Here is a 57,671-nt window from a genome sequence, read left to right on the forward strand (position 1 = left end):
AAACGATCTACCTTACCAAACGAAGTAATACGGAGTATATTCCGCAGGGTTAATAGAGATTAATGTATTGATAGATTCCAAAAAGTATACCGTTTATTCATGAGAGAAGTGCCTAAAGGTTTGAAAAATGAGTGAAATAGAACAATTCCTAAAGGAAAAAAAGGTGCGTCCCACGGCAATGCGTCAGCTTATTTATAAGTATATGACGCAAAAACAAGTAGCGGTCGCGCTGACCGATATAGAAAATGCATTTGCTACAGCAGATCGTACAACCTTGTATCGCACTGTAAAAACCTTTGAGGATAAGGGCATTGTACACCAGATAGAAGATGGCACCGGAATTTCAAAATATGCGCTTTGCGATGCGGGTTGTACCCTTGAAGACCACCATGACCTGCACTTGCATTTTCATTGCAGTACCTGTGATGAGACCACCTGCCTCACCGAATATAAAATTCCGCAGATCAGCCTTCCCCCGGGATATAGCGCCCATGACATGAATCTCGTCGTTCAGGGCATTTGTGACAAATGCAGTTGATCAACTTTCTTCTCAGACCATGCCCATTTCCTTTTGCACTTCCATTGCGCTTAATTAAAAACTACTTTGCGTTTAAATATTGAGAAAATGGCAGATTGTTGCGCACATGTACATAAAGAAAAAGAACACGTAGGATTTTTAGGGCCAAATACGGAACTGTATTTTGCCATTCTAAGTGGAATTTTTGTCACCACCGGTTTTTTACTGGATACGTTTACTGAAATAGGGGCGAACATTCCATGGTATTTATACCTCGCAGCCTATTTTTTTGGCGGATTTTACACCGTTAAAGAAGCGGTAGAAAAAATTTCACAGGGAGAATTTGAGATTGACTTTCTAATGATCGTCGCTGCCATAGGTGCCGCATTTCTTGATAAATGGGCAGAAGGGGCACTTTTGCTTTTTCTTTTTAGTCTGGGACATGCCCTTGAGCATTTTGCGATGGGCAAAGCGCGTAAATCTATAGCCTCCCTGACAGATCTGGCCCCTAAAACAGCACTTCTTAAAAAAGATGGCGCTACGAGTGAAGTAGGAATAGAGAAATTGAATCTAGGCGATATTATCGTGGTACGGCCCAATAGTAAAATTGCGGCAGATGGGATTATCGTAAAAGGTGCGAGCAGTATCAACCAGGCGCCCATAACGGGAGAGAGCGTTCCGGTAGATAAAAAAGCAATTGCAGATTCGCGGCAGCAATTTAAGGATAACAACAAAATACCGGAAGAAAGTCATGTTTTTGCAGGTACTATTAACGGTAATTCAACCCTTGAGATCCGCGTAATTAAAGAGGCCAGTGATTCTACCTTAAATCGGCTGGTCAAAATGGTGTAGGATGCACAGGAAAAAAAATCGCCCACGCAGCGCCTTACCGATAAATTTGAAAGATATTATGTTCCTTCCGTTATAGCCCTGGTGATTTTACTGAATTTTGCTTTTTTACTTATCGATGAATCCTGGAGTGCCAGTTTTTACCGTTCCATGGCAGTTCTTGTGGCCGCAAGTCCCTGTGCGCTTGCAATTTCCACGCCGTCTGCGGTCTTGAGTGGCGTAGCGCGTGCCGCCCGTGGCGGAGTTCTGGTCAAAGGGGGAAAACCACTTGAAGATCTTGGTGTTCTTTCTGCTATCGCTTTTGATAAAACAGGCACGCTTACCGAAGGAAAACCAAAACTGACCGATATTCTTCCGCTTAACGGAACTGACGAACAAACGTTATTGGAGATCGTTGTCTCCGTCGAAGCGTTGAGCGATCACCCTTTGGCCAAAGCGGTAGTGCGTGACGGTACGGCAAAATTAACTTCCGCGGAAGCAATTCAGGAAGCAGAAAATCTGGATGCGGTACAGGGAAAAGGGATACGGGCGCAATATGAGGGAAGCGCTATCGAGATCGGTAATATGGATTTATATACCGAAATTGATCAAAAAGAAGCAAAAAACGTACTTGAGCAGGTAAAAACCCTGGAAGCTGAAGGGAAAACCACTATGCTCGTCAAAAGGGACAATACGTTTATAGGTATTCTCGGACTGATGGATACGCCCAGGGGCGAGGCTAAAAAGACACTCGGCGAACTCAAGAAGCTGGGCATAAAAAAGATGATTATGCTTACCGGCGATAACCAACAAGTGGCCAATGCTGTCGCAAAAGAAATAGGCCTTACCGAAGCCTGTGGCAGCTTATTGCCAGAAGAAAAAGTTGCCGCGATCAAAGAGCTGAAAGAAAAGGAAAACAAGCTCGCCATGGTGGGTGACGGGGTAAATGATGCACCTGCAATGGCAAATAGTACCGTGGGCATTGCGATGGGCGCAGCTGGTAGCGATGTCGCCTTAGAAACTGCGGATATCGCGCTAATGGCAGATAAACTGAGCACCCTCCCCTTTGCCATTGGCCTAAGCCGAAAAGCAAAAAATATTATCAGGCAGAATCTCTGGTTGAGCCTGGGAGTGGTGGCGCTTTTAGTGCCTGCAACCATTATGAACTGGGCTAACATAGGGGTCGCGGTTGCCATTCATGAAGGTTCGACCTTGCTTGTTGTTTTCAACGCCCTGCGATTATTGGCCTATAAACGCTAAAAACCGATCAAAAAGACCGGTTTTTAGCGTATTTACAGTGATTTTTACATTAAATCCCAGTATAATTTTGGGGCGTAATTGCTTGTAATTCCCGTTTTACTTCATCACTTATTTCTAAGGTTTCAACAAAAGATGCGATAGATTCTTTTGATATCACGGCATTTGTTCGCGTAAGTCCTTTTAGGGCTTCATAAGGATTTGTATACCCTTCGCGTCGTAAAATTGTTTGAATGGCTTCGGAAACCACTGCCCAGTTATTTTCCAGATCAGCGTCAAATTTTGAGGCATTCAGCACCAGTTTATGAAGTCCCTTGAGCGTACTTTGTAAACCGATAAGCGTATGGCCCAATGGCACCCCAATGTTACGCAAAACCGTACTGTCTGTCAGGTCACGCTGCATACGCGAGATAGGCAACTTCGCCGAAAGATGTTCAAAAATAGCATTGGCCATACCAAGATTTCCCTCGCTATTTTCAAAATCGATGGGATTTACTTTATGCGGCATCGCCGAAGAACCTACTTCCCCTTCTTTGATTTTTTGCTTGAAATAATCCATGGAAATATACGTCCAGAAATCACGATCAAGGTCTATAAGTATGGTATTAATACGCTTTAGATTGTCAAAAAGCGCTGCCATATGGTCGTAATGTTCTATCTGAGTAGTGGGAAAAGAATGGTGTAATTTCAATTTCCCATGTACAAATTCGTTACCAAATTTTTTCCAGTCAATGGCGGGGTAGGCCACTTGATGCGCATTGTAATTGCCCGTCGCTCCACCAAATTTTGCCGCACTGGGGATATCATTCAATAAGCGTAACTGCTCTTTAAGACGAACGCTGAAAACTTCAATTTCTTTACCCAGCCGGGTGGGAGATGCCGGTTGGCCATGTGTTCTTGCGAGCATTGGCACGGTGTCCCATTCTTCGGCAAGATTCGCCAAAACCACCTGTACTTCTTCTAACTGGGGAAGATAAATTTCATTTATGGCATCTTTTAAACTTAACGGAATCGCGGTGTTATTGATGTCCTGTGAGGTAAGGCCAAAATGTATAAACTCTTTATATTCGGCGAGATCCAGCGCGTCAAATTGCTGTTTTATAAAGTATTCAATGGCTTTTACATCATGATTGGTAACTTTTTCAATATCTTTTACGGTCTGCGCATCTTCGGTCGTGAAATCCAGATACAAATTCCGTAGGGTATCAAAATGTTTGGGATCAACATTTTTTAGCTGTGGGAGTGGTAGTTCGCAAAGAGCAATAAAATATTCCACTTCTACCTTAATCCTGTATTTTATAAGGGCTTTTTCCGAAAAAAAAGCGGTCAGTGAGGCAGTTTTTCTGTGATATCTGCCGTCTATGGGCGATACGGCTTCAAGGGCGTTGAGCATAGTTTTTATGTTGAGGAGCAAATATACATTGTGCATCTGGGTTCTCAAACCACAATACCGTATTATCGATATCTTAGAAAGCTGTAAACCGAAATCGACAGACCGGTCAGGGAAAAACCTATAAATTTGATTTTATGTATTTTTAATGAGTTCATTGACGAGTGTGGGGACTCCGGTAGAGGCATTTTCTGCAATTACCTTTAAGTTGTGGGCAGACTGTATGTTGGGCTGTGGGTCAATGAAATAAAGCTCAGCATTTGCCGGGGCGTAGTCAATGAGTCCGGCCGCAGGATAGACCTGCATGGATGTGCCCACAATAAGTACTATATCTGCTTGCATTACCGCTCGTGCCGCATCATCGAGTAGCGGTACGGCTTCCCCAAACCAAACCACATGAGGCCGCATCTGACTTTTTTTAGCGCACAAATCGCCCATTTTTATATCTTTTTGCCAGGAAACGATATCATGCTCATCGGCACTGCTGCGCGCTTTTAATAGTTCGCCATGCAAGTGAATAACTTTTTTACTGCCTGCGCGCTCATGGAGATCATCCACATTCTGGGTTATGATAGTTACATCAAAGTGCTCTTCCAGTTCAACGAGTGCTTTGTGCGCGGCATTGGGTTGTACACTTAGTAATTGTTTCCGGCGTTGATTGTAGAAATCGAGCACCAACTCCTGATTTGCTTTCCAGCCTTCTGGTGTCGCAACATCCATGATATCGTGACCTTCCCATAGCCCGTCAGCATCCCTAAATGTCTTGAGTCCGCTCTCTGCGCTAATGCCAGCTCCGGTAAGTATAAATATTTTTTTTAACATAATATTAAATATTTAAAAGGTTGAAAATTATGTTTTTATCGTTAATATGCGCATTCTATGGTATTTTAATGCTGAACTAATTCGGTATATTAAACATTTAATAGTTAAAACAAAAAATTATGAAAAAAATTTATTTCTTATTTGTGATCCTGGTTGCTGGGTTAACATCCTGTCAGGACGATGACTCAGATGTAATTTCAGATGGGACAGGCAACCGTGGTTCTTATGACCTTAAAGCTACATCTAGTGATGGAGTTAATGCTCAAGTTGGATTTGTTGAAAAAAATGATGGTTCCACAGATATTACAGTTGTTTTATTAAAGGTTATGGAAGGAACATACCCCGTAAATATTCTATCAAACAGTGTGGTTGAAGGTGGGGAAGTTGAAATTTCTTTAAATCCAATTGATGGATCCAGTCGCACAAGTGTTACAAATATTACCTCTTTAAGTTTTGAAGAGTTGATTAATTACGATGGTCATATCAATATACAAAGTTCCAGTGATGCTCAAAACATCGTATCTCAGGGCGATATAGGTGACAATAAGCTTACAGGTGAGAGCATTGAATATATTTTAGCAAGCCAGGCGATTGATGATATAAGTGGTACCGCCACGTTAGAACAACGCCGAAGTGGCGCGACACTTCTTACAATCGCTTTAGATGGTACCCCCGATGGAGCCTCGCACCCAGCACACATTCATACGAACAGTGCAGCTGAAACTGGTGGGATAGTTATTGATCTTAAAGCTGTCAATGGCACCTCTGGTATGAGCATGACTCATATTGAATCCTTTAACGATGGTACTGCTGTAGATTATTCAGATTTATTAAATTATGATGGTTATATCAACGTGCATTTGAGTGCAGACAATCTTGCGACTCTAGTAGCGCAAAGCGATATAGGAGCTAACGAACTGACCGGGGAAACTAAAGAGTATGTTTTGGGTTCCGTTTCAGATCCAGATATTATGGGTAGTGCTACTTTTTCTCAACGTAAGGATGGTTCTGCTCTTGTAGAATTAAATTTAGAAGGAACGACTGATGGCAATTCACACCCTGCTCATATTCATATGAACAGTGCGGCAGAGACAGGAGCTATAGCAATAGATCTTAAAGAGGTTGATGGAGCTACAGGTAGGAGTGCTACGCAAGTAGAAGCTTTTAATGACGGTACTTCAATAGGCTATGAAGGTCTTCTGGAATATGATGGGTATATTAACGTACACGCGAGTTTAGCTGATATTACCACATTGCTTGCTCAAGGAGATATAGGTGTAAATGAATTGACTGGGAATACTAAAGAGTATGCTTTAGGTTCAGTATCTAATCCAGATATTAGCGGTACGGCAACCTTCTCTGAGCGTATGGATGGTACCACGTTAGTAGAATTGAATTTAGAAGGAACGTCTGATGGCAATGCACATCCCGCGCATATTCACATGAATACCGCTGCAGAGACTGGTGATATTGTAATTGATCTAAAGGATGTAGATGGGGCAACCGGTATGAGTGCTACTCAAGTGGAAGCTTTTAATGACGATACAGCTGTGGAATATGCTGCTCTCTTAGAATATGATGGTTATATCAATGTACATGAAAGTTCGCTCAATATCACGACACTTCTTGCACAGGGAGATATAGGTCAAAATGAACTGACTGGTTCAAAGCAGTCGTATATTCTCAATGATGTTAGTAATCCTGCAATCAGCGGCGTGGCGTCTTTCGCAGAGCGCGTTAATGGAGAAACTTTAGTGACATTATCACTTAACGGAACATCATCAGGCAGTCTTTTTCCTGCACATATACATGCAGGATCTGTTGCTGAAGCTCCAGGCGATATTGTTATAACACTTTCAAGTGTCGTGGGTGCTACCGGTCTAAGTAAGACCAATGTTGCAGCCTACAATGATGATACACCGATCACCTATACTGAAATGTTAGCCATTGACGGTTATATCAATGCACATTTAAGTGCAGATGATTTAGGAGTCCTTGTTGCCCAGGGGAACGTAGGGGTAAATGATAATTAGTATTGAAAAATTGAAATACATAAGATTTCGAATAAAAATCCGGTCGTACGACCGGATTTTTTTATTTTCGGGCTATGGAAGAAAAGGACTTATTGGCGTATCTTGAAAGTTTCGTAACGCCGAGACGAAAAGAGCTTTTTGAAACGGTTGCGGCAACACGCACCTATCACCTCACCGTGGCTGTGGAGGACGTGGGCCATTTGCACAACACTAGCGCGGTAATGCGTAGTTGTGAAGCTTTTGGTGTTCAGGACATGCATGTTATAGAAGATCGCTTTGGTAGGCGTATTGATCGTGAGATTGCAATGGGAGCTCAAAAATGGACGACCGTTCACAGGCATTCCTCTTCTATGGAAGCCTTGGGAATGCTGCGTGAAAAAGGATATAGGATAGTGGCCACCTCCCCTCATAAAAAGGAACAGACTCTGGCCAATTTCAAGTGGAACAAGCCTACGGCCTTGTTTTTTGGCAGTGAAGCAAAAGGATTGAGCGCTGAGGTTATGGAAGCGGCAGATGACTTTATCTACATACCTACTTATGGCTTTACGGAAAGTCTCAATATTTCGGTTTCTGCGGCGATAATCATTCAGGATTTGATGTCGCGCTTACGTAATGGCAAGTTGAACTGGGAACTAAATGAAAAGGAACGTTTACAGTTGAAATTGCAATGGTTAAAAAAGCATGTAAAAAATAGCGACGAACTCCTAGCAGCGTTCAAAAAGCGTTCAGACTATGTATAGTGAACATAAAAAACCGCTGACTTTAAAATTCTAGATTTTAAGGTCAGCGGTTTTTTTAAAGGTATTTCTTTAATTCCAGGTTCCCGGTTTAGTACAACGTAATTTTTTCTGGAACGGAAACTTATTTTTGCCGATTGAGGACTTTATATTCCTCATAACAGCTGCTTATGGCATCAAGGATTTGCAAATCGTTTGCAGTTTTTACAAAACTTTCAGAGTAATCACAACGGCGAAGAATCTCGTCAATATCAACTTTGGTCACCTGTAAAAGTGCGGCCAGGGTCTCCCGGTCAAATTTGGTTAATAACAAGGCCCTGATCTTATCATCTTCCTTCATTTCCCGCATTTTTTTCATCTGTTTGGGCCGTTTTCCAAAGGCTTTGTAGAGAAAATCTGCCGGGTTAAAAACTGCGTTGAGCACCTGATTGATAGCGCCTGGCTGACTGTTTCCTGCTTCATATCCAGAATCTAATCCGCTAATGCTATACCGTACGTTCTTGAATACGGGAACATTTTTAGCATCTATTTCCAGATAACCGGTAAGCTCTACATCTTTGACCACAACTTCTTCGAGGGCGATACCCACTTCGGTCATTTTTACCTTTACATCACCAAACTTCTGCCAGTCATTGGTAACACGAACCTGTAAGGTCTTAAAGCCCAAAAAAGAAAAATAAAGGGTGTCATTAACCTTTGCCTGTATTTCAAAAATACCTTCGGCATCGGTAATGGCACCCTTAACATTATTGAGGTTGATGATATTTACCCCCTCCAGGATTTCATCAGTAGATGCGTTTAGCACACTACCCGTTATGATTTCGGTATTGTTGTTTTCTTGTGAAAAACAGATACCTGCACATAAAAGCAAGAGGGTAAGAAAAATCTTTTTCATAATAGGGGGTCAATTTAGAAAAAGAGATGGAATAATCATACCAAAATTATTAGTTTCGACTTACATAATCGCATTAATCTCTGTCCCTACGTCTTCTCTTTCCAGAAAATGGGGCTTTACCACCGCTGGTATTAGATCCTCGGCGTTCACTTCTATTTCTGCCTTCTCCTTTTTTTGAAGAAGATCTCTTATCGCTGTTTCCGCCAAAACCGCCACTCTTTCTACCGCCACCTTTGCGCTTTTTGCCGCCGCCACCGCCGCCGCTTCCGCGTGTATCTTTAGTGACTTCTACGTGAATGTCACGACCCTGAAGTTTAAAGTCTTCAAAGAGGGCGATAACGGTATCTTTATGTTCGGTATCTGTATTAAAGAAGCTAAAGCTGTCTTTACAATCTACCCTATAAATACCATCACCCAGACCGGTAAGGTCTTTCAGAAAGTCTTTAAGGGTCATCCAGTCAAAGTTATCTTTTGCGCCCACATTGATAAAGTAACGTGTGGAATCACCAGATTCTTCTTTGATCTGTGCGTTTACTTCTGTATTGAGATCTTTGGTTTTCTTATAGTAATTGAAGAACCTTGTAAATTCAACAGAAAAGACTTTTTTGACAATTTCTTCCCTGCTCAATCCTTCCAATACTTCATTGATACTGAAAAGGTAAGGATCAATCTCATGATTGATTTTTGTGTTCTTTATATCATTGGCCAGGTGCATCAACTGTACTTCACAGATTTCCATTCCGGTAGGGATTTCTTTCTGGATGAATTTCTTATTGATGATTTTTTCGACCTGTCTGATCTTGCGTGCTTCGCTTTTAGAAACGATTACAATAGAAATACCCGTTTTTCCTGCACGACCGGTACGACCGCTACGGTGGGTGTAAGTCTCGATCTCATCAGGAAGTTGATAGTTGATAACGTGCGTGATGTCATCTACATCAATACCACGGGCTGCAACATCTGTGGCAACCAGCATTTGTATCTGTCTGTTACGGAAACTTTTCATCACAAGATCACGCTGATTCTGACTTAGGTCACCGTGAATTGCGGCGGCGTTATAACCATCTTCGATCAATTGTTCTGCAACTTTCTGGGTATCGCGTTTTGTACGGCAAAAAACAACTGAAAAGATTTCAGGGTTGGCATCTGCAAGACGTTTAAGCGCTTGATAGCGATCCCGTGCATTGACCATATAAAATTCATGCGAAACATTTTCTGCTCCGGTGTTTTTTGTCCCAACTGTGATTTCCACGGGGGATTTCATGAATTTTTTGGCAATACGGGCAACTTCTTTCGGCATGGTAGCCGAAAATAACCAGGTATTTTTAGTTTCTGGGGTATCGGCAAGAATGGTCGTGATATCCTCGTAAAAGCCCATATTGAGCATTTCATCGGCCTCATCGAGTATGCAATAGCTGATTTCGGTAATATCCACCATTTTTCTGCGCATCATATCCATCATACGACCCGGTGTGGCAACAATTATCTGTGCACCACGCTTAATCTGTCTGGCCTGCTCGCTAATGTTTGCACCACCATAAACGGCAACTGCATTGATCCCCCTTACATGCTTGGAGTACGCTTGAATTTCTTTAGTGATCTGCAAACAAAGTTCTCTTGTGGGAGAAAGTATGAGCCCCTGGGTAGTTTTACTGTTTGCGTCTATTTTTTGAATAAGCGGAAAACCAAATGCTGCCGTTTTTCCCGTCCCGGTCTGGGCGAGTGCGACGATATCAGTATCGTCTTTAAGTAGGACGGGAATGGCTTGCTCCTGTACATCTGAGGGTTCTGTGAACCCCATGTCGGCTACTGCCTGCAGGATAGCATCATTTAGTCCTAACGCTTGAAATTTATTCATTATGTGATATTTATAATAACCTGTAGTGGTTAAGAAGGCGCAAAGATAGTGTTAAAAAATTTAAAATTGATAAATTAAAGTGTATTGTCAAGCAACTGATTATAAGTTGATTAATGGCTTTTTCAACTTGTTTTTTGAGCAATAGTTTTAATTTTTATCCTCTAAAATGCATTTTTATAATTTTTCTTTGAGAAAATCAACTAACTTTTGAACCGCTTTTCCGCGGTGGCCTATACTGTTTTTGAGCGCTAAGGGCATTTCTGCAAAGGTCTCCCAGTAGGTTTCTGGTCTAAAAATGGGATCATAGCCAAAACCGGAATCCCCCATTTTTTCTTCGGTAATCGCACCGTTGCAAATACCTTCAAAGGTATATTCCTTGTTGTTTAAACTTAAGGCGATCACGGTCTTAAAGCGGGCCTTTCGGTTCCGCGTGTCTTGCAGTGCTTTTAATAATTTTTTCATATTGTCATCCGCATTTTTCTGTTCACCGGCATAGCGCGCACTATAAACACCTGGTTCGCCATTAAGTGCTGCGACTTCCAGGCCGGTATCGTCAGCAAAACAGTCCAGATTATATTTTTGTTTTATAAAACGCGCTTTGAGAAGGGCATTGCCCTCAATAGTGGGGGCATCCTCAATGATTTCTTCTGTACAGCCTATGTCAGTAAGGCTTTTTAACTGAATAAAATCGGGTACCAGCGCTTGTAATTCTTTTAGTTTATTTGGATTGTGGGTGGCAAAAACGAGTGTCATTTGGCAATTTGTGGTTAAAATAACGGATTTTAGTCCGGAAGGTTGAAAGTTGAATGTTGCAGGTTGAAAATTCTGAATTTAGATTTCAAAATTTAAGATATTCTATTTTTACTGATGGTGATAAGGTTCATTCCGTAGAATGGTAAAGGCTCTATAAACTTGCTCTACCATAAATAAACGGATCATCTGATGTGAAAAAGTCATTTTTGAAAGACCAATTTTTCCCTGTGCCTTGGCGTAGACTTCTGCAGAAAAACCATAAGGACCACCTATAACAAAAACCAGTGTTTTAATACCGCTGTTCATCTTTTTTTGAAGGTATTGAGAAAAACCCACGCTGGTAAATTCCTTTCCTTTTTCATCCAACAGGATCAATTGGTCCTGCGGACTTATTCGATCAAGAATTAATTGTCCTTCTTTTTCTTTTTGTTGTTCTTCGGTTAGGTTTTTGGTTTTTTTGAGATCTGGAATGAGATCCATTTCAAAATTCACGTAAAAACCCAGTCGCTTGCTGTAAACGGTTATGAGTTCGTCAAGGTTGCGATCATCCGTTTTGCCTATGCAGATCAATTTTATGTTCATGTTGCAAAAATAGGATTTTGTATTTTTGAGAAGGAATTAGGCCGCTAAATTTGCCAATAGATTTCGGTTTACGGCAATTCTTTTCGGTTTTAAGCCGAAAAAGCGGAATTTTAGTCTAAAACAGGTGATTTTTAGCCTAATAATCTGCATTTTAAGGCAACTTAGCAGTTAGAAAAACGTTGTCAACCACTACTAAAGAACTACTTATATATGATATCAGAATCACAAATGGCCGGGGAAGTTGCCTTGATCATAGCAAATGCCATACGGGAAGATGTAGGGGATGGTGACCATAGTTCGCTGGCGTGCATACCCGCAGAAGCACCCGGTAAAGCAAAATTACTGGTCAAAGAAAAAGGGACTATCGCGGGCATTGCCTTTGCTCAGGAAGTTTTCAAATATGTTGATCCTCAACTGGAGGTAGAAATCCTGATGAATGAAGGAGATGAAGTCAACGTGGGGGATATCGCATTCTATGTACAGGGAAAAGCACAGGCCATTCTAAAAGCTGAGCGCCTGGTGCTTAACGGGATGCAGCGTATGAGCGCCATTGCTACAAAAACAAAAGCTTTTGCCGAATTGTTACAGGGCACAAAGACAAAAATCCTGGATACCCGCAAAACCACCCCTGGATTGCGCGCGCTGGAAAAAATTGCCGTGAAGATAGGGGGAGGGGAGAACCATCGTTTTGCCCTTTATGATATGATCATGCTCAAGGATAACCATATCGATTTTGCCGGGGGAATCGCTCAGGCTATTGAGCAAACCAAAGAATATCTGAAACGGGAAAAGCGCGATCTCAAGATAATCGTGGAAGCGCGTGACCTTCAGGAGGTAGATGAGATTTTAAGTGCAGGTGGCGTACACCGTATACTTTTGGATAACTTTAATTATGAGGATACGAAGAAAGCGGTACAAAGAATAGGTGACGCCTGTCAAACAGAATCCTCTGGTGGGATTACACTTGAAACAGCCCGAAAATATGCGGATTGTGGGGTAGATTATATATCAAGTGGAGCGTTGACGCATTCGGTTTATAATATGGACCTAAGCCTGAAAGCTATCTAATGGATAAACAGATTGAAAAAAAATTACGGGCTATACCCGTCGTAAGCGACATTGTGCTTTACATGAAAGGTATCAAGTTGCCTGGATTGCAAGGCTTGTCGCTTTACGATTTCTGGGAACTGTATTCTGTGGGCATTGTAAAGGGTACTTTTTCTACCCGCGCAAGTGCGATCGCCTTCAGTTTTTTTATGGCCTTGTTTCCTTTTTTTCTATTCATCCTGAATCTTATCCCATACGTGCCCATTGCAGATTTTCAGGAGAAATTTCTCAATTTTGTTTACGGGGTGCTTCCACCACAAACAGCGGATTTCTTTGAACCCATTTTACTGGATATTGCGGCAAACCCGCGTGGGGGTCTACTTTCCTTCACCCTTATTTTTGCGATATTTCTGATGGCAAATGGGGTCAATGCTATTTTTACCGGTTTTGAATATAGTTACCATACCTCTGCAAACCGTACCATAGTACGCCAATATCTGGTTGCGCTTGGTGTCTCAATAATCCTTGCACTCATGTTGCTGCTCAGCGTGGTTGTGATCGTCTTTTATCAATATAAAATTGGTCAGATCAATCGGCATTTTATTTTTACTGATGATAATTCGTGGGTATCTTCCCTGGGCAGTTATGTGTTTATTATAGTTATGATCTACTGTGTAGTAGGGACTTTATTTTATTTTGGCACAAAAGAGGGCAGGCATTACCGGTTTTTTTCCGTAGGCGCATTGCTTACAACCGTGCTTTTTTTACTTACTACTTACTTTTTTGGAATTTATATTACTAATTTTTCAACATATAACCAGTTGTACGGTTCTATAGGTGCATTATTGATCATGATGGTTTATATTTGGTTAAACTCAAATCTTTTGCTGCTTGGTTTTGAGCTAAACGCAGCACTTTATAAACTAAAATGTAATTTCTAATTTATCTTTTATGAAAAAAAATATCCTACTGCTTTCAGTGCTATTATTTTCCATGGTAAACCTCATGGCTCAAGATGTGACCGGTAAATGGAAAACCATTGATGATCAGACGGGCGATGCCAAATCTATTGTTGAAATCTACAAACAGGATGGCAAAGTCTATGGTAAGATTGTTGAACTTATCAACCCCAAAAAAAAGAACGCAAAATGTACCGAATGCCCCGGCGATGATAAAGGCAAACCTTTAACAGGTTTGATGATCATACGTGGACTCGAAAAAGATGGTGATGAATATAGTGACGGCAAAATTTTAGACCCCATTTCTGGAAAATTATATAAATGCTATATAGCGCTAGAGAATCCAGACCGCCTCAAGGTAAGGGGTTACGTTGGGTTTTCCCTTTTGGGCCGTACGCAGTATTGGTCCCGTTTAGATTGAACCGAACATTACTAGGTATCTTTTAGGTTTAAAAAACTTCATTTCAATGGCTGTCCTTATCTTTGGGCGGCCATTTTTTATATATTCAGCGCATGTATTTTGTAGATGTTATTTTGCCCATTCCCGTAGAAAACACTTTTACGTATAGTATTACTGACGCAGAATATTCTTTTATAAAGCCAGGTATGCGGCTGGCGGTCCCCTTTGGGAAATCAAAAATATATACCGCGCTTGCCATCGGCGTTCATACTACGCAACCCAGAATATACGAGACAAAGGATATTGAGCATATACTGGATGAGCAGCCCATTGTGCATCTGGGCCAATTGCAATTCTGGAAGTGGATGGCCTCTTACTACATGTGTACGCTGGGGGAGGTAATGCGCGCAGCGCTGCCCAATGCATTTATACTTGAAAGCGAAACCCTGATAAAACGAAAAAAAGGAGTGGACCTTGAAGCCACAAGTATTGAAGATGATGATGTGCAATTGCTTGTTGATGCGTTACAAAACAGTTCTTCCCTGCGCATCAAGGAAGTCATGGACATTTTGGGAAAAAAGAAAGTGCTTCCGGTGATTCAGAAACTGATAGACCAGAATGTCGTGGAGCTTGAAGAGGAGATTTATGAAGCGTATAAACCAAAACTTGTAAGTTATGTAAAGCTCACTGCGCTTTATGAAGATGAAGGGAAGATGCATGATTTACTGGATGATCTGGAACGCGCACCAAAACAACGGGAGCTTGTACTGAATTATTTTTCGCTTAGCGCCAAATCTTCAAAACCCATAAAAGCCAAAGCATTGCTAAAAGCGGCAAATGCATCCAGTGCCCAGTTGAAAGCGCTTCAAAAAAAAGGCGTTTTAGAGAAATACAAAATTCAGAGGGATCGAATCGAGTTTGATGGCCAGGAGGGCGATGGAATAAAAGAATTAAATGATGCACAAAAGCTGGCGCTACAGGAGATCAAAACTATTTTTCAGGAAAAAGATGTTTGTCTTTTGCATGGGGTCACTTCTTCGGGTAAAACCGAAATTTATGTAAATCTTATAAAAGAGCAGTTGGATCAGGGCAAGCAAGTGCTCTATCTCTTGCCCGAAATCGCCTTGACGACACAACTTGTGGCAAGGTTACAGCATTACTTTGGCGATCAGCTTTCTGTTTATCATTCTAAATATACCGTACATGAGCGTGTGGAAGTGTGGAACAATGTACTTCACAACCAGCAAAAAGCCCAACTTATTCTCGGTGCGCGAAGTGCGGTTTTTCTTCCATTTCAGGATCTGGGGTTGGTCATCGTGGATGAGGAACACGAACCGAGCTACAAGCAATTTGATCCTGCGCCGCGCTATCAAGCACGGGATGCGGCCATAGTGCTCGCAAATAATCAGCGGGCAAAAGTCCTTTTGGGGTCTGCTACACCGGCTCTAGAAAGCTATTACAACGCCCAGCAGGGAAAGTATGGCCTGGTTACCTTAAAGACACGCTACGGTGATGTTATGATGCCTGAAAACACCATTATTGATATAAAAGAGAAGTATTTTAAAAAGAAGATGAGCGGTCATTTTAGCGATACGTTGCTTGAAGGTATAAATGAAGCCCTTGCAGAAGGGGAGCAGGTTATTCTTTTTCAGAACAGGCGGGGCTATTCCCCCATTCTTGAATGCAACACCTGTGGTCATTCCCCACAGTGTCCCAATTGTGATGTTAGCTTAACCTATCACAAACACCGCAGCCAGTTGCGCTGTCACTATTGCGGGTATCACATAGCCATGCTGCAAAAATGTATGGCTTGTGGAAGTGATGAACTGGATACTAAAGGTTTTGGTACAGAGCAGATTGAAACAGAGCTCAAGACGCTGTTTCCAGATGCGAATACAGGCCGTATGGATTCTGACACCACCCGTGGAAAATACGGTTTTGAAAAAATAATAACCTCCTTTGAGCAGGGCGAGACTGATATTCTAGTGGGTACTCAAATGCTTACCAAAGGGCTTGATTTTAGGAACGTGAGCGTGGTGGGTATCTTAAGCGCAGATAGTATGCTTAACATACCTGATTTTAGGGCGCATGAGCGCAGTTTTCAATTGATTCAGCAGGTTTCTGGCCGCGCCGGAAGGACAAAAAAAAGGGGCAGGGTTTTCATACAAACCTACAATCCTTATCATCAGATCCTGCAGCAGGTTTCTGCAAATGATTATTCTGGGATGTATAAAGAGCAACTTGAGGAACGGTACGTATATAAGTATCCGCCATTTTGCAGGCTTATAAAGATTACCCTTAAACACCGGGATTTTCAAAAAATAGAAGACGCTTCGGTATGGATGGGGAAAGGGCTGCAGAATTTATTTGGTAAAAACGTGCTGGGGCCAGAACCGCCACCGGTCTCCAGAATACGCAATGAGTATTACCGCAACATCCTGATCAAAATACCAGGGAATCAAAGCCTCGTTAAAACCAAACGTGCCATATCAAAAGTACGAGGCAGTTTTATGAGCGTGGGACAGTTTCGCAGTGTCAAGATGGTAATTAATGTAGATAATTATTAGAACCAGAAAACCCTTTGTATTTGTTACAAAGGGTTTTGATATGGGTTCGTCAGCGATTTGGGGTCAACTGGTGTTATGCAGAAAGTACTTCCATGAGCTTCGCCTTTTTATGACGACTTAGAGGGATCTTGTCACCTTCTATCTCAATATTCCTACTATTGTATTTTTCTACCTTATCAATGTTGATGATATACGATTTATGAATACGCATAAAACGATCTGAAGGTAATTGCTCGTCAAAAGCTTTCATGGTAGAAAGTACGATAATGGGCTCATTGTAGGTGATGAGCTTAACGTAATCGCCCAGCGCCTCGATAAATTTGAGTTCATTGAGAAATACTTTTTTCTTTTTAAGATTACTTTTTACAAAAATGTAATCGTCTTCCTGCACATTGCCTTCCATCTTAAGTTTGTGCATGCTAAGTGCTTTGTGCACGGCATTCATAAACCTGTCTTTTGTAAGCGGTTTCCTTAAATAATCTATAGCATTGTAATTGAACGCTTTATAGGCATATTTAGTTTTACCGGTCACAAATACAATCTGCGGTTTGTGAACGAGATCATCAAGGAGATCAAAACCCGTAAGTATGGGCATTTCAATATCGAGAAAAATCAAATCCACCTTAGTTTCAAGAAGTCCGTTTTTGGTCTCTATCGCATTATTGTACTGGGCAACGAGGCGCAGACTGGGGTGATCTTTAATGAGCTTTACTATAGCTAGGCGCTGAAGAGCAGAATCGTCAACAACAGCACAATCTAGAATGAGTTCTTCCAAAATTATATTAATTAGGTTAACATTAGGTAAATCTAAACAGAATTAAGTTATTAAACAACCCAACGGTGCATTTGATCGGTTTTTTAAAACGTTAAAATAGAAAATACCTATAATAGACGAGTAATATAATAATACTAAACGATTTTCGGTCAATAGTGTTGTTAAATTAGGGTATTTATAGTATTTTTGCACTCATTTTTTAAACAAATAACTGAATATGAACAATTACGAAACTGTTTTCATCTTGAATCCCGTTTTATCTGATGACCAGATAAAGGAAACAGTAAAGAAATTTGAAGACCTTCTTGTTTCTAAAGGCGCCAAGATGATTGCTAAAGAAGATTGGGGGCTAAAAAAATTAGCCTACGCGATCCAAAACAAAAAAAGTGGTTTTTACCACCTATTCGAATATCAGGTAGATGGGCAAGTGCTCACAAACCTTGATCTGGAACTTAAGCGTGATGAGCGCATTATGAGGTTCCTTACCGTCAAGATGGATAAATACGCTGTAGAATGGGCTGTAAAACGTAGAAAAAGAAACAAAGAAAAAGCATAATTATGGCAACATCTATTGAGCAACAAGCAAAGGCAAAAAAGGACGGGGAAATCCGTTATTTGACCCCGTTAAAGATTGAGACCTCAAAACCTAAGAAATACTGTCGCTTCAAGCGCTCTGGTATCAAATATGTAGATTATAAGGATGCAGACTGGCTTTTGGGCTTCATAAACGAGCAAGGTAAATTATTGCCACGCCGTCTTACTGGAACTTCGCTCAAATATCAGCGTAAAGTGGGAGTGGCCGTAAAACGTGCCCGTCACATTGCACTTTTGCCTTATGTAGCAGATTTATTAAAATAAAAAGACAGGTATGGAAGTTATATTAAGAAAAGACGTAGAAAAACTAGGTTTTGTGGATGATCTGGTAACTGTAAAAAACGGTTACGGAAGGAACTTTCTCATTCCTGGTGGGCATGCGATCCTGGCCACACCTTCAGCAAAAAAGGTGCGCACGGAAACTTTAAAGCAACGTGCTTATAAAGACAAGAAAGTCATTGACGAAGCACAAAAACAAGCTAATAAACTAGCGGGTATTGATATTAAAATCAGTGCCAAGTCTGGTGAAGCAGATAAATTATTTGGTTCAATCACAAGCGCAGATCTTGCGAATGCACTAGGTAAAGAAGGTGTTGAGATTGATAAGAAATATATTACCATCGCCGGTGGCGCTATCAAGCGTCTTGGGCAATATGAAGCATCTCTTCGTTTTCACCGTGAGGTGATAGAGGATTTTACCTTTGATGTGGTAGCAGATTCTTAATCGATCCTAAGATAAAGTAAAAGCTTCCGCGATGCGGAGGCTTTTTTTTTGACCTAAAATCAAGAGTTCGTTATTTATCAAAAAACTATTTCTAAAATGAAATATCAAAGACTTAGCAAAGAGCAATTTGAAGAATTAAAACCAGAATTCATCAACTTTCTGGCAGCACAATCCATCACCGCAGAAGAATGGTCCAGCATTAAACAAGACAAACCCGAAACCGCCGAACAGGAACTCGATGTCTTTAGCGATCTTATCTGGGAAGGTGTCCTGGAGAAAGTGGAATACCTTGAACATTTCTCTCCTCAGCACATGTTCCTTTTTCAAATAGATGGAACCACGATCAACCTAATTTCAATAAAGATTGAAAATCCTATGGTTGATATTACCACAGATGAAGGTTACGCGTGGCTTCAGACCAATCTTATGGAAGATGCCGTGAATTTATACACCTCGAGCAAGATACTGAAGGATGACCGCAATAACGATATTTTTGCGCTCATACAACAGGGGGCCAACATAACAAAAGGTGAACTCTACAGCTGGTTTTCAAAATTTGTGGATACCGCGTAGCTTTTGTATCTGTACGTTATTCTTCAATTATCCTGAACTCACTTCGCCTGTTTTTTTCCTCTCTGGCACCTTTGCCCTGGGCAGGTGTTTCTACCAGTAGATGTTCTTTACCGTAGGCTTCAGTAGTCAAACGGTTGCCTTCAATACCTTTAGCTATCAAATAATCTTTTGTGGCTTCCGCACGTTTTGCCGAAAGTTTATTGTTGTAGGAACTGGAACCCACCGCATCTGTATGAGAACCAATGTTTATTCTAATTTCAGGGTTTTTAAGCATGAAATCTGCCAAACTATTTAAGGTTTTTTCAGCCTCTGGACGTATCTCAATTAGATCATAATCAAAATAAATATTATCCATTTTTTGCTTTACAAGTAAATCTTTAAGCGGTTCCAGAGCGAGGTCGACACTTACTTGAAGTTCGCTATTTGTAACAATCACTACTTGGCGCGACAGGGTTTTAAAACCTTTCAGGCGCGCCTCAAGCGTATAAGAATTATTTGGTTTTACCTTGAAATCATAATGGCCATTGCCATCGGTTTTGAGCTTTTTAGATGCATTTTCCGTTGTTTTTAGGGTGATTTCCGCCTCTTTTAAGGGGTTTTCGGTTTCGGTATTGATAACTATTCCGGCCAGTTCCCTGGTTCTGTTATCTATTGCCTTAAAACTGTAGATTTTATCAATTCCATTACGATTTGAAGAGAAAAAACCAGTAGCGTTTGGCTTTTCAAAAATAAGTGAGAAATCATCGCGGCTGCTGTTTATGCCTTGCCCTAAATTGTATGCCTCGGCAAAGGTGTCACCATCCTTATCGCTACGGTATATATCCAGCCCGCCCAGCCCTTCAATGCGGTCTGAGGCAAAATAAAGGTTTCCACCATTGTCAATATAAGGAAACTGTTCCTGTAGCTCAGAGTTTACCATAGGTCCCAGATTTTCTGGATTTCCGAAGGAATTATCGGCCAGGATCTCAATTTTATAAATATCACCTTCTCCAAAGCCCCCGGGCATATCACTGGTGAAATAAAGGGTTTTTTCATCTGCACTCAATGCTGGATGTGCAAGGGAATAAGAGTCTGAATTGAAGGGCAGGCGCTGTACATCTTGCCATTTCCCATCAGCAAATGTTGCGCTAAAGAGCTGTAAAACGGCCACTTTAACACCGTCCATACGCTTAAAATCGTCATTTGTACGCGTAAAATACATGGTTTTACCATCTTTGGAAAAAACGGCGTTGCCCTCGTGAACGGGTGTGTTTATTGCTTCGGAAAAAAGCTTGATGTTTTTTAAATTATTGCCATTTACCTCAGCGGTATACAGATCTAAAAAATGTTGATTGGTGCGGGAATAAATTGGCCTTTCCATATTTCTATCAGAAGAAAATACGAGTTGGTTGTTTAAAAGGCCAGGGCCAAAAGAGGTGAAATCTGAGCCGCCATCCAGTAGCTGCACATCCAGTAAAAGCGGTAGGTTTTCACTGTTTTTAGTCAGTTTTTGCTTTATATTGACCGGTTTTCCTGCATATTGCGACAATAATGCATTGGCCTGATCATAATTATTGTTCGCTTTAGCGGCATCGGCATACCGCAATAGTACCTCACTTTCAAAAGCGGAGTCAACGTCGTAAATCTCTTTGTACGCTTTTTCGGCTTCCCGCATATTTCCTGTTTGATAATAACTGTCTGCCAGGTTTATCTTAAGCGTTATATCTAAACTGTCCAGTTCCTTATAGGCAGTTATCGCAGTATAGAAATCTTTCTCCTTAAATGCTTTGTTCGCTTTTTGCAGTACCGCTTTCTGGCTCCAGCCTGTTTGCAGTATAAAAAACAACGCGAGAAAGCTTATATATTTGTAAATCATAATGGACGATTTTCTGTAAAAATTTGGCTTTTGATCTAAAAGAAACGGGGTGATTTGGAATACTTGGGCGTTAACCCTAAAAATTTGAGATCAAAGAGCAACATGATCTCATGACTACCGTCATTGTATTTGCCAAGATTTGATGTGGTGTAATCATACGCGTAACCTATGCGCAGGCCCTCTGCCACCTCAAAATTGACAAGACCGGTAATTGCATTCCCTACGCGGTATCCTATTCCAGCTTCTAACTTTTCATATAAGAGCACATTGGCATTCAGGTCTAAGCTCAGTGGAGCGCCTTCTACGGCACGCGCCATGAACGAAGGTTTAAGTTTAATTTCGGGATTGAGGTCAAATACATAACCGCCGGTAAGAAAATAATGAACCGTTTCCTTGCCAAAACCACGCACTCCATCACGCTCTTCAATGTGTTCTGAATTTAAAAGGTTAGGAGCAGAAGCACCCAGGTAGTACTGATCGCTAAAATAGAACAATCCTACGCCAAGGGTAGGGTAGGTCTGACTGATATCACGGTCAAACGCCAGGTCTGTTGAAGAACTGCCACTTCCCAACTGTAGTCTTGTAAAATCTGTATTAAAGAAGGTCGCACCCGCTTTTAGGCCAAAGGCCAGATTGGTGCCGGGAGACAATTTCAGTTTATATGCAAAATCTGCATTTAGGTTCGTTTCTTTCACTACATCGCCTATCTCATCATGAATTAGGTTTACGCCCATTTCTATGCGGTCATTAATGGGAGCGTGGGCAAAAAAGGTCGCAGTTGTTGGCGCGCCATCTATTCCTACCCATTGTGCACGGTAGAGTGCACCTAAGCTCATCACGCCATCATTTGCGGTAGCATATGCCGGGTTTACCAGGCTCATGTTGTACATGTACTGCGTGAGTTCTGGATCTTGTTGTGCCCTCGCCGACTGGAAAACCAGAACAGTAGCGGTGAAAAACATAAGTTTTTGAATCAATTTTCTCATCGTAACTATTCTTTTATCGGTTTAAGTAGAGGTTGCCTTGAACGGGCGCGGTCGCGCCGTCGTTATAATTTATAATATAGAAGTAAACACCGTTAGGCAAGACGCCATTACCCAGTTGGTTTTGATTTGCCGTGCCATCCCATGCTTCGCTGTTCGCGTTGCCTTTGAATACCACATTCCCATTTCGGTTAAAGACCTCAATGGTATAGTCTGGGTAGACAACGCCTATATTTTGTATTATAAAGCGGTCGTTGATCCCATCTCCATTAGGGGAAAATGCTTCTGGAACAAAAATGTTATCGCAGGCCGTAAGGTCTACGGTAATGGCAAGTCGCTCGCTGCTTTCACAGCCCAGACTGCTGGTTTGGGTAGCGTAATAGGTGCTCCTGTTTACGAGTTGTGTTGAGCCCGCAAGGGTATTTCCGCCTGTTTCAGAATCATAAATAGCAAGGGTACCGGTACTCGATAACCTATTGAGAAGGTCTGAAACTGTGGGGTCATCATTGATACAGAACCTATTTCCATCAGAAGCAATACCAGGCGGTTCAGGGTCCTGGACTTCAAAAATTATAGCATTGTCGCCCAGGTTTGCTGCACCGCACTGGGTTACAAAATCCTGAAGTCCTATAATGCTAATTGTGGTATTTCCGGCATTTTCAAGTACGGAAGGAGCTATTGTAAAATGTGCATCGCCCGAAACAAATAGTACCTCCTCCGTTTGAGTCTGTGTCGTAGCTCCTTCCAGTTGATAGGTTATTATATATTCCCGGTCTGCCAGATTTGTAGCTCCGGAAATAAAGACTTCCGCCGAGCTTGTCAAACATATATTTTCAGTTGTTAGACTGAGGCCACTGGCATCAGGTCTGGATGAAATTTCAAAACTGGCGCTTGCGTTGTTTGGTATAAAACTGCAACCTGTTGAACTAACTATTTCTTCAATGCTTATTGTGGTCGAGCCAGTATTTATAAGCTGACCAGAAGGGATTTCAAGTATACCTGATGCATTATTTATATCCAGCGTCGTGGTAGTAGCGTTGCTGTTGTTTGCTCCGGAAAGCTGGTACGTAATAGTGTAGCTTCCATTTACAAGACCTGAACTGCTGTTAACGGAAAGCATTCCCGCTTCGTTTATGCAAATATCCATCGCGTTAATATCATCAGACTCCAGGGTTGGTATAGGATAGATTTCAAAACTGGTGCTTACTGCTGTTACGCTCTCGCAGCCGGTGTTAAGTTTGGTTAACGACTGTACGGTGAATATTGTGGTGCCAGCATTAGATACTTCATTAGAAGAGATGTCAAAGGTAGCACCTCCATCAGAAATGGTGATCATTAATGGTGGAGCTTCCAATTCATTCGCACCGCTCAGCGAGTAGACAAGTGAATACGAGCCATCTTCAATTGAAGCTGCACTGATAATGAAACTTGTGTTTTCCCCTAAGCAAACCGACGTTACTGAAATGTTCTGCGCTGTAAGCTGTGGAAGTGCATTTACGGTAAATGTTGTAGCTATAGTTAAATTTTCGGAACTACAGTTTTCTGAATTGACCGCAGTGACCATGAGGGTGGTCTCGCCCGCATTCGTAAGAGCGTTTTCGGGCAGTTCAAAGCTGCCATTGCCATTGGTAAAATTGAGTCCGTCTGCTGTATCATTATCCGTATTTGCGCCACTTAGCGAATAGGTGAAATCGTAAATTCCATCTGTTAAATATGGTGCATTTACCGTTACCGTCTGGTTTCCACTTATGGCACAAAAATCTGCTACCGTAAGGGATGCGCCGGTCATATCTGGGGGAAGGGAAATTAAAAAGGAAAAATCTAGATTTTCTGGATCTGTGGTACAACCGGTAATGGTATTCGTAACATTAGTAACCGTAAGGTCTGTGTTGCCGGCATTTGTCAATAGTGTTTCAGAAATACTGAATGAGCCGCTTGCACCATCAATTTTCACTTCCTGGGATTGAAAACCAGAGGTGTTATCACCTGAAAGCAAATACGTAAAAGAATATGTGCCATCAGAAAGGTTTCCTGTTGCAGAAGTTACATTTACAGTCGCAGCATCTCCCAGGCAAAGTGCGTCTGCAAGACTCAATGTGGTATCATCGAGAACGGGTGATGCATTCACGGCAAACGTTGTTGAAAGTGATGTTTCCGTAACGCAGGTTAAATCATCGTTTTCCTTCTGAATATTGGCAATTTCCAGCCTATTTGCACCCGTATTTTGAAGGAATTCCTCCGGAATGGTAAAGGAAGTTGCTCCATCAACAAATTCAAGTGTTATTTGTTCATCAATAGCCGTATTTGAACCGGTGATGTTATACGTAAGTGTATACTCGCCATCGTCAAGGGTAGCACCGCTTAGATCTGCAATTACCGGCTCTGGGAAACATACGGAGTTCACGGTTAGTGATGCATTATTGAGATCAGGATTTTCATAAATCTCAAAAGAAACACTTTTAGGCAGACCCAATGCCGGACAATTTTGAGATTCATTTTCAAAAGAATTCAATTGTAATGTGTAGGAAGTGGGGAGTGCAACAGCTTCAGAAGGAAGGGTGACAGATCCGGTTCCACCTATAAATTCAATGGATGCCGTATAATCATCACTTTCACTATTGGCTTCAAGAGCATATCCTAGCGTATAGATCCCATTAGGAATATTAGTTTCACTATCGGTAATGATGAGGTTTACCGGTTGCGTTTCACATACCGAAGCGATAGTTAAAGCGCTGGCAGTTAAATCTGGATAGGGGGAGATGCTAAAAGTAGCTGCAGGCTCATTTAAATTAACGGCATCGCAGCCGGTACCTTCATTTTGCAGATTTGTTATGGTAAGGGTTGAAGTCCCCAATTCTAAATTTTCACTGGCAAGATCAAAAGATGCAGTACCAGCAGTGAATAACAATTGAGTGATTTCCTGGTCGTTTAGGGTATTTGCCCCACTCAGTGAATAGGTGAGCGTATAATTACCGTCAGCGATTGCTGTGTTTTCTCCGTTGTTTAAGTTTACGGTAATTGTTTCCCCGGCACATACATCATCAATGGCAACAAGGAGGTTTGTTGCATCTGGTCTTGGTGAAATAGTAAATGTATCAGAAAGATTGGCCGTAGTTGTACAGCCCGTTGCCCCTGTAATATCGGTAAGGGTGAGCATAGCGTCTCCAGAATTAGCGATAAGGCTTGAAGGAACCGAAAAGCCAGCTGTTCCGTTCGTGACTTCTATACTTCCCTGTTGCGTCTGCGTATTGTTTTGAACCGTTAATTGATAGGTAATAGTATAAATACCATCCTGCAGTTCAATAGTTGTATTGTCAATGTCATTGAGCGAGACACTAAGGCTTTCGCCAAAACAAACAGGTTCAACAACCGTAAGCGCGGTATCAGAAGTATCTGGAGGGCTGTTAATGGTAAAACCATCGCTGACATTCCCTAAGGGTACCTGGCAATTGGTTTGTGTATTGGGATCAACAATCTGGGTAACTTCTACAATAACATCACCGGCACTTGTGAAAAAATCAGGATTTATTGCAAAATCGGCTGTTCCCTGGATAAAATTAAGTGTTAAGCTTTCGGTACCAGAATTTTGACCATTACGTACCGTGTAAGTGATGTCATAGTTTCCGTCAGGTACCTGAGTTTGATCAACGGTCAATGTTCCGGTGGCATCAATAGGCAAATCAGCAACGCAAATTGCTTCCTGATCTTCCGGAAGTGTCACGCTAAGTGCGGCTGATGAGAAGTCCAGAACATCTTCTATAAGGATTGTAACCGTGGTGGCACTGGAAGCACACGTAGGGTTGATGGGATTAACGGTATAGATAAAAGAATAGGTGCCCGGACCAAGAGTGTTTCTAAGCCGCTCTATATTGATCCTGGAATCGTTAGGTCCAGATATTTCAGCAGTTGTAGTAGTTTCGGTCCAGACGCCGCCTGGGTCCTCACCTACAAGCACATCACGAAGATTGTAATTTGTAAAGTTGGAAAGATCGTCGCTTTCGCAAAAAACGGGCTGCACAAAAGTTCCAGAATCTGGTGTTTCGGCAACTTCCAGAACCACAGTGCTTGAGGTGGCAGGACAGTCGCCATATGCGGGAACAGTGTACATAAAATCATATCTCCCTGGCATGGTGCCAGAAACATCAAAAAACCGGTTATTGGCGCCGCTTAGTACTTCATCAGGTAGATTCATCGCGGTCCAGTTACCATCTATGGTAGGACTAGGACTACTTCCCGTGAACTGAAACAGATTAACATTGCCTGCATCGGCACAAACTACTGCGTTGTTATTATCCCGCCCCGCATAAGAACCTAACGTAAGGGTAATAACGGAAGTATTATCTGGACAGCTGGGGTCACCATTAACGGTGTAGGTGTATTCAAAAATACCCCCTATCATTATGGCATACGTATCCAGTTGTCCTGTTTCTGTATTTAAGCCACGGTCCTGATCATTATCAGACCAGACACCTCCCGGTATAGGATTACCTTGTAAAAGGTCAAAGAGATCAAGAAACTGGCCATTTTCTTTAGAACAATAACTGAAAGACGCATCTTCCCCGGCGCACTGCGCGTTGAGGGTAGAATTGCAAAGAACCGGAAGGAGAAAGAATAAGAAAATAATCTTACCCCAATTGAATGTAGTTTTTTTCGACATAGATTGAAAATTGCACATACCTAAAGCATATAATATCGCTAAAATATGATATAAATACGATAAAGTGCAATTTTAATCTAAAAAATACTTTAAAAGTAATTTCGGAATACAGATCTTATCCAGGATTTTCCTCTTTGCCGTCAGGAAATATCGCAAATCGTTTTGCATCTAAAACATGCGTATGTTCTGGACTGGGCCACGGCCAACCTCCAAATTCACTTTCACGGAAACGGGAAAATGCGGCGTTGATCTCTTCGTTTGAATTGGCTACAAAAGGACCATGTTGTACTACGCGTTCCCCTATGGGTTTTCCCTGTAATAAAAGGAGTTTTGCCGGTTTTGATCCGTTTTTAAGGGTAAGTTCTTCCGCAGCATCGGCGATAATGCGGTGCATGGGCGGGATTTCAAAATCTTCCGCACGCAATTGATCGCCCTCGAAGAAATAAAGTGATCTATTAACTTCCGGGGATGCCGTGGGGAGCGTAAATGTAGCGTCTGCTTCCATGGAAATGATCCAGATATTAACGTCATTTTTTGCATTTGCCGCCCAGGAATCTGGGTTGGGCTTTAAAGCAGCGTTGTCTTCATAGTTTCCGGCAACGATTTTGATTTCCGTATTTTTGTTTAAAGTATCTTTAACGTTCACTACGGGAATATTCTCATGCCAGAACATGCCAAAATAAGGTTCTACCTGCTTGTTTTTAGCTGGTAGGTTGAGCCAAATCTGGAATAAAAGCAATGGATTTTCTTTTTCTTTGTAGATCAGTGGGAACATTTCACTGTGCTGCACACCTTTGCCCGCGGTCATCCATTGTACGTCACCCTGTCCAAAACGTCCAGAAGCTCCCAAGGAATCAGAATGATCTACAAAGCCGTGTTCAGCAATGGTAACGGTTTCAAAGCCTACGTGAGGATGCGCAGGAAAACCGGGAACGGTCCTGCCATGATACATCGCCCAACCTTCTTTCTGAACAAAATCCTGACCCAGGCTGCGCCCGGCCAATGAAGCTTGTGGCCCCATTTGTTCATTTCCTCTGGGATAGGCATCATTATGAAAAGCGCAGAAAAGAAAGGGATCTGCTGTTTCCCATTGTGCATGAAGTTGTTTGACTTTTAATATTGCTCCCATAGTTTTGCCTGTATTTGTACTGCCGTTCCTGTAATATTTATGTAAATTTAAAATAAACTTAGTAGACGGCAATTTGTTGCATTTGTCGTGTTTTTAAGCCGAAAATAACCAATTTTAAGACCTTTAAGCTCAATTTTTTATATGGAATTTTTTCAAAAGGAAATAGCACTTGCCGCAAGAAATCGGGGTTTTCACCTTATTACTTCAGAAATCACCTCACAATTCCATGAGATAGGAAAAATCACTTTGGGTCAATTGCAGGTTTTCATAAAGCATACATCCGCCGGATTAACCATTAATGAAAATGCAGATCCCAGTGTTCGTACAGATTTTGAAAGCCATATCAATAAAATGATTCCTGAGAATGCTCCTTATTACGTGCACACCTTAGAAGGTCCTGATGACATGCCAGCGCATATCAAGGCATCGCTTATGGGAAGCTCCGTGACCTTGCCCATAACTAACGGCAAACTCAATCTGGGCACCTGGCAAGGCATTTATCTCTGCGAGCATCGTAATCATGGAGGGAAAAGACGTTTAGTCTTAACTGCCTTTGGCAGCTAATGCTTTTTTCTTCGCCGCAATAAGCTCTTCGAGAACGTCTTCAACGCCTTCTTCGTTATTACTTTTGGTTTGAAAACGAGCCGCTTGCAGTATATTGGGATGCGCATTTTGCATCGCGTAGCTAAAATGCGCTTCTTCCATCATTTCAAGATCATTGTTGTAATCTCCTAACACGAGCGTTTCTTCTTTTGTAATACCAAGAAGTTTTTGAACATGTTTAAGCGCCTTGCCCTTATTTGTTTTAGTATCTGAAATGTCCAGCCAGTTTTCTGCAGAAACTTTAACTTTTATATCTCTATCATCATTTTTAAAGGCTGGAAAAGTAGAATTTTCTGAACCTTTAAAACTGTAGACCGCAATCTTAAAGAATTCGTCATCTTCAACAACTTGCATAAGATCTTCTACTTTTTCATATCGCACGTAATATTCTGGAAAGATGGATAAAAATTCAGAGTGGTCTGATTCTACGTAGGCTTGTCTCTTCCCGCAGAGAACCATGTGCGCATCTTCTAATCCACGTATTTTTTCTATCAACAATTTGACGGTATCCCTATTGAGCGACATGGTAAGTAGAACCTCGTTTTTGCGCTGTGAAATCCCACCATTTTCAGCAATTACGGTAATCCCGTCTTTTATAGGCTCCAATTTATCAATAATGCTGAAATACTGTCTTCCGCTTGCGGCGATAAAATGTACATCCAGATCAAGTAGCTCTTCATAAAGTGAAAAAAAGCGGTCACTTACCTTTCCATCTTTATTAAGAAGCGTCCCATCCATATCGCTTACGACTAACCGTACCTGTGCTAAATCCATAATTTTCTTGTAAGCTGCAAAAGTAGGATATTCAAACCAGGAAGGAGTTAGTAAAAGGTTAAGGGTTGCAAAGGGAATACGTTCTCGCTACACTGAAAAATATTCTGGAAATTCCCTCTGCAAAAGATTCAAATAATGTGCAAAACACTAAAAAAGCCCCAAAATCGAGAGATTTTGGGGCTTTTTTAGCAGTTTTTCCTATTAATTGCTATTAATTCCTTGGTGTTTTATTAGAAGTGGATTTAGAACCTACACGGGACATTGCATTTCTAAAACCAATATCATCTGTAGCCATGGTTTGAGGTAGATAGCGACGTTGCGCAGGGTCTAACCAATATTCCCTATCTCTCCAGGAGCCACCTTTGTAAACCCTAACTTCATTATCAATAAGGGTAGTACGGTTATTGTTTTTATCATAATTGCGAACCATTTCCCCATCCTGACTGCTTACATTATTGATGGGAGAATCATACATACGGTCAGCATTCTCATCGTAACCCTGAAAATTGCGCGAGGACTGTTTGTCACCATCCCTGTAGTCACGGTTATCACTTTCGGTGAACTGGGTTCTCATATACGTGTCATCCTCTGTAATGGGAACCTGTAAAATCTGTCCAGGAAGGTTGCGGGCAACGATTTTTCCGTTTTCAAGCGTATCATAAACGATCTCACTGGTGGTCAATACTTTTACACTACCATCTTCATTGATAGCGTTCTTCGTATAAACGTTACCTCTATAATAATTGAAATCGTTGAATTCATCATCAATAATGGGGCGATAAACGTCTGCAACCCATTCAGAAACATTACCGGCCATATCATAAAGTCCGTAGTCGTTAGGGGCGTATGATTTTATTTCAGCCGTGATGTCTGCATTATCATCAGACCAACCTGCAATCCCACCATAATCACCGGCGCCTTGTTTAAAGTTTGCCAATTGATCGCCGCGTGTTCTACGGTTTCCAGATCTGGTGTAAGAACCATCCCATGGATATTTTTTACGTCCTCTATATGCGTTGTATTCACGTAGTCCTATAAGACCTAGAGCTGCGTATTCCCATTCTGCTTCCGTAGGAAGTCTGTATTTTGTGGTAGAGATAATACCATCGCTCATTTGAACATAGATATTACTAGCCGCAGTTGAGTCAGAATCGTTTGTTGAACGTGGAGTGTTCATTTTTTCACGACGTTCAGATTCCCTTCCTCCACGGGTAATAGAGTCATTACCTCCATAAGCTAGGGTAGGCGCCTGTAAATACGTATCTGTATCAAAAGTTGCCTCGGCATCGTAGGTATATTTCGCACCTTTTGCCGTATAGCCTTCACGCTCTAACAAAAGTTCGTTATAACGGTTTGTTCTCCAGTTACTGAATTCAACAGCCTGTATCCAGCTTACTCCAACGACGGGATATTCGCGATATGCCGGGTGTCGCAGGTAATTTTCGGTCATGGTCTCATTGAAGCCAAGACGGTTACGCCATACCAATGTATCAGGAAGGGCACCGTAATAAATATTTCTATAATTAGCCTCTGTGGGGGGGAATACTTTCTTTAGATAATCAAGATATTCAAGGTACATGAGATTGGTCACCTCTGTCTCATCCATATAAAAAGACTGTACGTGCTGTTGCGTGGGATTGTTGTTCCAGTCGTACATTACATCGTCCTGAACACGTCCCATTGTAAATGTTCCTCCTTCTACAAAAACAAGACCTGGGGCAGCTTCCTGCTCCTTATAATCTGTATTCGCCTGAAAACCTCCATCCCTATCATTAATGCTCCATCCGGTTGCCCTTGAGGAATTTTTGTAATCATTTTTGCGACCACATGCTGTAAGTAAAAGTGCCGAAAGGCCTACAACAAAGGTTCTTTGAACAAGATTTCTATTCATCTTTTAAGTTTCTTTTATAAGCAAATTTGGGGCTGCAATATACTAATTCACAAGAAATAATCAAGCGATTAAAGAATTTTGCAGTCTGTCAAAATCAGATACTATGTTCTGAAAACGTAATATTTTCCGCTTTAGTATTGCGTTGAACTATTTTTGCGCATTCATTATTTTATACTTTGCTTTGCATAATAGCGTTATTATTTTGATGAAAAAAAAGATACTGATTTTTTTAGTCTTCCTTTCTATTGGCATAAACCATGCGCAAACAAGGCGTTTTGCGATAACCTGGGAAGAAAAAATGAACGTATCTACAGATCAGAAACCTATCTATGTACCTGGTTTTGACGCAGCCAATTTCTCCTACGATGCCATGGAAGGTTTGCGCTATTATGCGCAATGGGAGGAAACCGGCAGTTTTACAAATCCCACAATAACCGGCATTGTAAGTGAGCCTATTAGTGCAAGTCAATTACAGGATCTCGATATTTCTATTATCCCCAATAAAGTTCAATTTACCCATGGGCGTTCGCGAGCCCGGGGTGTTTCCTACGCATGGGCGGGTATAGCCCCTATATATAAAGACAATGGTATTCTTAAACGGGTCACGGCATTTACCGTTGGCTTTTCCGCGCAGCGAAGCAATCAAAAGCAAGCCATTAATACGTTAAACGTAACCAATTCTGTGCTGGCCAGTGGGGATTTTTTCAAGTTCTATATTGATAAAACAGGGGTTTTTAAGTTGGATAAACAGTTTCTGGAAAGCCTGGGAATGAATGTGAACGCGATAGATCCAAACGCATTGAAAATTTATGGGAATGGCGGGGAAATGCTACCGCTCTTAAATATGGACAATACCGTTTTTGATCCCAGGGAAAACAGCATCAAAGTAGTGGGCGGTAACGATGGCTCTTTTGATACGGGCGATTATATTTTGTTTTACGGGGTTGGAACACGTGGTTTTAATGAAGAAAGCCTCACGCACATAAATGCCTACGATGACCGCTCTTATTATTTTATTACCGCAGGCGGAAGTACAGGTAAACGCATAACGACCATGCAACAACCACAAGGGTCTGCAACGCAGCAGATCACGACTTTTGACGATTATCAATTCCATGAAGAAGATAATGAGAACCTCGTGAAACTGGGTCGCCGTTGGTTTGGGGAGCGCTTTGATTTTCAGAACGAACAGGATTTTGTTTTTGATTTCCCTAATCTCGTTGCCGGTCAGCCGGTGAAGGTAAGGGCTTATGCTGCGGCGATTTCAGAATCCCCTACGGGCATGAATGTTTCCGTAAATGGTCAAAGTTTAACCACTTTAAACTTTTCTCCCATAAGTGATGCGATCCTTGCCCAGGCCAGGAGCTATGATTCTTTTTACAATCCAGCAGGAAATCCGGGTATAGGTGTGTCTTCCTCAGAAATTACCGTGAACCTGTCCTATAGCAATGGTGGCAATCCATCCAGTAGGGGATATCTTGATTTCATCGCCCTGCAGGCGGAACGCGAATTGCGTGGTGCAGGTGCCCAGCTAGCTTTTCAGAAAAATACTACCATTAATGCATCTGGTGTGGCAGAATATGTGCTGCAAGACGCCGCGCAATTTTCCGAAATATGGGAAGTTACTGATCCTTTTGCCATAAAAACGGCTGAAAATACAGGTAATTTACCGGTTTTTAGCTTTAAATCTGCGGTAGGTGTTCTGCGAAAATTTGTCGCTGTAAATCCAGATGATTTTTATGTTCCATTACGTGAAAACGGCAATACAAGGCTCACAAATCAGAATCTAAAAGGAACGATTTTTAATGGTAACGGCGGTTTTCAGGATATTGATTATCTTATGGTCACGAGTGATTTGCTTCGGCCGCAGGCCGAAAGACTTGCGCAGCATAACCGGGATATCAGAGGATTGAATGTAAAGGTAGTTACCATTGACGAGATTTATAACGAGTTTAGTTCTGGTCATGCAGATATAGGTGCCATACGTAATTTTGTGCGCTATGTTTATGAGAATGCCTCTTCTGAAGCCAGGCGCTTGCGTTATCTGTGTTTGTTTGGTGATACTTCGATAGATTACAAGGATAGGATTCCCGGCAACAATAACATAGTTCCCACCTTCAATACGTACAATAGTTTTTCACAGGCCACCAGTTATATGAGCGATGATTATTTTGGCTCACTGGATCCCTTTGAAGGTATTATTGAGGACGGAAGTCCCATAGGCAGTGGCGGTCGCGATAGGTTGGATATTGCGGTGGGCAGGATCATAGCAGACACTCCACAGCTCGCCAATCAAGTTGTGAACAAAATCATCAATTACGATCTGGACGATTCCTTTGGCCGCTGGCGGAATAATTTTGTTCTTGTTTCTGATGATGTGGACGTCTCCTGGGAATTTACCGAACTTGAAAGTACGTTAGATGCCCTTGGCGATGATATACAGCGTGAAAAACCTTTTGTAAATGTGGTGAAAATTCACAGTGATAGTTACCAGCAGGAATCTTCAGCCGGTGGGGATCGCTATCCTGAAGTAAATCTTGCCATTGCAGATGCACTGGAAGTGGGGACACTTGTACTGAATTATTTGGGTCACGGCAGTGAAGATACCCTCGCTTCAGAATTTATTTTTACCAGGGCCAATGCGCAAGCGCTAAATAACGGGACAAGATTGCCGGTAATTGTTACCGTGACCTGTGAATTCACGCGTTTTGATAATCCTACACGTCCTGCCGCAGGTGAAGAATTATTCTGGAACGCTGACGGTGGTGCCGTGGGTCTTGTGGCGACAACCAGGCAGATTTCGGTAAGGTTAGGGGTTAATTTTAATAGGGTGCTGGCAGGGAATTTATTTTCCTTTGGTACAAACACCATTCGCAGCGTTGCCGAAAACCTTCGGGAAACAAAAAACATGATCAATGATTCTAAGCGCAGGGTGATTTTTTTCATAGGCGATCCCGCAATGAAACTGGCATTTCCACAGCCCAGCATTCGGCTTACCACGATAAACGACGTTCCTCTCACGCAAGCCGTAGATACCCTTAAGGCACTGAGCAAAGTAAAGTTGGGCGGGGAGGTAATCAACGCGGGTGGCCAGCGCATACCCAATTATAACGGTACGCTTTCCGCAACCGTTTATGATAAATATATAGACCGCCAGACGCTGGGCAATGACGGTACGCGCGGTGCAAATGGGAATCTTTTGATCCTTGATTTCAAATCCCTGGGGACGATTTTATACCGCGGGCAGGCCTCTATAGATAATGGTGGTTTCAACTTTGATTTTGTGGTGCCCAAAGATGCGCTCATACCTACGGGGAATGGGCGGGTAAGCTTATATGCGAAAAGGGAAAACCAACTGGAGGATCAAACGGGTGCCAATCAACAAATCATTGTAGGCGGACTCAACGAAAATGCCCCTGAAGACAATACTGGTCCGCTGATTAAACTTTACATGAATGATGAAAGTTTTGTCAATGGAGGTGTTACAAATACATCACCTTTTTTACTGGTGCAACTGGAGGATGATAATGGAATAAATACGGCCAGCGGGATAGGACATGACCTGGTGGCAATCTTAGACGGTAATGAAACAGAGCCTATCATTCTCAATGATTTTTATGAAAGTGATGTTGATAATTTCAATTTAGGAAAAGCGCTGCGCAAATTAAGGGATCTTGAACCGGGATTGCACACTGTAAGCGTAAAAGCCTGGGACACCTATAATAACTCATCTACGGCAGATCTTCAGTTTGTCGTGGCGGGAGATGACAATATACAATTAGAAAACGTGCTCAATTATCCCAATCCTTTTGTGAATTACACAGAGTTTTGGTTCAATCATAACCGGCCATATGAGCCGCTTGACGTGCAGGTTCAGATTTTTACAATTAGTGGTAAGGTGGTCAAAACAATCAATAGAAATGTGATGACCACAGGCTTTTTATCACGGGAGATAACCTGGGATGGTCGGGATGATTTTGGAGATAAAATAGGTAAAGGTGTATATGTATACAAGATTACCGTTAAATCTACGTTAACCAATAAAAAGGTTGAAAAATTTGAGAAACTTGTAATCCTCTAATCATTAATTGTACTTAAAATTTATATTTGTCAAAAATCACTACCAAGCATGAAAAAATCACTATTACTTTTTGCCCTTATCGGTATCATAGGAGCTAATACTTCTAACGCTCAAGAAGTTACCGGAAGCAGGGTTATTACCACAGGTGTTCCCTTTTTAACCATTGCCGCAGATGCACGCGCTGCCGGTATGGGAGATCAGGGGGTGGCTACCAGTCCTGATGCATATTCCCAGCAATGGAACCCAGCGAAATACGCTTTTATAGAACAACAGCAGGGAGTAGGTGTGAACTATACGCCTTATTTGAGCCAGCTGGTAAATGATATATTCCTTGGGCAGGTTACGTATTACAATAGATTGGATGAAAAGAGTGCCATAGGAGCAAGTTTGCGTTATTTTAGTTTAGGTGAAATTGAAGCGAGACAAAATCCTGATGAACTGGGACTTTTGTTGAAACCAAATGAATTTACGTTAGATGTATCTTATGCGTTGCGACTAAGTGAGCGCTTCTCTCTTGCTGTCGCTATGCGTTATTTACGTAGTGATCTAAAACTACAGGTAGATAGTGACGATGCAAGTGCAGCAGGATCCTTTGGTGTGGATATCGCTGGTTATTACCAGTCTGAAGAAGTTCCCGTAAGTGATTTTTATGGTCGCTGGAAAGGGGGTTTCAATATTTCCAATATCGGACCAAAAATCAAGTACGATGATGCTGGTCAGGAAAACTTTATTCCCACGAATATGAAACTGGGTGGTGGATTTGACTTTATTTTAGATCCTTATAATACCGTAAGTCTTGGCCTTGAATTGAACAAATTATTAGTGCCATCTCCGCAGGATTTTAATGGCGACGGAACCATAGATTCAGAAGATGCCCGTGAATATCAGGACATCGGCTTCTTTAGCGGAATGTTTCAATCCTTTGGAGATGCTCCAGACGGTTTTAGCGAGGAACTTAAAGAATTTACCTGGTCCCTGGGAGCAGAATACGTTTACGATGATGCTTTTAGCCTTCGTACCGGTTATTTCAATGAGAGTGATCTGAAAGGTTCACGTAAATTCGCAACATTAGGTCTTGGCTTTAAATACACAACCATAGATATTGACGTTTCTTATTTGTTTTCTACTTCTAGCGTGCGCAATCCTTTGGAAAATACCCTTCGTTTTGGTATTACCTTTGGTTTTGGAAATGAATACTCAGAGTATTAAGCCAAGGAATGAAAAAAATAGAGATTGCCACAACGCTTGCTGTTTATGACTCCCTTGATGAACTTCCGGAGGATGTTCAATATCTAATGCAAAGGTCTTTTAAAGCGAGGGACGCTGCTTATGCACCCTATTCCAGTTTTCATGTGGGAGCGGCTATCTTACTTGAAAACGGAGAGGTTCTTTCCGGAAGCAATCAGGAAAATGCTTCGTATCCTTCTGGACTTTGTGCAGAGCGTACGGCAATTTATTATGCTGGGGCAAATTACCCTGACATTGCGATAAAGACCATGGCGATCTCTGCAAAAGCGATGGGCAAATCAACTACAAAGCCAGTTCCTCCCTGTGGTGCTTGCCGTCAGGCCATTGCAGAGTATGAAGTCAGGCAAAAACAGCCCATAGTACTTTACTTTATGGGGGACGCTGGTCAGGTTTTCAAAAGTGAATCCCTGGAAAATCTATTACCACTTTTATTTACTCAGGATTATTTATAGAAATATGCAGTTTTGAAGTATATTTTGGCCGTTTTTGCTTCCAAAATGCTTAAAAAACGGCTTTTTATAATTTTACGATAAAGGGTTTTAGGTTTGCCCTTTAATATATTATTTTTGTTGTCCATTGTAAAAATACCGTTGTTCTTAAGACAATTGAAATTTTGCTTTGAATAAAGAAATAAATTTACGTTCGGCCTACATATAAACTGTCCGGACTCCATTCTCATAATATTATATAGATGAAAGAAATAACAGAAGAGGTTTATCTGGACTGGTATGAACAAATGTATTTCTGGCGCAAGTTTGAAGACAAACTGGCTCAGGTGTACATTCAGCAAAAAGTTAGGGGTTTCCTTCACTTATATAATGGTCAAGAGGCCATCCTTGCAGGAGCATTGCATGCAATGGACCTTACTAAAGACAGAATGATAACTGCCTATCGTAACCACGTACAGCCCATAGGTATGGGTGTAGATCCTAAACGTGTGATGGCAGAGCTATATGGCAAAAAAACCGGAACCTCCATGGGTATGGGAGGTTCTATGCATATTTTTTCTAAAGAACACCGCTTTTACGGTGGCCACGGTATTGTGGGAGGACAGATTCCATTAGGTGCAGGCCTTGCGTTTGCAGATAAATATTTCAAAAGAGACTCGGTTACATTGACCTTTTTTGGCGATGGTGCGGCACGTCAGGGTTCATTGCACGAGACTTTCAACATGGCGATGAACTGGAAGCTTCCAGTTGTTTTTTGTGTTGAAAACAATGGTTATGCAATGGGAACTTCGGTTAAACGTACCGCAAACCATGAGGATATATGGAAACTTGGACTGGGGTATGAGATGCCATGTGGTCCGGTTGACGCCATGAATCCTACTGCAGTTGCAGAAGCTTTAGATGAGGCAATAGAACGCGCAAGACGTGGTGATGGTCCCACATTCCTTGAAATGAAAACGTACAGGTACAGAGGGCATTCCATGAGTGATGCACAAAAATACCGTACAAAGGATGAAGTTAAGGAATATCAGAAGATAGATCCTATCACCCAGGTAAAGGATATAATCCTTAAAGAAAAATTCGCTACAGAGGATGATCTGAAAGCGATAGACAAAAAAGTGAAAAAACTTGTCTCTGAATGTGAAAAATTTGCAGACGAGAGCGATTATCCTGACAAAGAGCAGATGTATGACATGGTCTACGAGCAGGAGGATTATCCATTTTTACAACATAAACCAGTATAGTTATGGCAGAAGTAATTAAGATGCCCCGTTTGAGTGATACAATGGAAGAAGGAACCGTTGCATCCTGGCTCAAAAAGAAGGGTGATAAAGTACAAGAAGGTGATATTCTTGCCGAAATAGAAACAGATAAAGCTACGATGGAATTTGAGTCCTTCCATGAAGGTACTCTTCTGTATATCGGTATTGAAGAAGGGGAAACCGCAAAAGTGGATAAGCTTTTAGCTATCATAGGTGAAGAAGATGAAGACATATCAGATCTTATAAGTGGCGGAGCTGCTTCTGAGGATTCAAATGATTCAGAAGAGGATAGTGCAGAAGATGATGATTCCACTGATGAGGATGAGAGCGATTCTGACGATCAGGAGGAAAAATCTGACGCTGCCGATTCAGATGAGGACGAGAGTGAAGATGAAGAAGGTGATGAAGAAGTTTCAGACGAAATACCTGATGGAGTTGAGGTAGTTAAAATGCCCCGACTTAGTGATACCATGGAGGAAGGAACCGTAGCTTCCTGGTTAAAGAAAGAAGGTGATGAAGTTTCAGAAGGTGATATTCTTGCCGAAATTGAAACCGATAAGGCAACGATGGAATTTGAATCTTTTTATGCAGGAACACTTCTGCATATTGGGATTCAAGAAGGAGAAACTGCTAAAGTAGACTCCTTATTGGCCATTATTGGTCCTGAAGGTACTGATGTTTCTGGTATAATTGCTTCTGGTAAATCTGGAGGTTCTAAAAAATCAGAAAGTAAAAAAGCTTCGGAATCTAAAGATAAAAAAAACAATAAGGAAGAGAAGAAAGAGGATACTAAAGAGCAGCAGAACAAAAAAGGCGATGCTTCCAAATCTTCTGATAGCGATAAGGCCCAGAAGAAAGAAAAATTAGAAGCAAAGGATACTGATTCTTCTAAAATGAATGAAGAAAAACCGACTTCCAGTTCAGATGGCCGTCTTTTTGCTTCCCCATTGGCCAAAAAATTAGCCGAAGAAAAAGGTATCGACCTGAATAAAGTAAATGGTTCTGGTGATAATGGTCGTGTTGTTCGTAAGGATATCGAGAATTACACACCCGCAGCTTCTGGAAGCGGAAATGCTGTGCAACAATTTGTGGCAACCGGTGAAGAAGATTATGAAGAGGTTAAGAATTCTCAAATGCGTAAGGCGATTGCAAAAGGTCTGAGCAAATCAAAATTCAGCGCGCCAGATTATACGCTCAACGTAGAATTTGACATGGAAAACGCGATCGCCTTCCGTGGTCAGTTTAACCAGTTGCCAGATACAAAAATATCGTATAACGATATGCTTATAAAGGCGGTTGCCCTTGCCTTAAAGCAACATCCGCAAGTGAATTCACAATGGTTTGATGACAAAATGCGATTGAATCACCATGTGCATATGGGTGTAGCCGTAGCGGTACCAGATGGTCTTGTCGTTCCTGTCGTTAAATTTGCCAATGAAAAAACGCTTCAGCAAATTAATGCAGAAGTTAAAGAACTTGCAGGCAAGGCAAAAAACAAGAAGTTAAAGCCTGAAGAGATGCAGGGAAGTACCTTTACCGTTTCTAACCTTGGGATGTTTGGGATTACCAGTTTTACATCTATTATCAATCAGCCCAATTCTGCTATACTTTCTATAGGTACAATTGTTCAAAAACCAGTTGTAAAAGACGGGAAGTTGGTCGTGGGTAACACAATGGCTTTAGCCTTGACGTGTGATCACCGTACCGTAGATGGTGCTACTGGAGCCAAATTTTTACAAACTTTGAAAACGTATATAGAAAATCCTATATTAATGTTAGTTTAATATTGATTTTTTATAAAATAGATTCAATTAAATCCCACCTATCTACGGTGGGATTTTTATATTTATAACATGAAAAAAGTAATAGTTTTTTTATTTCTGGGTTTTTTAATAGCATGTGGGCCTTCTAAAATACGACGCGTTGAGGCTTCTAAAGAAGCAACTACCAGTCTTGAGAATATCGTAGAGGCAAACAAATCCCGTGCGAATAATGTCAATAATGCGGTAAAATCACCCATTCAGGAAACAAGTGTTAAGGAACATCTTGAATATCTTGCATCTGATGAATTGATGGGTCGTAAAACAGGATCTGACGGACTTGAAAAGGCTGCAGACTATATAGCAAACTATTTTAATGAATATGCTATCAAACCATACTTTGATAGCATGCACGATGATTTTGAAGCGAATGGTATTCCCACGTACAATATTGTGGGTGTGGTAGAGGGCAGCGATCCCAACTTAAAAGATGAGTATGTCCTATTAGGAGCCCACTACGACCATATAGGTATAATTGAAGAAGTGATGGGAGATTCTATTGCAAACGGGGCCAATGATGACGCTTCTGGTACAGTAGCGGTAATGGAGCTCGCTAAATATTTTGCCGAGGTAAAAACGAACAGGCGCAGCATTATATTCGCTTTGTTTTCTGGAGAGGAAATGGGTCTATTGGGCTCTAAGCATCTGGCACAGCGACTTAAGCAGAACCAGGTCAATCTTTACACAATGCTGGAAATTGAAATGATAGGTGTTCCCATGGTTGATAAAGACTATTCGGCATATCTGACCGGCTATGAGCTGTCTAATATGGCATCTGTTTTTAATAGTTACAGCAATGGGGAAGTACTTGGTTTTTTACCTCAGGCAAAGGAATATCAGCTTTTTTACCGCAGTGATAATGCTTCATTTTATGAGGCTTTGAAAATTCCTGCACAGACTCTTTCAACCTTTGATTTTACTAATTTTGATTATTATCACCAGGTAGGTGATGAGATCGAACAGATGAATATTCCACATATAACCACGCTCATAAATACATTAATCCCCGGTATTGAAGGAATGACAAATAGTGATGCGCATATAATTACATTAAATGAAGAGTAAAAAAAATATCATAGTTACAGGTACCAGCCGCGGGATAGGTTTTGAGCTTGTTCAGGAATTGGCAAAGGATGGACATAATATATTAGCACTTTCGCGAGATGACAAACCGCTAAAAACCCTCAATAATGATAAAATATCGGCTTTTTCATTCGATATTTCAGTAGAAACCGACTTTGAAAAAGTTGGTGATTTCATCAATAAAAAATGGGGTCATGTTGATATTCTCATTAATAATGCCGGTGCTTTGGTCAATAAACCATTTGAAAAAACAAGCATTGAAGAATTTAAAAAAATTTATGACGTAAATGTTTTTGGCGTAGCCCGTCTGATTCAATGTGTGCTTCCATTTATGAAAAAAGGAGCACATGTTTTAAATATAAGCAGTATGGGTGGAGTGCAGGGTAGCGCAAAATTTGCGGGATTGTCTGCATATAGTTCTTCAAAGGGAGCTCTTGCTATTTTGAGTGAACTTCTGGCTGAGGAATACAATGATAAAGGTATTTCTTTTAATACTCTAGCACTGGGCGCTGTACAGACAGAGATGCTAGAAGAAGCATTTCCTGGTTACGAAGCGCCAGTTTCTGCAAATGAAATGGCTAACTACATAAAGAATTTTGCTTTGACGGGAAATCAATTTTACAATGGCAAAGTCCTGCCTGTTTCTGCTTCAACGCCTTAATACTTCCCATGGAAAGGATACTCTCCAGATATATTCCTGACCAGGCCGTGGCACCCGTTTTTGAGCTCATAAAAACCTTTGGCGTGCATCTTAAGGTTGTTGATGAACGCACGACACGTCACGGAGATTATCGCCGTATGCCAGATGGCACCCACCAGATTACGGTAAATACCAACCTCAATACGTACAGGTTCCTGATTACTTTGATTCATGAAATTGCACATTTAGTTGCGTTTAAAAAATTTGGTCGTTCCATAAAACCACACGGGAGGGAGTGGAAACACACATTTCAGCAACTTATGCTTCCCTTCATAAGACCAGAAATTTTTCCGTCAAAATTGCTTCCATTAATAGCAAGACACTTTAAAAATCCCAAGGCAAGTAGTGATACAGACGCACTTTTGAGTATTGCGCTAAAGGAGTATGATCCAGATAACGATAAATATTATATATTTGAGATACCTGTTGGCAGTGTTTTTCGTATTTACAACGGAAAAATTTTCAAAAAAGGAAATAAACGTATAAAACGTTACGAATGTATTGAGCAGAAAACCCAGCGCGTTTACCTGTTTCAGCCTAATGCTGAAGTGGAACTAATATCTTAAAATTTTGAAAAAGAACGAAAACTATTACGCAGTAATCATGGCCGGGGGTGTAGGCTCGCGTTTTTGGCCTTTAAGCACCGAAAATTTTCCGAAACAGTTTCATGATATTTTGGGCGCAGGGCAGACGTTGATACAAAAAACTTTTGACCGACTCGCACAGCTTGTACCAGATGAAAATATTTTGATATTAACCAATGAACGTTATAAAACACTGGTCAATGAACAGCTCCCAATGGTAAAAGACAGTCATATTGTCTTAGAACCAGCAATGCGCAACACAGCTCCATGTATATTGCTTGCGGCTCTTAAGATCCAGAAAACAAATCCTAATGCGATTATGGTGGTTGCCCCCAGTGATCACTGGATTGAAGATGAAGCCTCATTTTCACGCGATCTCGATATTGCTTTCAATGCATGTAACAGCAGCGATGTAAAAAAAGGAGAGGATGATTTACTTGTTACTTTGGGTATAAAACCTACGTTCCCGCATACGGGTTATGGCTACATATCTTATTCAGATAGTGATCAGAATGTAAAAAAAGTGAATGCTTTTACCGAAAAGCCCAATTATGAAACGGCACAAAAATTTCTTGCACAGGGCAATTACGCCTGGAATGCGGGGATTTTTATCTGGTGCGTACAGACCATTGTTGATTCTTTTGAAAAGTATCTTCCCGAGATGTACAAAATTCTCAGTGGGGGAATGCCGGTTTTCAATACAAACCATGAGCAAACCTTTGTGCACGAAGAATATCCCAAGGTAGAGAATATTAGTATTGACTACGGAATCCTTGAAAAAGGCAAGAATGTAAATGTCGTACCCGCGACTTTTGACTGGAGCGATATGGGTGCATGGTGTTCTTTATATGACAAAAAGGAAAAAGATTCAGATGAAAATGTGGTCATTAACGCAAATATGATTTCAAAGAATTCTAGCGGAAACCTTGTGCGTACAAAAGATGGAAAGATAGTTGTTCTGCATAGTCTAAAAGATTTTGTAGTGGTTGATCGAGAGGATATCCTTCTTATTATGCCTAAGGAAAAGGAGCAGGAAGTTAAAATATTACGCCAGGAGGTCAAGGATAAATTTGGGAATAATCTAGTATAATGCACGAAGAAGACAAGAGTAAAGAATCTAATGCGCATCTTGAAGACGAACCTGTAAAGGGTGCAAAAAATATTTTTAGGGACACGGTTAGGTTTTTGTCTGAGCTTTTTAATTTAAGGCATGATACAGACCGGGACTCTACCATTGCGGCCGTCCGCAATGATATTTCCTTTAAGGGACACAATGCCTGGATTTTAATTTTCTCGATCTTTATAGCCTCTATTGGTTTAAATGTAAGTAGTACGGCCGTAGTGATAGGCGCGATGCTTATTTCACCACTTATGGGACCTATTGTGGGGGTAGGACTGTCCCTTGCGATAAATGATGTGGAAACGTTGCGCAAGTCTCTCAAAAATCTCTTTATTATGGTTTTGCTGAGCGTGCTTACCGCTTATATTTATTTTTCGATTTCCCCTATCAAAGAACTCACTTCAGAACTCGAGGCGCGCACGTATCCCACGATATTGGACGTGCTGGTGGCCATTTTTGGTGGTCTTGCATTGATTGTTGCAAAGACTAAAAAAGGAACCATAGCCAGTGTGATATTTGGTGTGGCGATAGCAACGGCGCTTATGCCGCCTTTATGTACGGTAGGTTATGGGTTGGCCGTGGGGAATCCTAAATTTTATCTGGGGGCACTCTATTTATTCTCAATCAATGCGGTTTTTATTGCATTATCAACCTTCGTGGTTTCTAAATTATTGGGCTTTCCAATGGTGCGCTACGCAAATTCTAAGCGCAGACGATTTATTGCCCAGATGGCTTCTCTGGTAGCTGTAATTGTACTTGTACCTAGTGTAATTTTATTTTATAATTTGATTCAGCGTCAAATATTTGATAGCGATATTAAAGAGTTTATTGAATCTACCATAAGCTATGAGGGAACGGAGATTATAAAATCTTCCCAGGATTATAAAACCAAGGTAATTGATATATACCTTATAGGCGGCCTCGTCCCACAGGACCGTATTCAAGAGTGGCTAAAAGCTTTAAAAAGTAATGAACGTCTAAAAAATGTTGATTTGAAGGTTCATCAGGGCTCAGATCGCAGTAGTGAAATGGCCGCCCAGTTAAGCAATCAGGTAAAGTCAGATATTTTAGAAGATCTGTATATAACGAATCAAGATGCTTTGACCAATAAAAATGAACAAATACGTTTATTGGAACAGGAATTAATGCGGTTAAAAACCATTGACATTCCTTTTGAAAACCTGAGCAAAGAAGTACAGATAAATTATCAGGGTATAAAGCGTTTTAGCTATGCCAATATTTTAGCTGTTGATTTTGACAATCAGGTTACTGACACCATACCAACATTTCTTATAGATTGGAAACCCGAAATTACCAGTGAAATTAAAATATCAGAACAGGCCAAACTAAAGAAGTGGTTAGCACTTAAATTTCAACTTGATACCTTGGAGATAAAAACTTACAATTGAAAGGAATTTTAGAACTATCTAAACTGCTCCTTTTTATTGAGCGCAGAGCGAACTTCCTTGAATAAGTTAGAAGAATAAACGAAGTCTGTGACATCCTCATGGTCTGTCTTAAATATCTCGTCTTTAGATCCCTCCCAGGCTAGTTTGCCTTTTTGAAGAAAGACGATTTTTTCCCCAATTTCCATAACGGAATTCATATCATGGGTATTTATCACCGTAGTAATCTCATTCTCCCGTGTGATCTCCTGTATAAGATTATCAACAACCGTAGCTGTTTTAGGGTCAAGGCCAGAGTTGGGCTCGTCACAAAAAAGATATTTAGGTTTGTTTACAATTGCCCTGGCAATTGCTACTCGTTTTTGCATTCCACCAGAAATTTCCGAAGGAAGCTTATTATTCGCATCTGTAAGGTTAACCCGCTTTATGGCTTCATTTGCACGCTCCCTACGTTCGGCACGTTTCATACTAGTAAACATGCGCAGCGGGAACATAATGTTTTCTTCTACGGTCATAGAGTCAAACAGGGCGCTTCCCTGAAAAACCATTCCCATTTGCTCGCGCAATTCGCGTTGATCTTCTGAAGTAAGTGTAGAATAGGCCTGGCCGTCATATAAAATTGAACCTTCCGTGGGTCTAAAAAGCCCCAAAAGACATTTTAAAAATACTGTTTTACCAGAACCACTTTGGCCTATGATAAGATTTGTTTTTCCTTTTTCAAAAGTGGTATTGATGCCCTTGAGAATCATCTCGCCATCAAATCCCTTTTTTAGATCTTTTACTTCTATCATGCGCTCAACAATAATTGGGTTAAAACATAATTACAAAGAATTATTGCCACACTCGTCCATACGAACGAGGTGGTACTTGCCTTGCCAACTTCAAGCGCCCCGCCGCGCATATAATATCCCTGATATGAAGGTATTGTTGCGAGAAGCATAGCAAATACAATTGTTTTTATAAAAGCATAAGCGAGTTGAAAAGGTATAAAATTGTCCTGCAAGCCGGAAATAAAAGCATCTCCTGAAGTAAAACCTCCATAAACCCCGGCAACATACCCTCCCAGAATACCCAGAAACATAGCAATAACGATGACAAATGGATAGAAAAGCATGGCTATGATCTTGGGGAAGACCAGATAATTCAATGAATTGATTCCCATAACCTCTAGAGCATCTATCTGCTCTGTAACGCGCATCGTACCTATACTGGAAGTAATAAAAGAACCTACTTTACCGGCCATAATAATACTGATAAAAGTAGGGGCAAATTCTAAAATGATAGACTGGCGGGAAGCAAAACCTATAAGGGATTCCGGTATGAGTGGATTATCCATATTCAGGGCGGTCTGTATGGCTACGACACCTCCTACAAAAAAGGATATAAAGGATACAATCCCAAGGGAATCTATTATAAGATCGTTAATCTCCTTGAGAATCAATTGGCGCAATACAGATGCTTTGGTTGGCTTGATAAACGTGCCTTTAAGCATTAAAAAATATTGACCTACATTACCTACGTAATTCATGTTTTTTCTATTCAGCGTTAAAAATAGGAAAAAAGCGGGCAAGAGTATTTAACTTTGACTTAATCTTTTTACTAATTAACAGACCTAGCTTTACGGTCTAACAATAACCTACAATGAAAAGCATGAAAAAGCTAGTACTTATAGCCCTCATTTTAACATTTATTCCAGTCGCCAGAGCCCAAAAAGACCCTTCTGAAAAGCCCAAGCTTGTTGTAGGAATTGTGGTTGATCAGATGCGTTATGATTATCTCACCCGTTTTTATGCAAAATTTGATGATAATGGCTTCAAAAGACTCATAAATGATGGTTTTAGCTGTAATAATAACCACTTTAATTATATGCCCACCCTTACCGCTCCCGGTCATGCATCCATTTTTACGGGGACAACGCCCAGGACTCACGGTATCATCTCTAATGACTGGTACAACAAATTTGAAAAGAAGTCTGTTTACTGCGCAGAAGATCATTCCGTGCATTCTGTAGGTACAGAAACGGCGGATGGGGAGATGTCCCCGCACCGTATGAAAACCACCACGGTTTCAGACCAGAATAGGCTGCACACGCAAATGCGTGGCAAAACCATTGGGGTTTCCCTAAAAGACCGCGGTGCTATTTTGCCTGCTGGGCATTCTGCTAATGGAGCGTATTGGTTTCAGGGCAGGGAAGAAGGGAATTTTATAACAAGTAGCTATTATATGGATAAATTGCCTACTTGGGTTACATCCTTTAATTCTTCGGCAAAAGCAAAGAGCTATATGCGTCCCTGGAAGACATTACTTGATATAAACACCTACACAGAAAGCGGTCCTGATCTCAACGTTTTTGAAGGTGGTTTTGAAGGAAAGAAAACGGCGGTTTTTCCCTATGACCTGGGCGGTTTGAATTCCGCTAATGGCGGTTATGATATATTGAAAGTTACGCCCTATGGTAACAGTTTGTTAGTGGATTTTGCCCTTGCTGCAATAGATGGTGAGCAGTTGGGCGCAGATATGGACACTGATTTTCTTACGGTGAGTTTTAGCAGTACAGATTATGTGGGGCATAACTTTGGCGTAAATTCAAAAGAGATTGAAGATACGTATATTCGTCTTGACCGTGATCTTGGCCGTTTGCTCAATGCACTTGATAAAAAAGTAGGTGCAGGGCAATATACTGTCTTTTTAACGGCAGACCATGCCGGTGTACATGTACCCAGTTATTTAAAAAGTGCAAAAATACCCGCAGGATATTTTGATTCTGATGCTTTTGACCAGGCGGTACAGGATTTTGTTTCTACCGCTTATGGCAGGGATGATCTTATCGAAAACATTTCGAACTATCAGGTATTTTTCAGTTATAAGGTGCTGGAAGAAAACAAGATTGATGCAGAAGAACTTCAAAAGAAAATCGCTCATTTTGCCCTTCAGTACGAGCAGGTAAATAAAGTATATACCCGCGCACAACTTGAACAATCAGGATTTACATCAGGTATGGAACAACTGGTGGAAAACGGGTTTGATCAGAAACGAAGCGGTGATGTTTTTATAATTCTTGATCCTGCCGTGATTTCCTATGGCGTAACAGGATCCATGCACGGTACGGGTTACAGTTATGACACCCACGTACCTCTATTATTCTATGGAAATGGAATCAAGCAAGGAAAAACCTACGCAAAGACGGTTATTCCAGATATTGCTACAACAATTTCTGCACTTTTGGGTATTGAATTTCCGAATGGTTTCTCTGGAGAAGTACTTTCAGAAGTATTGAAATAAATCGATAAATTAGGCTAAAAACAGCTTTTTTTGGATCATTTTCCAGCGTAATTGCCTTATAAATTGCCCTTCTTTTTCATTTACGAGGAAGGGTTTTTTATTTCTTTTTGCCGAAAAATAACCGGAAAGGCAATTTTTAAAATAGGCTATATCCTTTTTTCGAAGCGCCAGCTTCCCAGAAGCTATAAGGGTAAGTGGCAGTCCATAGCGCATACCGTAAAAGGCTTCTCCCTGTTTTAATCTTGCTTTGGCCGCATACGTTGTTCCTGTAGGTTTTAGATGCTTGACCGCAAGGGATTCAACCGTTTTAATGCTCCAACCATGATATTGCGCCAGTAGTTCATCAAGGGTGTCCCATCCCATGGCCGGTTTTAAACCATTGATCTGTTCAAAACAGGAACGGCGATAGGCCTTCAACGCCCCGCGGATGTGATCTTTGTTGGTCAGGTTTTCTAGTATCCACTCACCATCTTTTAAAATATGGCAAAAGCCACCGGCCATTCCTACTTTTGAGTCTTCCTGGAATATGGCGGACAGCCGGGCTAAGTATTCCGGAGGAAATACAAGATCTCCGTCAAATTTGCAAAGAATGTCGTAAGGAGTAGATAATTCCTGTAAACCAAAATTAAAGGCCTGTACTACTTTGCCTCCCGGTAGATGAATCTGCTCGCTATCTTTTTTGAGATATTTAATGTACTTATAATCGCTTGAGAATCTTTTGATAATTTGCGCAGTCGCGTCTGTACTGTTGTCGTCCACGACAATAATCTGCTGTGGTTGTTTTTGCTGCGTTACCAGGGATTCCAGGGTTTGCGCGATGAAATTCTCTTCGTTATATGTGGGTATGATAATGGCTATTTTCACGAGTTGGTACGTTCTGCATAAACGAGATAATAACGTGGCGTGAAGAGCCTTAGTAAGGGGCGAAGTCCCAGTTTTTTTACGGGATGGGTAAATTTCTCCCGCTTTTTGATCGTCCACCCTGCTTTTTCAAGCAGCCAGTCAAACTGCCAGTCCTCAAACTCGTGATAATGTCTGTCCCATGGATCTGTCTTGCTTCGGTATGCGCTGGAGAACCATAGTTTTAACGGAATGCTTGCCACGAGTTTATCAGCTCTTATCGCATCAATTACAGGTAGGGGGGAAAGCAAATGCTCAAAAATCTCAAAAGCGGTAACCGCATCGGTTTGTGTGTCTTTTATACCGTTTAGGTTGAGGTCCAGGTCTTCGCCTTCCGTATTTTTTACGGTAAAACCTTCCTGTTGCATTAGTTTTGAAAATGGATTGGGTACGCCCAGATCCAGAACTTCACAGCCTGCGGGAAGCACTTCCTTGAGAAAATGCATGGTGCGTTTAAAGCGTTTGTTCGGAAAGGTTTTTTCGTACACAGTTAATGTTTTTGAGGTAGCTAGAAGCTTTTGATTGCTAAAGTAAAGGTAAAAATACTGGAATCTTTTATAAATGAGAGATACAAGCTGAAGTTCCTTACTTTAAAATTCTATAAACTTTAGTACATTTGCCGCTTATAGCTGTCGGTATATGCGAAGTAAGCAGATTGACCCTACCCAGTGGGTGAAAAAATATTCAGATTATCTCTTCAACTTTACGATCACCCGTGTGAATGATCGTGAGGTGGCGCAGGACCTTATTTCTGAAACTTTTCTTGCCGGTTTAAAATCAATGAAGAACTTTAAAGGAGAAGCCACAGAGCGCACGTGGCTCATTTCCATCTTAAAGAGGAAGATTATTGATCATTACCGTAAAACCAATTCAAAAAAGGGGAAGGCAGAGGTGCATATCAACTACCGTGATGAAGATGGCGAAGGTGACTGGATGGAGGAACGTGTTGCAGACCCCTTTGATAAAACCGCAGAAGATGCCATTGAGAATGAAGAACTGGGCGAGGCTATTTATAATTGTCTTGATAAATTGCCTGAAAGACAGGCCGAAATTTTTAAATTAAAGACCATTGACGGGCAGGAAACGGAAACTATCTGTAATGCCTACAATATTACTGCGTCTAACTTATGGGTAATTATTCACCGGGCACGTACTGCGATGGTTGAATGTATGGAAAAAAATTGGCTACAATGAGTTTTAAGCTATTTATAGATTGTAAAAAGGCCGGCCATGTCTGTGATAAGGTTCAGTATGATGAATCAACGCTTGCCGAAAAAATACGATTACGAATTCATATTCTGATTTGCGGTAGCTGTAAAAAGCATTCAGAAAAGAACGTAAAACTGACCAAACTATGCAAAGAAGCAAAGTTTCAAAAAATGACCGAAGATAAGAAGCAGTCCCTCCATCGCCTTATCAACGAAGAATTGTCTAAGTAAACAGCATTAACAAGAACCAGCTCACCACCGGTATCCCTTCTACCCAAAAAGAAGCGTAATAGCTGTTTTGATCTTTTCCTGAACAATAGATCGCTAGGGCGGTAACAGGTAATTGGAATCCCAGAAAGATCCAGTTAGTGCTATAACTTCCCATTAAATTGCTTCCAAGCGCAACCAATAAAAGAAAATAACCTATCATTTTTGTCTGTTTTACGCCCAATAATTGGGGTAAAGTGGCCAAATTTTTAGCATCAAAAGCTAAATCCCGAATCTCAAATGGGACAATCAGTGCGAGCACGATTAGAAAACGCTGAACAAGCAAAACCAGTATTTCAACAGTCCAGTCTAAATTTGCAGCGACCTTGGGTAAATAAACCGTTGTCCCAGCCCAAACCCCAGCAATCACAAATACTTTAAGCGTGGGCGTGGTACGTAGGTTTTTTGCAGATGGAAAAAGCGGTACGGCATAAAAAAAAGTAAGTAATCCCAAGGGGACACAAGCCAGTACTATAGTCCATTTAATTTGAAACACAAAGTAAACGCAAGCCACAAAACTAAGTAATGAAAAAAGCTGAATTGTTTTAAGGGTAGAGGTAAGGCTTCGGTGATGAAGTTGTGCAATACCGGCATATTTCACAAAGTTATAACCTGTTATGGTCCCAAAAAATATAAAACCCAGCACGTCAGTTTCCGCAGGTACGCCCAGTATCATACAGGTGCTTGCGGTAAAGGCAAGAACCGCAAGGGCAACATGAATACTACTGTTGATATAAAACCTAAAACATTCACGTAAAACGCCCATGATACAAATGTATTCTAAACTGTTGATAACTGCGTGAATTGTTTAAAAACTCCTCTTAAACAATGAACTTTATACTCTCCGAATCCTTAATTTTGCAGCCTAAAATGATAGCAATGAGAACAGATGTTTTTGCCAAAAGGCATATAGGTCCCAGAGAGAATGAGCAGGAAGCTATGCTTAAGGCCATAGGGGCAGATTCCTTAGATCAATTGATTTATGAGACGCTTCCAGACGGAATTAAATTAGAGAGGCCGCTCAATCTGGAGCCAGCGCTTAATGAGTATGATTATGCGCGTCATATTAGTGCGCTTGCGGCAAAAAATAAAGTGTATCAGTCGTACATAGGTCTGGGCTATCATGAGGCAAAAATACCTGCGGTAATACAACGCAACATTCTGGAGAATCCAGGCTGGTACACGGCATATACGCCGTATCAGGCAGAGATTGCCCAGGGCCGTTTAGAGGCTTTGCTCAACTTTCAAACCATGGTGAGCGACCTTACCGGGATGGAACTCGCAAATGCATCTTTGCTTGACGAGTCCACTGCGGCTGCTGAGGCTATGTCCCTTATCTTCTCCTTGCGTGACCGCGAACAGAAAAAAAACAATGTTGCTAAATTCTTTGTTTCCGACGAAATTTTACCACAAACCTTGAACGTGCTCAAAACCAGAGCGATTCCCGTAGGTATACAATTGGTTGTGGGAAATCATGAGGATTTTGACTTTTCCGCAGAATTCTGTGGTGCATTAGTGCAATATCCTGCTGCTACCGGTGAGATTTTTGACTATTCCGGGTTTATTGCAAAAGCAAAAGAAAACAATATAAAAGTGGCCGTAGCGGCAGATATATTAAGTCTGGTTTCCCTTGAATCTCCAGGCAGTATGGGCGCAGATGTTGTTCTGGGCACCACACAGCGATTTGGTATACCTTTAGGTTACGGCGGTCCTCATGCTGCATTTTTTGCCACGCGTGATGAATACAAACGTAATATCCCCGGTAGGATCATTGGCGTGACAAAAGACAGGGATGGGAACCGTGCCCTGCGCATGGCGCTCCAGACTCGTGAGCAGCACATCAAACGGGATAAGGCAACGTCAAATATTTGTACCGCACAGGTTTTGCTGGCAGTTATGGCCGGTATGTATGCCGTGTATCATGGGCCAAAGGGCATGAAGTACATTGCCAATAAAGTGCATACCACGGCGGTGACTATCGCCGATTCTTTAGAGAAAATGGGCTATTATCAGCTTAATTCGGCATATTTTGATACGATTCGCATAAAAGCAGATGCTTCCGCAATTAAGGCAATCGCCGAAAAGAACGAGATCAATTTCTACTTTCCAGATTCTGAAACGGTAAGTATTTCCGTTAACGAGACAACAGGCATAAAAGACATCAATGCAATCCTTTCTGTTTTCGCCGATGCGAAGTCCAAAGATTTTGATGAAATCCAAGAATTGCTTACCCAAACAGCGATCCCCGAAAATTTAGCGCGATCAACTGATTTTATGACCAATCCGGTCTTTAACTCCTACCATTCGGAAACGGCGCTTATGCGTTATATCAAAAAACTGGAGCGTAAGGATCTATCCTTAAACCACAGTATGATTTCCCTGGGTAGTTGTACCATGAAATTGAATGCAGCTTCAGAAATGTTGCCGCTAAGCGATGCGCGCTGGGGAAGTATTCATCCATTTGCTCCGGTAGACCAGGCCGCGGGATATCAGGAAGTACTTAGAAAATTAGAAGATCAACTCACCGAAATCACCGGTTTTGCTGGTACTTCGCTGCAACCCAATTCTGGCGCGCAGGGAGAGTACGCGGGTCTCATGGTAATCAGGGCGTACCACGAATCGCGTAATGAATCGCACAGGAATATTTGTATAATCCCATCTTCTGCGCACGGTACGAATCCTGCGAGTGCGGTTATGGCGGGCATGCAGGTGATCGTTACAAAATCTACAGATCAGGGAAATATTGATGTGGATGATTTACGGGAAAAAGCGGAAAAACACAAAGATAACCTGGCAGCACTAATGGTGACTTACCCATCCACTCACGGGGTATATGAGTCGGCTATTCAGGAAATCACCGCTATCATTCACGAGTTTGGCGGTCAGGTTTATATGGACGGTGCAAATATGAACGCGCAGGTAGGTTTGACAAATCCTGGGCGTATTGGCGCAGATGTGTGTCACCTGAACCTGCACAAAACCTTTGCGATTCCCCACGGTGGCGGTGGACCTGGTGTTGGCCCTATCTGCGTTGCAAAACAACTTGTGCCCTTTTTACCTTCCAATCCGGTTATCAAAACGGGTGGTGAACAGGCGATCACCGCTATTTCTTCAGCTCCCTGGGGTTCTGCATTGGTTTGTTTGATCAGTTATGGCTATATCAAAATGCTGGGCGAAGCCGGACTCAAAAAGTCTACACAAGTGGCGATCTTAAATGCAAATTATATCAAAGAGCGTTTGAAAGGTGCTTTTGAAGTGCTTTATACGGGAGAAAAAGGACGCGCCGCGCATGAGATGATCATTGATTGCAGACCGTTTAAAAATAATGGTATCGAAGTCGTTGATATTGCAAAACGTCTTATGGATTATGGTTTTCATTCTCCCACGGTTTCTTTTCCAGTGGCGGGAACCATGATGATAGAACCTACCGAAAGTGAAGATCAGGCCGAACTGGACCGTTTTTGTGACGCGATGCTTTCCATCAAAAAAGAAATAGATGGCACTACCGCTGAAGATGATAATAACTTGCTGAAAAATGCACCCCACACGTTAAAAATGCTTACTGCCGAATCCTGGGATTTCCCTTACAGCAGAGAACAAGCCGCATTTCCGTTGGATTTTGTAACAGATAATAAATTTTGGCCCAGTGTGCGCCGTGTTGACGACGCTTACGGTGATAGAAACTTAATCTGTACTTGTGCTCCTATTGAAGAATATATGGAAGAAGCTTAAAGGTCCCCACCCGGCCTCCCCAAAGGGGAGGGGTTAAAACTCTTTCTAAAAGTAGAGCACTTTTACTCTTTTAGATAATGTTTAAAACCTCTGATTTACATAGAAAAACAACCGTTTTTCCATGTAAATCAGAGGTTTTTTTGAGTAAACCCCTCCCCTTCGGGGAGGTTGGGAGGGGATTTATTGGGAGGGGATCATTGCTTCCGTAGAACCTGCAACGGCGGACTTTTAATCACCCCAATACTACTACCCAATCCTATGGCCATGACAAGGATAACAATTAGCGGAAAAAGCACTAAAAATGGCCAAATAGATGGTAAAAACGGAGTATCGAAAACGATCCACGTTAAAAGTTGGCTGCTTATCAGAGACAATAAAATACCAGATATCGCGCCAAGTGCTCCCAGATAAAAATATTCCAGGGCGAGAATTTTTAGTATTTGCTTACTTCGCGCGCCGAGTGTTCTGAGCAGTACACTTTCTTTGATGCGCTGGTATTTGCTCGTTCGTACAGCGCCCAGTAGGACAATAATTCCGGTAAGGATACTGAAAAACGCCATAAAATTGATAATCAGCGTGATTTTGTTCAGGATATCTTCCACGACCGTAAGTAATTGCCTGAGATCAAGAATGGAAACATTGGGGAACAAGCGCACCAGTTGTCTTTGTAGCTTTGCGGAAGCACTTGCATCTGGAGCTTTTGTCGTAAGCACACCAAATTGCGGGGCATCTTCAAGAACACCTTTTGGAAAAACAATGGAAAAATTGAGCTGCAACCTGCTCCAGTCTACCATACGTATACTCCCTATTTCGGTTGCTAGAAGTACGCCCTGTACGTTAAAAGTCACTTTATCGCCCAGTTTTACATTGGCATCATCGGCAAAATTAGAACTTACAGATATAGGCACCGGCCGCTTGCCGTTTTTCAAACTTTTGGTTAAGGTACCTTCATTCAGACTTTCTGAAGCTATTAGCGAATCGCGGTAGGTAACCCGAAATTCATGGGACAAAATCCAGCCATTTACGCGCGAACTGGTGTCTTGTTTTATCTGATTGACACTCTTTCCATTTATTTCCTGAACGCGCATACTCACAATGGGAATACTGCTGAGCACCGGAAGGGCCTGCCCCTTAACTGTGGCAGCAACCGAATCTACCTGCTCCCGCTGAATGTCAAGCATGATGATGTTTGGGCTGTTCTCATTGGATTCTAAATTGGCCTGCGCGAGCAATAAATCTTTAGTAAAATACAACGTACTGATCAAAAAAGAACCGACTCCAATGGCCAGAATAAGAGTAAGCGTCTGGTTCTGCGGCCGGAATAAATTTAATAAGCTTTGCCGTGGTTCAAAATTCCACGAAGTGGGAAAATTACTTTTAATGAGCTTGATAAAGAGGGCGGCAATGCCAGTGAGCAACGCAAAGGTTACTAAAACACCACCCACAAAAGAGAGCGCATATTTCCAGTTTTCAAGCAGCCAAAAGGAGAAAAGAAGAATAAAAACCACAATGGCCACTCCCACTAAAAAAGCGGCACGTTTTGAGTTTGTATTCGTTTTAGTCTGTACTCGTAGTGCCTGCAAAGGAGAAACATACAAGGTGCTCATTAAAGGATAAAGGGCAAAAAGAACAGACATAATTACCCCTAGCACGACACCGCCTATAATGATCTGGGGAGCCAAAGCAACCTGAACATCCACGGGTAAAAAATCCCGTAAAAGAATAGGGAAAAGCTGCTGGAGTAAGAGTCCGGCGATGGTTCCCAGAATTCCACCTAAAAGCCCCATACCGGCAATTTGCACCAGATAGATCATAAAAGTCTGGCGGCGGGAAGCACCTATACATTTCAGGACCGCCACAGAACGCAGTTTTTCCTTGATATAAATATGTATGGCGCTGGCGATACCCACACAACCCAGTAAAAGCGCAACAAAAGCAACCAGGTTTAAAAACCTTCCAAAATTCTCATACCGTCTGCCCAGCCGCTCACTTGTGGAAACATGCGTGTCCAGATCAGCTTCATTTTTGTCCAGTATGGGATCGAGCGCCTGCTCGAGTTGCTCCATGTCCTGATTTGCAGGTGCAACAAAATAATACTCATAATTGATACGACTACCGGTTTGTACCAGTCCGCTTTCTTCAATAAAGGAATAGGGAATGACCACTGGCGGCGCTACAGAACTAAAAATAGCATTACTTCCCGGCAGTGATTTTAAAGAACCGGCGATGGGCAGCGTGATGTTGCCCACTTTTATACTGTCGCCGGGTTTGAGTCCCAGTTGTAGCATAACCGTAGCATCCACCAGAGCGCTGTTTGTTTGTTGAAAATCTGCCGCGGCAGAAACCGGTTCGGTATCCATGGTTCCATAAAAAGGGAATCCACCAGTTATACCGCGAATCTGCATGAGTTTTGTACCTTCGGAAGAAGAAAAAGCGGCCATGGAGGCAAAACTTATTTCTTTCGCCCGGGCGCCACCCAGCGAATCCATGAGCTTTACAACTTTTTCATTGACAGGGCTGTCACTGTCAATCTTATAATCTGCACCCATAAGGGATTTAGACTGAAGGGCGATATTTTTCTTCAGCGTATCACCAAAAGACTGAATGGAAACTACTGCAGCGATCCCCAGAATAATGGAAGCCATGAAAAGGATCAGTTTCTTTATGCTGGCACGGCCATCGCGCCAGGCCATTTTAAAGATCCACCCCAGGCCGGGTTGTGTTCGTCTTTGGTCTGTATTTTTCAAACTAGGGAATTTTCGGTAGAAACTATTTTTCCGCCTTTTAATTTAAGAATCCGTTGAGTTAGGGCTGCGAGTTCATTATCATGCGTGACGATGACCAGGGTGGTTCCCTGATCTTTATTGAGCGCAAAAAGAAGTTCGATAACTTTTTCGCCTGTTTCCGCATCCATGTTACCGGTAGGTTCATCAGCAAACAGGATCGAAGGTTTATTGGAAAACGCCCGTGCCAATGCCACACGCTGTTGTTCCCCGCCCGAAAGCTGGGAAGGATAATGGTTAAAACGGTCACCCAAACCCACTTTTTCAAGCAGTTCTTTACTAATTTGAGCTGCTTTTTTATCGCCCTGTAATTCTAACGGAACAGCAACATTTTCAAGCGCGGTCAGGGTGGGCAGCAATTGAAAATCCTGAAAGACAAAACCCACTTTTTCATTGCGCAAACGTGCCCTTCCGTCTTCATCCAGGTTGTTCATAGAAGTACCGCAAAGGCTAATATTCCCGCTATCTGGGTGGTCAAGGCCGGCGCAAAGACCAAGCAATGTAGTTTTACCGCTCCCGGACGGTCCCACTATTGAAAAAGTT

46 protein-coding genes and 1 pseudogene (1 of these 47 cut by a window edge) are annotated in these 57,671 nt (G+C 41.6%); 27 read left to right on the forward strand and 20 right to left on the reverse strand.

The genetic code is table 11. From position 1 onward, the window contains the following. The first annotated feature begins 127 nt into the window (after positions 1-127). A complete protein-coding gene (locus P162_RS13145; RefSeq protein WP_031427977.1) occupies positions 128-538 on the forward strand; it encodes a Fur family transcriptional regulator in 411 nt (136 codons plus the stop codon). An 87-nt stretch (positions 539-625) separates the two neighbouring features. Then, positions 626-2,605 (forward strand): annotated as a pseudogene (locus tag P162_RS13150) (heavy metal translocating P-type ATPase). A gap of 49 nt (positions 2,606-2,654) precedes the next feature. Here the strand turns inward: P162_RS13150 and purB are convergent. Together purB and P162_RS13160 are read right to left on the reverse strand one after the other, a co-directional pair. Continuing rightward, positions 2,655-3,995 carry an adenylosuccinate lyase gene (gene purB / locus P162_RS13155; RefSeq protein WP_031427979.1) on the reverse strand — a complete coding sequence of 447 codons (1,341 nt, stop codon included), beginning with the start codon at positions 3,993-3,995 and terminating at the stop codon, positions 2,655-2,657. Positions 3,996-4,127: 132 nt separating this feature from the next. Beyond that, positions 4,128-4,814, reverse strand: coding sequence for an SIR2 family NAD-dependent protein deacylase (locus P162_RS13160; protein ID WP_031427980.1), 687 nt, complete (start codon positions 4,812-4,814; stop codon positions 4,128-4,130). Between the two features lie 119 nt (positions 4,815-4,933). On the opposite strand from P162_RS13160, the gene P162_RS13165 reads away from it, so the two are divergent. Together P162_RS13165 and P162_RS13170 are read left to right on the forward strand one after the other, a co-directional pair. Beyond that, positions 4,934-6,847: a CHRD domain-containing protein gene (locus P162_RS13165; protein ID WP_051907887.1), complete on the forward strand. Its 1,914-nt coding sequence runs from the start codon at positions 4,934-4,936 to the stop codon at positions 6,845-6,847. 74 nt (positions 6,848-6,921) lie between these two features. Beyond that, positions 6,922-7,587, forward strand: a complete 666-nt coding sequence (locus tag P162_RS13170) for a TrmH family RNA methyltransferase (RefSeq protein WP_031427982.1) — start codon at positions 6,922-6,924, stop codon at positions 7,585-7,587. A gap of 121 nt (positions 7,588-7,708) precedes the next feature. On the opposite strand, the gene P162_RS13175 is transcribed toward P162_RS13170, so the two are convergent. The 4 genes from P162_RS13175 to rlmH all read right to left on the reverse strand — a co-directional run bounded on the left by P162_RS13175 (position 7,709) and on the right by rlmH (position 11,672). Next, positions 7,709-8,479 (reverse strand): carboxypeptidase-like regulatory domain-containing protein, encoded by a 771-nt coding sequence (locus tag P162_RS13175; protein WP_031427983.1) that lies wholly within the window; start codon positions 8,477-8,479, stop codon positions 7,709-7,711. A gap of 73 nt (positions 8,480-8,552) precedes the next feature. Then, positions 8,553-10,337 carry a DEAD/DEAH box helicase gene (locus tag P162_RS13180; RefSeq protein ID WP_031427984.1) on the reverse strand — a complete coding sequence of 595 codons (1,785 nt, stop codon included), beginning with the start codon at positions 10,335-10,337 and terminating at the stop codon, positions 8,553-8,555. A 174-nt stretch (positions 10,338-10,511) separates the two neighbouring features. Further along, the gene (locus P162_RS13185; protein ID WP_031427986.1) at positions 10,512-11,090 is read right to left on the reverse strand and encodes a non-canonical purine NTP diphosphatase; all 579 of its coding nucleotides are present in this window, start codon (positions 11,088-11,090) and stop codon (positions 10,512-10,514) included. 108 nt (positions 11,091-11,198) lie between these two features. After that, positions 11,199-11,672 carry a 23S rRNA (pseudouridine(1915)-N(3))-methyltransferase RlmH gene (gene rlmH / locus P162_RS13190; RefSeq protein ID WP_031427987.1) on the reverse strand — a complete coding sequence of 158 codons (474 nt, stop codon included), beginning with the start codon at positions 11,670-11,672 and terminating at the stop codon, positions 11,199-11,201. A gap of 210 nt (positions 11,673-11,882) precedes the next feature. On the opposite strand from rlmH, the gene nadC reads away from it, so the two are divergent. The 4 genes from nadC (at position 11,883) to priA (ending at position 16,645) form a co-directional block, all read left to right on the forward strand. Further along, positions 11,883-12,740, forward strand: a complete 858-nt coding sequence (gene nadC / locus P162_RS13195) for a carboxylating nicotinate-nucleotide diphosphorylase (RefSeq protein WP_031427989.1) — start codon at positions 11,883-11,885, stop codon at positions 12,738-12,740. After that, complete coding sequence (locus P162_RS13200; RefSeq protein WP_031427991.1) at positions 12,740-13,660, forward strand: YihY/virulence factor BrkB family protein; 921 nt, start codon at positions 12,740-12,742, stop codon at positions 13,658-13,660. Before nadC ends, P162_RS13200 begins: the two co-directional genes overlap by 1 nt. A 10-nt stretch (positions 13,661-13,670) precedes the next feature. Continuing rightward, entirely contained in the window at positions 13,671-14,099 is a 429-nt protein-coding gene (locus P162_RS13205) for a DUF2147 domain-containing protein (RefSeq protein WP_031427993.1), read from the forward strand. A gap of 92 nt (positions 14,100-14,191) precedes the next feature. Continuing rightward, the gene (priA, locus tag P162_RS13210; RefSeq protein ID WP_031427994.1) at positions 14,192-16,645 is read left to right on the forward strand and encodes a primosomal protein N'; all 2,454 of its coding nucleotides are present in this window, start codon (positions 14,192-14,194) and stop codon (positions 16,643-16,645) included. A 73-nt stretch (positions 16,646-16,718) separates the two neighbouring features. Here priA and P162_RS13215 read toward each other — a convergent pair whose 3' ends face one another. Continuing rightward, complete coding sequence (locus tag P162_RS13215) at positions 16,719-17,420, reverse strand: LytR/AlgR family response regulator transcription factor (protein WP_031427996.1); 702 nt, start codon at positions 17,418-17,420, stop codon at positions 16,719-16,721. A gap of 217 nt (positions 17,421-17,637) precedes the next feature. On the opposite strand from P162_RS13215, the gene rpsF reads away from it, so the two are divergent. The 4 genes from rpsF to P162_RS13235 all read left to right on the forward strand — a co-directional run bounded on the left by rpsF (position 17,638) and on the right by P162_RS13235 (position 19,311). Further along, on the forward strand, positions 17,638-17,976 hold the full coding sequence (rpsF, locus tag P162_RS13220; protein ID WP_031427998.1) for a 30S ribosomal protein S6: 339 nt from the start codon (positions 17,638-17,640) through the stop codon (positions 17,974-17,976). Positions 17,977-17,978: 2 nt separating this feature from the next. Then, positions 17,979-18,278, forward strand: coding sequence for a 30S ribosomal protein S18 (rpsR, locus tag P162_RS13225; RefSeq protein ID WP_031427999.1), 300 nt, complete (start codon positions 17,979-17,981; stop codon positions 18,276-18,278). 10 nt (positions 18,279-18,288) lie between these two features. Continuing rightward, positions 18,289-18,738: a 50S ribosomal protein L9 gene (gene rplI / locus P162_RS13230; RefSeq protein ID WP_031428000.1), complete on the forward strand. Its 450-nt coding sequence runs from the start codon at positions 18,289-18,291 to the stop codon at positions 18,736-18,738. Between the two features lie 96 nt (positions 18,739-18,834). Further along, positions 18,835-19,311 carry a DUF6495 family protein gene (locus tag P162_RS13235; RefSeq protein ID WP_031428001.1) on the forward strand — a complete coding sequence of 159 codons (477 nt, stop codon included), beginning with the start codon at positions 18,835-18,837 and terminating at the stop codon, positions 19,309-19,311. Positions 19,312-19,327: 16 nt separating this feature from the next. On the opposite strand, the gene P162_RS13240 is transcribed toward P162_RS13235, so the two are convergent. The 4 genes from P162_RS13240 to P162_RS13255 form a co-directional block, all read right to left on the reverse strand. Next, positions 19,328-21,166 carry an OmpA family protein gene (locus P162_RS13240; protein ID WP_031428002.1) on the reverse strand — a complete coding sequence of 613 codons (1,839 nt, stop codon included), beginning with the start codon at positions 21,164-21,166 and terminating at the stop codon, positions 19,328-19,330. Positions 21,167-21,201: 35 nt separating this feature from the next. Continuing rightward, positions 21,202-22,152, reverse strand: a complete 951-nt coding sequence (locus P162_RS13245; protein ID WP_031428003.1) for a type IX secretion system membrane protein PorP/SprF — start codon at positions 22,150-22,152, stop codon at positions 21,202-21,204. A gap of 13 nt (positions 22,153-22,165) precedes the next feature. Continuing rightward, on the reverse strand, positions 22,166-26,806 hold the full coding sequence (locus P162_RS13250) for a gliding motility-associated C-terminal domain-containing protein (RefSeq protein ID WP_031428005.1): 4,641 nt from the start codon (positions 26,804-26,806) through the stop codon (positions 22,166-22,168). 115 nt (positions 26,807-26,921) lie between these two features. After that, positions 26,922-27,935 (reverse strand): pirin family protein, encoded by a 1,014-nt coding sequence (locus P162_RS13255; protein WP_031428007.1) that lies wholly within the window; start codon positions 27,933-27,935, stop codon positions 26,922-26,924. A 141-nt stretch (positions 27,936-28,076) separates the two neighbouring features. On the opposite strand from P162_RS13255, the gene P162_RS13260 reads away from it, so the two are divergent. Beyond that, positions 28,077-28,499, forward strand: coding sequence for a secondary thiamine-phosphate synthase enzyme YjbQ (locus tag P162_RS13260; protein ID WP_031428009.1), 423 nt, complete (start codon positions 28,077-28,079; stop codon positions 28,497-28,499). Here the strand turns inward: P162_RS13260 and P162_RS13265 are convergent. Both P162_RS13265 and gldJ read right to left on the reverse strand, forming a co-directional pair. After that, positions 28,479-29,312, reverse strand: coding sequence for a Cof-type HAD-IIB family hydrolase (locus tag P162_RS13265; protein ID WP_031428011.1), 834 nt, complete (start codon positions 29,310-29,312; stop codon positions 28,479-28,481). The genes P162_RS13260 and P162_RS13265 overlap by 21 nt on opposite strands. Positions 29,313-29,523: 211 nt before the next feature. Beyond that, positions 29,524-31,203 carry a gliding motility lipoprotein GldJ gene (gldJ, locus tag P162_RS13270; RefSeq protein WP_031428013.1) on the reverse strand — a complete coding sequence of 560 codons (1,680 nt, stop codon included), beginning with the start codon at positions 31,201-31,203 and terminating at the stop codon, positions 29,524-29,526. Between the two features lie 205 nt (positions 31,204-31,408). On the opposite strand from gldJ, the gene porU reads away from it, so the two are divergent. The 10 genes from porU to P162_RS13320 all read left to right on the forward strand — a co-directional run bounded on the left by porU (position 31,409) and on the right by P162_RS13320 (position 44,959). Continuing rightward, complete coding sequence (gene porU / locus P162_RS13275) at positions 31,409-35,284, forward strand: type IX secretion system sortase PorU (RefSeq protein WP_031428016.1); 3,876 nt, start codon at positions 31,409-31,411, stop codon at positions 35,282-35,284. 48 nt (positions 35,285-35,332) lie between these two features. Beyond that, positions 35,333-36,493, forward strand: coding sequence for a type IX secretion system outer membrane channel protein PorV (gene porV, locus P162_RS13280; RefSeq protein WP_031428017.1), 1,161 nt, complete (start codon positions 35,333-35,335; stop codon positions 36,491-36,493). Positions 36,494-36,501: 8 nt separating this feature from the next. Beyond that, a complete protein-coding gene (locus P162_RS13285) occupies positions 36,502-36,984 on the forward strand; it encodes a cytidine deaminase (RefSeq protein WP_031428019.1) in 483 nt (160 codons plus the stop codon). Positions 36,985-37,223: 239 nt separating this feature from the next. Next, positions 37,224-38,225: a pyruvate dehydrogenase (acetyl-transferring) E1 component subunit alpha gene (pdhA, locus tag P162_RS13290; RefSeq protein ID WP_031428021.1), complete on the forward strand. Its 1,002-nt coding sequence runs from the start codon at positions 37,224-37,226 to the stop codon at positions 38,223-38,225. Positions 38,226-38,227: 2 nt separating this feature from the next. Continuing rightward, complete coding sequence (locus P162_RS13295) at positions 38,228-40,027, forward strand: pyruvate dehydrogenase complex dihydrolipoamide acetyltransferase (RefSeq protein WP_031428023.1); 1,800 nt, start codon at positions 38,228-38,230, stop codon at positions 40,025-40,027. A 69-nt stretch (positions 40,028-40,096) separates the two neighbouring features. Then, a complete protein-coding gene (locus P162_RS13300) occupies positions 40,097-41,128 on the forward strand; it encodes a M28 family peptidase (protein WP_031428025.1) in 1,032 nt (343 codons plus the stop codon). After that, the gene (locus P162_RS13305; protein WP_031428027.1) at positions 41,118-41,807 is read left to right on the forward strand and encodes an SDR family NAD(P)-dependent oxidoreductase; all 690 of its coding nucleotides are present in this window, start codon (positions 41,118-41,120) and stop codon (positions 41,805-41,807) included. Before P162_RS13300 ends, P162_RS13305 begins: the two co-directional genes overlap by 11 nt. A gap of 8 nt (positions 41,808-41,815) precedes the next feature. Next, the gene (locus tag P162_RS13310; RefSeq protein ID WP_031428029.1) at positions 41,816-42,412 is read left to right on the forward strand and encodes a SprT-like domain-containing protein; all 597 of its coding nucleotides are present in this window, start codon (positions 41,816-41,818) and stop codon (positions 42,410-42,412) included. Between the two features lie 37 nt (positions 42,413-42,449). Next, entirely contained in the window at positions 42,450-43,520 is a 1,071-nt protein-coding gene (locus tag P162_RS13315) for a mannose-1-phosphate guanylyltransferase (protein ID WP_031428031.1), read from the forward strand. Next, positions 43,520-44,959 carry a DUF389 domain-containing protein gene (locus P162_RS13320; RefSeq protein WP_031428033.1) on the forward strand — a complete coding sequence of 480 codons (1,440 nt, stop codon included), beginning with the start codon at positions 43,520-43,522 and terminating at the stop codon, positions 44,957-44,959. The genes P162_RS13315 and P162_RS13320 overlap by 1 nt, the downstream gene beginning before the upstream one ends. Positions 44,960-44,973: 14 nt before the next feature. Here P162_RS13320 and P162_RS13325 read toward each other — a convergent pair whose 3' ends face one another. After that, complete coding sequence (locus P162_RS13325) at positions 44,974-45,747, reverse strand: ABC transporter ATP-binding protein (protein WP_031428035.1); 774 nt, start codon at positions 45,745-45,747, stop codon at positions 44,974-44,976. Beyond that, complete coding sequence (locus P162_RS13330) at positions 45,744-46,484, reverse strand: MlaE family ABC transporter permease (RefSeq protein ID WP_031428037.1); 741 nt, start codon at positions 46,482-46,484, stop codon at positions 45,744-45,746. Before P162_RS13330 ends, P162_RS13325 begins: the two co-directional genes overlap by 4 nt. Positions 46,485-46,606: 122 nt before the next feature. Here P162_RS13330 and pafA point away from each other — a divergent pair, with 122 nt between their 5' ends. Beyond that, a complete protein-coding gene (gene pafA / locus P162_RS13335; protein WP_031428039.1) occupies positions 46,607-48,238 on the forward strand; it encodes an alkaline phosphatase PafA in 1,632 nt (543 codons plus the stop codon). Positions 48,239-48,247: 9 nt separating this feature from the next. Here pafA and P162_RS13340 read toward each other — a convergent pair whose 3' ends face one another. Together P162_RS13340 and P162_RS13345 are read right to left on the reverse strand one after the other, a co-directional pair. Next, a complete protein-coding gene (locus tag P162_RS13340; protein WP_031428041.1) occupies positions 48,248-49,102 on the reverse strand; it encodes a glycosyltransferase family 2 protein in 855 nt (284 codons plus the stop codon). After that, on the reverse strand, positions 49,099-49,626 hold the full coding sequence (locus P162_RS13345; RefSeq protein WP_031428043.1) for a methyltransferase: 528 nt from the start codon (positions 49,624-49,626) through the stop codon (positions 49,099-49,101). Before P162_RS13345 ends, P162_RS13340 begins: the two co-directional genes overlap by 4 nt. Before the next feature lie 151 nt (positions 49,627-49,777). Between P162_RS13345 and P162_RS13350 the strand changes: the two genes are divergently transcribed. Both P162_RS13350 and P162_RS13355 read left to right on the forward strand, forming a co-directional pair. Further along, positions 49,778-50,332: a sigma-70 family RNA polymerase sigma factor gene (locus P162_RS13350; protein WP_031428044.1), complete on the forward strand. Its 555-nt coding sequence runs from the start codon at positions 49,778-49,780 to the stop codon at positions 50,330-50,332. Then, a complete protein-coding gene (locus P162_RS13355; protein WP_031428046.1) occupies positions 50,329-50,577 on the forward strand; it encodes a hypothetical protein in 249 nt (82 codons plus the stop codon). The genes P162_RS13350 and P162_RS13355 overlap by 4 nt, the downstream gene beginning before the upstream one ends. On the opposite strand, the gene P162_RS13360 is transcribed toward P162_RS13355, so the two are convergent. Continuing rightward, the gene (locus P162_RS13360; RefSeq protein ID WP_031428048.1) at positions 50,570-51,379 is read right to left on the reverse strand and encodes a hypothetical protein; all 810 of its coding nucleotides are present in this window, start codon (positions 51,377-51,379) and stop codon (positions 50,570-50,572) included. The two genes, P162_RS13355 and P162_RS13360, sit on opposite strands and share 8 nt — an antisense overlap. 113 nt (positions 51,380-51,492) lie before the next feature. Here P162_RS13360 and gcvP point away from each other — a divergent pair, with 113 nt between their 5' ends. Further along, complete coding sequence (gcvP, locus tag P162_RS13365) at positions 51,493-54,345, forward strand: aminomethyl-transferring glycine dehydrogenase (RefSeq protein WP_031428050.1); 2,853 nt, start codon at positions 51,493-51,495, stop codon at positions 54,343-54,345. 194 nt (positions 54,346-54,539) lie between these two features. Here the strand turns inward: gcvP and P162_RS13370 are convergent, their stop codons facing one another. Together P162_RS13370 and P162_RS13375 are read right to left on the reverse strand one after the other, a co-directional pair. After that, positions 54,540-57,038, reverse strand: coding sequence for an ABC transporter permease (locus P162_RS13370; RefSeq protein ID WP_051908080.1), 2,499 nt, complete (start codon positions 57,036-57,038; stop codon positions 54,540-54,542). Between the two features lie 50 nt (positions 57,039-57,088). Beyond that, positions 57,089-57,671, reverse strand: the 3' portion of a protein-coding gene (locus tag P162_RS13375; protein WP_031428054.1) for an ABC transporter ATP-binding protein. Its footprint extends 104 nt past the window's final position; only the last 583 of its 687 coding nucleotides appear in the window; the start codon falls outside the window, past its right edge; it ends in the stop codon at positions 57,089-57,091.

Origin of the sequence: Flavimarina sp. Hel_I_48, from assembly GCF_000733945.1 — a bacterium.
Taxonomy (GTDB): Bacteria; Bacteroidota; Bacteroidia; order Flavobacteriales; family Flavobacteriaceae; genus Leeuwenhoekiella.

What these genes read in the sequence shown, in the direction of transcription:
- P162_RS13145 (WP_031427977.1), top strand. Translation starts at nt 128, where the DNA reads ATGAGTGAAATAGAACAATTCCTAAAGGAAAAAAAGGTGCGTCCCACG.
- purB (WP_031427979.1), bottom strand. Translation starts at nt 3,995, where the DNA reads ATGCTCAACGCCCTTGAAGCCGTATCGCCCATAGACGGCAGATATCAC.
- P162_RS13160 (WP_031427980.1), bottom strand. Translation starts at nt 4,814, where the DNA reads ATGTTAAAAAAAATATTTATACTTACCGGAGCTGGCATTAGCGCAGAG.
- P162_RS13165 (WP_051907887.1), top strand. Translation starts at nt 4,934, where the DNA reads ATGAAAAAAATTTATTTCTTATTTGTGATCCTGGTTGCTGGGTTAACA.
- P162_RS13170 (WP_031427982.1), top strand. Translation starts at nt 6,922, where the DNA reads ATGGAAGAAAAGGACTTATTGGCGTATCTTGAAAGTTTCGTAACGCCG.
- P162_RS13175 (WP_031427983.1), bottom strand. Translation starts at nt 8,479, where the DNA reads ATGAAAAAGATTTTTCTTACCCTCTTGCTTTTATGTGCAGGTATCTGT.
- P162_RS13180 (WP_031427984.1), bottom strand. Translation starts at nt 10,337, where the DNA reads ATGAATAAATTTCAAGCGTTAGGACTAAATGATGCTATCCTGCAGGCA.
- P162_RS13185 (WP_031427986.1), bottom strand. Translation starts at nt 11,090, where the DNA reads ATGACACTCGTTTTTGCCACCCACAATCCAAATAAACTAAAAGAATTA.
- rlmH (WP_031427987.1), bottom strand. Translation starts at nt 11,672, where the DNA reads ATGAACATAAAATTGATCTGCATAGGCAAAACGGATGATCGCAACCTT.
- nadC (WP_031427989.1), top strand. Translation starts at nt 11,883, where the DNA reads ATGATATCAGAATCACAAATGGCCGGGGAAGTTGCCTTGATCATAGCA.
- P162_RS13200 (WP_031427991.1), top strand. Translation starts at nt 12,740, where the DNA reads ATGGATAAACAGATTGAAAAAAAATTACGGGCTATACCCGTCGTAAGC.
- P162_RS13205 (WP_031427993.1), top strand. Translation starts at nt 13,671, where the DNA reads ATGAAAAAAAATATCCTACTGCTTTCAGTGCTATTATTTTCCATGGTA.
- priA (WP_031427994.1), top strand. Translation starts at nt 14,192, where the DNA reads ATGTATTTTGTAGATGTTATTTTGCCCATTCCCGTAGAAAACACTTTT.
- rpsF (WP_031427998.1), top strand. Translation starts at nt 17,638, where the DNA reads ATGAACAATTACGAAACTGTTTTCATCTTGAATCCCGTTTTATCTGAT.
- rpsR (WP_031427999.1), top strand. Translation starts at nt 17,979, where the DNA reads ATGGCAACATCTATTGAGCAACAAGCAAAGGCAAAAAAGGACGGGGAA.
- rplI (WP_031428000.1), top strand. Translation starts at nt 18,289, where the DNA reads ATGGAAGTTATATTAAGAAAAGACGTAGAAAAACTAGGTTTTGTGGAT.
- P162_RS13235 (WP_031428001.1), top strand. Translation starts at nt 18,835, where the DNA reads ATGAAATATCAAAGACTTAGCAAAGAGCAATTTGAAGAATTAAAACCA.
- P162_RS13240 (WP_031428002.1), bottom strand. Translation starts at nt 21,166, where the DNA reads ATGATTTACAAATATATAAGCTTTCTCGCGTTGTTTTTTATACTGCAA.
- P162_RS13245 (WP_031428003.1), bottom strand. Translation starts at nt 22,152, where the DNA reads ATGAGAAAATTGATTCAAAAACTTATGTTTTTCACCGCTACTGTTCTG.
- P162_RS13250 (WP_031428005.1), bottom strand. Translation starts at nt 26,806, where the DNA reads ATGTCGAAAAAAACTACATTCAATTGGGGTAAGATTATTTTCTTATTC.
- P162_RS13255 (WP_031428007.1), bottom strand. Translation starts at nt 27,935, where the DNA reads ATGGGAGCAATATTAAAAGTCAAACAACTTCATGCACAATGGGAAACA.
- P162_RS13260 (WP_031428009.1), top strand. Translation starts at nt 28,077, where the DNA reads ATGGAATTTTTTCAAAAGGAAATAGCACTTGCCGCAAGAAATCGGGGT.
- P162_RS13265 (WP_031428011.1), bottom strand. Translation starts at nt 29,312, where the DNA reads ATGGATTTAGCACAGGTACGGTTAGTCGTAAGCGATATGGATGGGACG.
- gldJ (WP_031428013.1), bottom strand. Translation starts at nt 31,203, where the DNA reads ATGAATAGAAATCTTGTTCAAAGAACCTTTGTTGTAGGCCTTTCGGCA.
- porU (WP_031428016.1), top strand. Translation starts at nt 31,409, where the DNA reads ATGAAAAAAAAGATACTGATTTTTTTAGTCTTCCTTTCTATTGGCATA.
- porV (WP_031428017.1), top strand. Translation starts at nt 35,333, where the DNA reads ATGAAAAAATCACTATTACTTTTTGCCCTTATCGGTATCATAGGAGCT.
- P162_RS13285 (WP_031428019.1), top strand. Translation starts at nt 36,502, where the DNA reads ATGAAAAAAATAGAGATTGCCACAACGCTTGCTGTTTATGACTCCCTT.
- pdhA (WP_031428021.1), top strand. Translation starts at nt 37,224, where the DNA reads ATGAAAGAAATAACAGAAGAGGTTTATCTGGACTGGTATGAACAAATG.
- P162_RS13295 (WP_031428023.1), top strand. Translation starts at nt 38,228, where the DNA reads ATGGCAGAAGTAATTAAGATGCCCCGTTTGAGTGATACAATGGAAGAA.
- P162_RS13300 (WP_031428025.1), top strand. Translation starts at nt 40,097, where the DNA reads ATGAAAAAAGTAATAGTTTTTTTATTTCTGGGTTTTTTAATAGCATGT.
- P162_RS13305 (WP_031428027.1), top strand. Translation starts at nt 41,118, where the DNA reads ATGAAGAGTAAAAAAAATATCATAGTTACAGGTACCAGCCGCGGGATA.
- P162_RS13310 (WP_031428029.1), top strand. Translation starts at nt 41,816, where the DNA reads ATGGAAAGGATACTCTCCAGATATATTCCTGACCAGGCCGTGGCACCC.
- P162_RS13315 (WP_031428031.1), top strand. Translation starts at nt 42,450, where the DNA reads ATGGCCGGGGGTGTAGGCTCGCGTTTTTGGCCTTTAAGCACCGAAAAT.
- P162_RS13320 (WP_031428033.1), top strand. Translation starts at nt 43,520, where the DNA reads ATGCACGAAGAAGACAAGAGTAAAGAATCTAATGCGCATCTTGAAGAC.
- P162_RS13325 (WP_031428035.1), bottom strand. Translation starts at nt 45,747, where the DNA reads ATGATAGAAGTAAAAGATCTAAAAAAGGGATTTGATGGCGAGATGATT.
- P162_RS13330 (WP_031428037.1), bottom strand. Translation starts at nt 46,484, where the DNA reads ATGAATTACGTAGGTAATGTAGGTCAATATTTTTTAATGCTTAAAGGC.
- pafA (WP_031428039.1), top strand. Translation starts at nt 46,607, where the DNA reads ATGAAAAAGCTAGTACTTATAGCCCTCATTTTAACATTTATTCCAGTC.
- P162_RS13350 (WP_031428044.1), top strand. Translation starts at nt 49,778, where the DNA reads ATGCGAAGTAAGCAGATTGACCCTACCCAGTGGGTGAAAAAATATTCA.
- P162_RS13355 (WP_031428046.1), top strand. Translation starts at nt 50,329, where the DNA reads ATGAGTTTTAAGCTATTTATAGATTGTAAAAAGGCCGGCCATGTCTGT.
- P162_RS13360 (WP_031428048.1), bottom strand. Translation starts at nt 51,379, where the DNA reads ATGGGCGTTTTACGTGAATGTTTTAGGTTTTATATCAACAGTAGTATT.
- gcvP (WP_031428050.1), top strand. Translation starts at nt 51,493, where the DNA reads ATGAGAACAGATGTTTTTGCCAAAAGGCATATAGGTCCCAGAGAGAAT.
- P162_RS13370 (WP_051908080.1), bottom strand. Translation starts at nt 57,038, where the DNA reads ATGGCCTGGCGCGATGGCCGTGCCAGCATAAAGAAACTGATCCTTTTC.